Origin of the sequence: Carboxylicivirga linearis (assembly GCF_018271995.1) — a bacterium.
GTDB lineage: Bacteria > Bacteroidota > Bacteroidia > Bacteroidales > Marinilabiliaceae > Carboxylicivirga > Carboxylicivirga linearis.
On record NZ_JAGUCO010000004.1, the window covers coordinates 230686 to 288356 of the forward strand.

Below are 57671 nucleotides of genomic sequence, written 5' to 3' on the forward strand. Positions count from 1 at the left end.
TATTCTTGAAAACGATATGACTAAATCAAGTCGTTTTTTATCTGACTTTTCCAAACTAATGCGTCAGGTCTTACGCAGCAGTAATTACGAATACATTTCAATTAGCGAAGAAATAGAGATTATTCAATATTATCTTACCCTTCAACAATTACGTTTTTCACCTCCATTCGAATATGAGTTAATTATTGATGATGAATTAAAAAAGTCAAATGCAAAGGTTCCTCCAATGCTTATACAACCATTTATTGAAAACTCCATTGAGCACGGCATTAAACCTATTGGAAGTGGTGGCTATATTAAGATTCAATTTAAGAGAGGTGGTTATGGCATCATTATTGAAGTGGAGGACAACGGCATAGGAATTGATTACACGAAAAATATCAATAAAACAGGAAAAAGTCATGATTCGATGGCTTTGAAGATTACTCAGGAGCGCCTGGACATTATTAAAAAAGACACAAAGAAAAAAACTGTTTTAGAGATATATGATAAAAGAAGCAGAGGTATAGAATCTCAGGGAACTGTAGCTCATATAGAAATTCCTGTCATCACCAATAAATCATAAAAGAGGGGAAAGATTATGACACCAATCAAACTTTTAATTGTTGAGGATGATTTATACAACCAGAAAGCGGTTGAGAAAATTATAAACAACCACTTCCAGGAAATTGAAATAATTGGGAAGGTATCTAGTGTTCAAGATGGTTTAGATGCCGTTGAAACATTACATCCAGATTTATTAATTCTTGATATCCATCTAGTAGGAGGCACTGCTTTTGACATACTGCAACAAAGTAAGTTCAATGACTATAAGGTGGTATTTATGTCGGCCTACCACGAATATGCTTTGGAGGCTCTTAAATTTTCATCTGTCGATTTTGTATTTAAGCCTTTTGACATTAACGAATTAATTATTGCTATTGATAAGGCCATTGATGAAATTAGAGATGAATCATACGATCTGAAAATAAAAGCCCTTTTTGATAACATCAACTACCAAAATAAGAACAAGAAAGTTGTACTTCAAGGGAAAAATTCGATTAAGGTTTGTCAAATACAAGAAATAATATGGGCAAAAGCCATTGTAGGAGGTGCGAATTTTTATTTTGAAGATGGAAGTTATTTCTTCACAAATAAACCACTCAGACGTTACGAATCAATTCTAAGCTCACACGCATTCTTTCGTTGTCATCCACACTACCTTATCAATCTGGTAAAAATAAAGGAAGTGATGTTCAAAAAGAATCGAATACACATGTCGAACGATGATGAAGTAGCCTTTGAAACAAGACGTTACAATCAATTAATTAGCGCCTTAGACGCAAATGATTTAAATTAATAGTTGTTACCATTTGCAACTCCGGCAAAAAGAAATATTTTTAGAAACTTTTTTATTGTATATCCAGTATATTAACTGGATATTGATTTTTTGTTGGGGAAAGTAAATGTTAAGGGTTAAATGTTAAGAAGGATTTTTGTTTGGGGTTTATTAATTTTTTGTATTGGAACATCAGTTGCACAAGTCGATCAGGTTTGGAGATATACCTATCCTGAGTTTGGTGCAGGAATGAATAACAACCTATACTTCAGAATTGAAAACAACAACTTCGTAAAAAACAACGAGTATTTTGGTGATTTTACCGAGGGTTACACTTTAATGGGCTATGCCATTCAGCCATCGCTTATGTATTATGCTGGTTCAGATCTACGTATTAAAGCAGGCTTGCATGTAGTAAAATACAGTGGAATGGAACAATTCACCAATGTAATACCAACCTTTTCTATTCACACAAAATTAGGCGACAATTTTGATTTAATAATGGGTGGATTAAGAGGTGATGTACACCACCGTTTGCTTGAGCCTATTTTCGATCCCGAAAACCAATATTCTCGTCCCATTGAAAACGGATTTCAGTTTATTTACGATAACGAGCACCTATGGTTTGATACATGGGTTGACTGGGAACAATTTATTGTAATTGGCGATGACAAACCTGAAAAATTTACTGCCGGAGTAAGTACGGAATATAAATTCTTAACCGGAAACAGTGATTGGGAAATAAGTATTCCAGGCCAGTTAATTGCCACTCATTTGGGTGGTCAGATAAGCGATTTTGAAGAACCCATGCAATCATTGGCCAACATAGCCAGTGGAGTAAAATTCAATAAAACGATAGGTAGCGGATTTATTCAAAACGTTAGTTTGGCAACCTACGGAGCCTGGTATCAGGATTTAACAGAAAAATCGGGGTTACCATTCTCTAATGGTCAGGCTATTTATCCGGTTGCTGAAATAGGATATAAATATGGTCTTTTAATGGTAGGCTATTGGCATGCAAATAATTTTGTGGCTCCCAAAGGAAGTCACCTATTCCAATCGGTTTCAGACTATAAAGTAGTTGATGAATCCAGTTATTACTATCAACCTAAAAGGGAGTTATTAAATACTAAACTTACATTTTCGAAAGATTTCTTACAAAAAATTAAGTTTAGCGTTGTACTTGAAACATATTACGATATTCCGAATGCGCAGTTTGATTATGCCTATGGTCTTAATCTGGTATTCAATCCTAATTTCTTTTTAAAGAAAGTACGTTTCGATTAAGAGATTAAAATTTCAGATCCATACCTACATGAGGAATACCGTCTTCGAGATATGTATCTGTTACAATCTGATATCCCAAACTTGAATAAAATGCTTTCAGATACTTTTGGGCACTAATATGAATATCATCAACATCCCAACGTAACTTCATCCATTGTGAGGCTTCAGTCATTATACGTCTGGCCAGACCGTTAAACCTAACTTCTTTCTTAACCACCAAACGACCAATTGATGCTTGCTTAAATCGAGTTCCTTTATCTAACATTCGGGCATAACCCACTATTTCATTAGTATCATCTTTTTTAATCATAAGGTGATAAGCCTTCTGATCATTACCATCCAAATCGTTATAAACACAATCTTGCTCAACCACAAATATCTCAGCCCTCAGTTGAAGGATTCCATATAATTCATCAACACTTAACTCATTGAAAGATTTTACCAGCGTATTCATACCCGTCATTTAAAAACTCATCAAATCTAACTAAAAACTTAGATTGAACCCTGCATAAATAGTAAAAGGTAAACCCGGATAATAATAACGAGGCGCATTATTACCAAAGGATGGAGCATTAATTAACACCATAGAAGCGTAATGTGTATTGAACAGGTTATCTGCACCCAAATAAACTGAACCTTTAAATGGTTCAGAAACAACATCAATAAGTATCCTGCTTCCGGCCTTGGCATAGCTTTCGTACTCTTTTAAATTACTATCGTTTAAGTATTGGCTCCCAACTGCTTTATAATTTACATTAATATGAAAAGGTTTAATATAGAGATGTCCATCAATCGAAAACGAGTAATTTGGGATTCCAGGCAAATGATTTCCACTGTAATCATCTCCATCGTCAATAAAATTCTTGAATTTATTTACAGAAGTAAAGTATGCCACCGAAACATCTAATTGTCTTTTATCTTTAATTTCAAAAAAGCTTTTATTTGCAGTCAGTTCAAGGCCGTTATGTGTTGTTTCTCCTGCATTGACACCATAAAAAACAGCTTCACTTTCTCTTTTAGTAACCAATAGGTTACTCAATCTCATCCAATAAAAAGTAAGGTCTATCCTGGTTTTTGCATTATCTGAATGAAAGCGATAGCCAAAATCGGCATTCCACCCTTCTTCCGGCTTAATATCGCGATTGAAAGATGCATCGGGCATTTGAGCTTCTTCAACAGAAGGTGTTGAAAAACCATGCCCAAAAGATCCATACAGGTACATTTGTTTATAGAAATTATAATTCAAACCTATACGTGGCGATGCAATCCAATCATAGCGATGATCATACTTCACTCCTGTTCCATCATCCTCTGATGTATAAAAAGTTTGATTAACATTTGCTGCAGCTTGCAGTGTCCATTTTGGATGAAACTGATATTCAAATAACACAAAAACATTCACATACGAACGGGATATATTATTTGAGTTCAGCAAATCATCCTTATTATCGGAATCTACTCCATAGTATGCAAGTTGGTTCTGCTCCCACATCAACTCTCCTCCCAAATCAATTCTAAGATTATTTTTGGTGAAAGTGAATTTTTCTCGCATGCCCAGCCCTGTTCTTTGTTCATCCAAACGATTAAAAGGCCTTAACTCGTCCAGATTGGAATTATTGTAGAACATGTTAATAACATTACTGGTATTTTTTGAAAATGGTGAGCTAAAACCCAGGTTAATCAAATGTCTGCCCGTTTTCTCATATCCTTGAATATTTTTCCAAGAGCGAGCTGCTTTTTTAGGATTATCATTAAAATCGGTACTATCCAGCGAACTTGGAATTTGACCGTTTAAGTACCTGTAGTTATATAAAAAATGTAGATAATTTTTCCCAACTGGCTGCCTCCCTTTCAAAGTAACAGTATATCGGTTGTAATTACTATTCTCGCGATAACCATCGGTATGGAGCTGCCCGGCAGTGATAGAATATATGCCTGAAGTGGCATTTTTGAAACTAACATTTAATTGGTTAGAAATAGTATTATAACTACCCATCTCACTCTTAAAGTAGACCTCATTATTGTTTACAGCATTCCATGGATCAATAAAAATAACACCTCCCAAACCAGCACCAAACAATGCTGAAGATGGTCCTTTTAATACCTGAATACCTCCAATATCATTTAATGAAATATCTTCGATGGAAGTCACTCCATCACCATTTGTTAAAGGCATCTCACCCCAATAAGCTTTAATGCGATTACTCTCATAGGCAGTACGCGACCCTACTCCTCTAATGGTAATACGATTGGTACTCATGGTACCTTGCTGCATCACCACACCTGGTATTGTGTTTATTTGCTCTGATAATTGATAACTGTTTCCAGATCGAATCTGCATGGAATCAATTATTGAAACAGCACCTGACCAACTTTCTAACTTCTGGATATAAACCGGAGCATTAATTATTATTTCATCGAGTTTTTTCTGTTCTAAAGTCAATAACGAATCCTTTTGTTGGTCGTTCCATTGCTGACCTCTTATCGGACCAAAACCCCAAATAAATAATGCTATACAAAGAGCAAACCTTTTACTATCCATAAATTATTGTGGAATCAACTTTAGAATTTTACCTGGTTTTTCAATCGCCACATAAATATATCCATCCGGACTCATCTCCACATTTCTAACACGTCCAATACCTTCAAGCAGGCGCTCTTGATTTACCACTTTATCCCCTTTTAACTCTACTCTATGCAAATAATGAAAACTTAAGGATCCGGTTAGTATATTGTTTTTCCATTTAGGATATTTATCGCCTTTTACAAAAGTCATTCCGCATGGTGCAATAGACGGAATCCAATAAGTAACAGGTTGCTCCATGCCGACTTTGGCTGTATCGTTGGTAAAAGTGGTTCCATTATAGTTAATTCCGAATGATATTACAGGCCAGCCATAGTTTTTACCTTTCTCAATCAGATTTAACTCATCTCCTCCCTTTGGTCCATGTTCATCGGTCCAGATACGACCGGTTTGAGGATGCATACAAACACCTTGCGGATTTCGATGTCCATAAGAATAGATGGTTGATTTAGCTTTTGTATCATTCACAAATGGATTATCGTCTGGAACTGTTCCATCATCATTGATACGATGAATCTTACCGTTATCATTATCGAGGTATTGAGGATGTCGGTCGCGATTCCCCCTGTCACCTACCGAGAAATAGAGGTATCCATCCTTATCAAACTCCAGCTTACAACCGTAATGATGTCTTGTTTCGGTTTGTGGCATAGCTCTGAATATTCTCTCCTGATCAACCAACTGATTACCTTTTAACCGCGCTCTCATAATAGCAGTACTGGCCAACTTTGGATTATCCTCATTGGGTGAAGAATAAGAGAAATACAACCATCCGTTTGATGAGTAATTGGGGTGTAATTCAATGTCTAACAAACCTCCTTGCCCTCTGGCAACAATATCAGGTAATCCACTTATCTCCTCCTTTTCGCCATTTACCGTATACCTAATCATACGACCATCACGCTCATTAATAAGCAAATCTCCATTGGGTAAAAATTCCAGTCCCCATGGAACATCCAGACCATCAACAACGGTTTCAACAGTAAAATCCATAACCTGACTATGATGAACTCCTGCTTCACTTACCACATAATTATCATCATCTGCACTCTTTGCCGACAGCTCTGTTATATAATCTGCTAATCCATATATCTGTTCATCCTTTAAACCTGCATTAAAAGAGGGCATACCATAGGATTGACGACCATTTTTAATGCTGTTAAATATTTCATCTCTGCTATTACCGAAAAACCATTTTCTGTCAATAAACGATGATTTTTGGGCATTATGACAACTCAAACAGTAACTCTTAAACAGTTCTTCAGAATCTTGGATGGAAATTGCTTTGGGTTCTGAGGGCTTAAGCCAGATAAAGCCAACAGCTAATACAGCTATAAGTACAAAAGTAGTTAATGCTATCTTTTTCATAATAATCAGGTGTATAGTGAACGTTCTAGTGTTTATAACAATACACTAGTAAGAATGTTAAGCAACATTCAAATAATCTTTCAATAACATTCTCAATTTAAATCACCTAACAATCTAATCAGATAAAACCTACTGACTTTTATGTCGCTTACGAAACTTACCTATAACAGCAATGCTATAAAAAACCAAGGCTAACCAAATGGAGGCGAAAGCAATTTGTTTTTCAATAGGGAATCCTTCGTTATAAAGAAAGATTCCCAATAATAACATGATGGTTGGTGCTATATACTGCATAAACCCAACAGAAGTTAGCGGTATTCTTTTGGTGCCTTGTGCAAACCAATATAACGGAAGAGTAGTAACTACTCCGGCCACAATAAATAGAATATTGGTTAGCAGTGTACCGTTAAACAAATGACCCGATCCATCAATTATGCCACCAATTATATACACTAATGCAAAAGGTGTTAATACCATTGTTTCAATGGCTAAGGCAGGCATTGGTTCAACACCACTTTTCTTTTTTAATAAGCCATAAAGACCAAAAGAAAAAGCCAAATAGATTGATATCCAAGGAAAACGGCCATAGTCGATTGTTAGATAAGCTACTGCACTAACCGCCAATAATAGTGCTATAATTTGAAGCTTACTGAGCCTTTCTTTTAAGAAAATCATTCCTAATACCACATTTACCAGCGGAGTAATATAATATCCCAAACTAGCTTCAACAATATGGCCTGCATTAACCCCATAAATGTATACGCCCCAGTTACTACCAACCAGCAATCCGGTTACAACAAGTGTAAGAAACGATTTTTTATTTCTGAATATTTGCTTTAGATGCAGTTTCTTCTTTACCGATAAAAATATCAGCACAAATAAAAACGACCAAAATATTCGATGTGCTAATATCTCAAGAGCCGGTACATGACTTAGTAATTTCCAATATACAGCTAATAAACCCCAGCTTACAAAAGCTTGCGCTGTATAAATATATCCTTTAGCCTGACCTTGATTATTGCTCATCTATATTTGAGTTAAAGCCCGCTAAGGTAGAAAGAAAATACTATTACTTTTGGTAGATCATAAAATCTTCCAAATCAATATAACCTCGAATGAAGGCAAACAGAACCGCTACGATTACGATGGCTAGAGATAATGCCACAATTCTTTTAATCGCATCAACTCTTTTCTCTTTAATCAACCGAGCCCGAAGTTGGTCCCTTTGTTCTTTGGTTAATTGCTTATGATGTGAGGGATGATGACGATAAGAATGAACTATCTTTTTATTCATGCCCGAAAATAAACCATCCCGCTTCTTTAGTAAGTCCCTGTTATTCTTCATTCGTTGGATCATATCCAACACATGACCTGCATATGACATATAAATTAGGTTAAAGATTAGTCGAACACAACGGGTAAACTTTCGTCTTTTGCCAGACGATACAACTCCTCAATCTGAGATTTAACAATACGATCCTCAGATAATGCCGGTAAATGATCTAAAGAGAACCAACCCGAATCTTCAATATCAAAAGCACCACGTAACTCACCTCCTGTTATACGACACAAAAAAACAATTTTATACACGTACAAAGGTGATGGTGGATGCTGATGAAAACGTTTATCATAAACTGCAAGTAAACGAACTACTTCTGTTTGAATACCGGTTTCTTCTTCTACTTCTTTTACAGCATTTTCAGCCGGCGATATACCAATATCACACCAACCTCCAGGAATGGTCCATTTACCATCAACCACTTCCTTAGCCATTAATATCTCATTCTTATCATTTAATACAAAACCACGCACATCAACTTTGGGTGTTGGATATTCTGTAGGCGGCAAATAAAACGAATCAAGCGACTTAATGGGTTTATTGGCTATGGAAGCCATCAGTTCTTTGCTTAAATCAACCAGTTCCTGGTTACGTTCAATTTCATATCCATTTCCTGCATATACTAAGCCGGTTTCGGCCAGTGCCTTAATACGCTTTATTGTATTTAAATAGTCCATAAATTAAATGTAGCCATTCCTGAAACACCTTCAAAACAAAATAAGATAAATTATATCATCAGGATGATCAATCAAAGAAGTAATTGAGTATATGTAAAAGTATTACCAGAAATGCATAAGCAAAGAGTACAATCATTACAATGCGCATTATCCTCATTTTCTTACTGTTCTTTAGTAAAAAATAAGCACCCGATGACGCAATCATTAATAATATGGAATTTAATACTGTCATGCCTTTAGTCTATGCTTAAGATACAACATTTCAGGCACAAGATGTAGATTTCAATAAAGAAAATAATAATTTAAATTTAACACTCTTTAAATATTTAGCCAACAGCTAATTCACTTATTTAGTTACCTTTGTCACGTATTTAAAAATGGATAGTTTGATTTTTGGCTGCTAGTTAGTATTACCTTCCGTTAGTTTAGGTGCCAACCTCCACTTTTCAATTATTCCCTTCTTTAAATCGTTATTGTTTAATTAAGTGCTCCTAAAGCACAACGTTTTATTTTATGATGAATATTTTTATTTCGAACCTGACTTACGCTATTACTGATGGTGACTTACAGGATTTATTCGAGGAGTATGGACAAGTTAGTTCAGCCAAAATTATTTTAGATCGCGAAACGCGTAAATCTCGTGGGTTTGGTTTTGTTGAAATGCCAGATGCTGATGCAGCCCGCAAAGCTATTGAAGAATTGGATCGTGCTGAGTACGATGGTCGTGTTATTAATGTGAAAGAAGCAGAAGCTCGTCCACAACGTAACAACAACCGTGGTGGAAACGGTGGTGGTAACCGTCGTCGTTACTAGTCGTTCTTAAAAAGAAATTACAAAGGCTGTTTGCAATGCAAACAGCCTTTTGTGTTTTTATAGAGAACACCCCTAATATTCTTACATAAAAAGAAACTTTTTAGTTATATTTAAATGTTACCCCTTAAACCAAAGCCTGCAAAAGGGTGTTAACTATTTATATTAGACCTTAATGTAATTTTTATATGAAAGAATACTTAACCCAAGCTTTTAATGGTGAAGATTTATTACTACCTATTATATTATCAACAGCCTTAATTATCCTGGCGTGGATTCTAGGTAATATTCTTACCAAAATTCTACGGAAGGCAATTCATCGTCAGCATAAAGGAGGAATTGAAAAAGTAGTTACCTTAATTAAAACACCGCTTAAAATTTTAATTGTAGTTATAGCGCTAACCTTTATCAACTCGTATTTCAAAGATAAACTGGACTTAAACACCGGAAAAGCTATTTTTCTTTTTATCGTATTTACAATAACCTGGTTGGCCATAGCTATTATCCGCAGTATTAAACACTTTGTGCTATCGAGCTATAACATACTTGATTCTGATAACCTTAAAGCCCGAAAGATACACACCCAAATGCGTGTTTTTGAACGCTTATTAATATTTCTGGTCAGTTTCATCGGTTTATCAATAGCCTTACTTAGTTTTGACAAGGTTCGCGAAATTGGACTAAGCCTTTTAGCTTCTGCCGGTATAGCAGGTATTATCATTGGTTTTGCTGCTCAAAAAAGCCTTTCTCTCTTATTAGCCGGATTTCAGATTGCCATTACTCAACCCATTCGTTTGGATGATGTGGTAATAGTTGAAGGTGAATGGGGATGGATTGAAGAAATTACACTTACCTATGTAGTGGTTCGCATATGGGATAAACGGCGTTTGGTTGTACCCATCAATTTCTTTATTGAAAAACCCTTTCAGAACTGGACCAGACAATCTGCTGATATTTTAGGCACTGTGTTTATTTATGTTGATTACGGATTCCCAGTAGAGAAGATGCGTGAAGAAATGAGTAGACTATTACCTGAAATACCAGAATGGGACGGTGCGGTTAATGTTTTGCAAGTTACTGATGCTACTGAAAAAACAATGGAATTACGCGCGCTGGTTAGTGCTAAAGATTCACCTAAAGCCTGGGATTTAAGAGTACGACTGCGGGAAGAATTAATCCGTTTTATGCAAAAAGAATATCCTCAATATTTACCTAAAGCAAGAATAGAACTGGAAAAAGACAATAATTAATTGAGAAAACATACTGATTTTAAGGCAAGTTTAGTTTTATTACAAAAAACAAAGCACACCCTTTTCTGCGTCCTTCTATTCTTATACCTTTGTTTGTATGACTGATAACTCAGGTAAAATATTACGAAGTATCCGTCCCGGAAAGATCACATTCCCAATTATAATAGGATTAGCTGTTACTGGTTATTTTCTGTATAAAGAGTTTGACCCTTCCGTTATGGATGCATTCTCTTTTACATTGCAGTCGCTCGTATGGTTTTTTATTTCCTTTCTGCTAATTGCATCACGCGATCTGGGATACATCTATCGCATCAGGCTTTTAAGCGGACAACAAATGACCTGGGGCAAAGCCTTTAATATTATTATGCTTTGGGAGTTCACCTCTGCTATCACTCCTTCTGCCATTGGAGGCACCAGTGTTGCTATTTTTTTCATTAATAAAGAAGGGATTAGAATAGGAAGAAGTACCGCTATTGTTATGGTTACTTCATTTTTGGATGAGCTTTACTTTATCATCACATTTCCATTAATATTATTATTTATTGGAAGAACTGACATTTTTGCTTTTGGCGATTCAATTGAAAATGGCTTGCCTTTTTATAAAAATCAGTTCTTTATGTTTGCTTTGGCCGGGTATATCATAAAGTTAGCATACACAATTATACTTAGCTATGGATTATTTGTTAATCCCAGAGGATTAAAATGGTTATTGCTATGGGTGTTTAAACTTCCAATTATTCGTCGGTGGAGGCCACAGGCCAATGAGTCAGGATCTGATTTAATTGCTGCCTCCCGTGAATATAAAGACTGGCCATTTAAAAATTGGTTAAAAGCATTTTTGGCAACAGCATTTAGCTGGACTTCGCGTTACTGGATTGTGAATTCTCTCATTCTTGCCTTCTTCGGTTTTCATTTCCTGGGCTGGGATGATCACATTCTTATTTTTGGAAAACAACTGGTTATGTGGATTATGATGCTGGTAAGCCCTACACCAGGAGGCAGTGGGTTTGCTGAATGGGTTTTTAAAGAGTTTCTTTCAACCATGATTCCTGTTGGAACGGGTGTTGCCATGGCCTTTATGTGGCGAATGGTAAGTTACTACCCTTATCTTTTAATAGGAGCTTTTATTGTGCCACGCTGGATTAAAAAGCACTTCATAAAAGGTTAAATGTATTTGATTAACGCAAAGTATTGAGTGATAAACAATCTGTTTTTCAATCGTATAAATCCATAACTTGGACCTTTATATTAATTTGATAATATGGCCCTAGTCAAATTCTGGATTCTCATTAGCCTGAGCACAATTTTTATTGTTTCAGGATGCAAGCAAAAAAATAAAACAAATACAGTAAGCCAGTCAACATCGCAAAAAGAAATTCTTGTTTATTGCGAAAATTCAATGCTGGGTATTGTTTTGAATTTGAAAGAACAATTTGAAAAAGAATATGATTGTAATGTTCGAATTCAGAATGATTGTGCCCAGAATTTAATGGACTTAATCAGTTATACAGGCAAAGGTGATCTTTATATCCCATCATCAACAGCTTCTTTTAAAGAGTTCCAACATAAAACAGGACAAATATTGATGGATTCGGTTTTTATTGGTTACAATACATTGGTATTTATGGTAAAAAAAGGAAATCCTAAAAAATTCGATGGCCGTTTCTCTTCTTTACTTCAAGATAAATATTCAATGATAATTGCAGATCCTGAAACGAGTTCTGTTGGTTATGAAACCAAAAAGTTACTTATGCAGAACAACGTTTACAAAAGAGTATTACCTAAAATAGTTTCCTTAACATCTGACTCAAAAGGATTGTCAAAAGGATTAAAAAATAATCAGGCGGATGTGGTTATTGATTGGCATAGTAACTTTTTTGCAAATGGAAACCGCAATTATGTTGAAGTTATCAGGCCCGATCTGCAAAATAATCGTCACATACCCATATTTGCAGCAAGTCTCTCATGCAGCTCAAAACCAACACTTACCAAAGCTTTTTTAGATTTTACAAGTTCACAATTAAACGAAAGCCGATTAAGTAAATACGGATTTACTAGAAGGAAGACGATTATTTTTTAAATTTATACGTTTGAAAACACAGTCTGTTAATTTGAATCTTGTGAATAAAAAAGATAATACACCCAAATTATTTTATTTAAAAGAGCCTATCGTAAATAAGCTCTATCTTTTATTGGCCATCTATTTAATCACTATAGCGGCCATTATTAGCATAGAAAATTATTTCGACCAATCATTTGCCACTAAGTACCGGGATGCGATACAAAATCAGGAACAACTGGCAAAACTTGAACATCTTCTGCATAAAAACCTACTCGAACTTAATATTGCATTTAAAAGTTACCCTTCTGTTAATATTAAACAACAACTAACTAATATTGAGAATGAAATTGGAGGATTAACAGAACGAAGCATTGAAATTATAAATGTTATTGATCAGGGTGGAAGCATTGAAGATAAAAGAGCTGTAAACCTCCACACTCAGGATGTAATTACTAACATTATTACATACAACGAGGATAAATACACAGGTAGCATACGTGAAGTAAGGGAACTGGCACCGTTAATTAATAAAATGCATAGCCTCTCGGAACGTGTAGCCCGCAAAATAGAAGCTACTTTAAAAGAGCCTAACGGTGCTGATAATGTGGTAAAAGCAACCGACTTATATATTAAACAGGCTGAAGCTTCACTGGAACGATTGCACGAAATTGAGAATAAAATTTCATACGATATAAATAAGCGACTGGTAACATTAAACAACAAAAGTATTAATGTACTTAAGCGATACAATAATCTTAAATACCTATCTCTCTTTGTCTTTACTTTATTTGTTGTTTTTCTGACGTATTTCTTACTATCACAAATCAGAAACTTAATAGTAAATCAACGTACAGCTGAACAAAACAACAAAAAGCTTATTCAGGCAGTTGAGCAAAGCCCTATTTCTATAATGATTACCGATACTCAGGGCAATGTTGAATATGTAAATAAAGGCTTTAAGTCATTGGCCGGCTTCTCTAAATCGGAATTAAACAGAGGCAACACAAACTTCTTCCAGTTACAAGATGAGAGCAACGAATTTGCCGAAGTACTATGGCAAACTATTCAGGAAGGTCAAGTGTGGACAGGAGAAATATCAAGCACCAAAGAAGATGGCTCTGTATTTTGGGAAAAAGTACTGATATCTCCTGTATTAAGTGAGGATAAAACCATTTCGAATTACATTGCCATTAAGGAAGATACTACCGAAAAGAAATTGTTGACGGAATCATTAAAAGAATCAAACAAAACCCTGTCAACCATTACCGAGAATCTTCCTGTTGGAATATTAATTGTTGATGCTGATAAAAAAGTGGTTCAGTTAAACCTTACTGCTGCCAAAATTATGGGATTCAAAACCATTTCAACGGCAATGGATCATTTCAACAGTCATTCATACAACGAACTCTTTTTTACCAACAAAAAAGATAAATACAAAGATGAGCAATCGGGCGTAAATGTTGAATCGCTTGACGAACGATTGGAAGTGAATGAAAATAATATTTCTCGAGAAATATTAAAAAATATTATTCCGGTCACACTTGATAACCGTGAAGTATTTCTGGAAGCCTTTATGGACATTAGTGCCCAGAAAGAAATACAAAAGAAAGAAGCAGAATCCAATAAGGCTAAATCCGAATTTCTGGCCAATATGAGTCACGAAATTCGTACCCCAATGAATGGTATTATTGGTGCGACTGAGCTATTGTCGAAAACCCGCCTTTCGAAAGAACAGAAAAACGTGGTTTCCATCATTGGACGATCGTGTGATAACCTACTGAACATCATCAACGACATACTCGACTTCTCAAAGATTGAAGCCGGTAAAATGAAGATTGAATCATATGCTTTTAATCTTCGTTCAACGGTTGAATATCTGATGGATCAGATGTCATTTAAAGGCAGAGAAAAAGGTATCGAACTATTGAGCGATGTAGAAAGCACTATTCCTTCCATTGTAATTGGTGACGAAAGTCGACTGATACAGGTTTTGGTGAACCTAATGGGTAATGCCGTTAAATTCACATCGGAGGGCGAAGTTGTTTTAAAGGTTGAAATTGAACAGCAACAAGGAACTAACCTTACACTTCATTTCTCAGTTGAAGACTCTGGTATTGGCATTCCTAAAAATAAACTGGAGAAGATTTTTGAATCGTTTACACAAGCTGATGGATCAACTACCCGTAAATTTGGTGGTACAGGTCTAGGAACCAGCATATCTAAAATGTTGGTTGAATTGATGGGCGGTAAAATTTGGGTTGAAAGTCCTAATCCAAACTTTATGTGGTCGAAAGACAATCCGGGTTCTGTATTCCATTTTACACTTCCACTGGTTATAGACAAAAATCAGAAAGCATATGAAATAAACAAGGAACTGTTTAGCACCATCAATGCACTAATAGTTGATAATCACAAAACCAATCTGCTGCTTCTGAAAAAGACCTTAAACAACTGGTCGATTAATTCCGAAACAGTCAATGATGAAAAATCGGCTCTTACCCTATTAACAAACCGACAGGATTTTAATCTTATCATTATTGACAGTCACGTCTTTAGTAAAGCCGACGATAATTTTGTTACCAGCATAAAAGAACTGCAGAAGAATATCAGAATTATTCTTTTCACTTCTGATAATAAATGGAAACCGATAGATCAGCTGAAAGGTGTAGACTTTATAATGCAAAAGCCTATTAAGCATACCGAACTATTACATACCATTGAAAAGTTATTTGGTGATAAAAATGCTCAAAACAAACTACAGGGAGAAACCCCAAGTTTGCAAGAACGCATCAAAGACAAACGGGTATTATTGGTTGAAGACAATATTATCAATCAAAAAATTGCCGAAAAGATGCTGGATCGCATAGGCTTGCAAATTGACATTGCTAAAAATGGTGAAGAGGCGGTTAATTTGATTACCGATGAAGAAGAAAGTGATTTTCACTTGATTTTTATGGATGTTCAAATGCCGGTAATGAATGGCTTGGATGCAACCCGTAAGCTACGCGAATTGAATGTTGAGACCCCAATTATTGCAATGACAGCAAACGCGCTTAAAGGTGATAGAGAAGTTTGTATTGAGGCCGGCATGAATGATTATATTGGCAAACCGGTTAAGATGGATGATTTGGAAGCTATCCTTGAAAAGTGGTTATAACGACTGATAAATTCCATTTAATACAACACCATCCAGGTTCATATTACGGGCTGAAGTAATAGCTCCTTCAACCGTATGAACAATGGGTTCTCCTTTTACATTAAAAGATGTATTAATAAGAGCTTTTACACCATGCTCCTTTTCTAAATATTGGAGCAATTCAAAAATAAACGGATTTTCGTTTCTTTCCCGAACAACTTGTATTCTGGCCGTTCCATCAACGTGCACAGCACCTTGTAACTCTTTTTGCTTCTGAGGCAGAATATTAAAATCCAACAACATAAAATCAGCTAAAGAATGAATGGATTCTTTTCCTGTAAAGTACTTTGCATTTTCCAGTAGCATAATAGGTGCTACAGGACGATACCACTCACGTTTCTTGTGAGTCATACTTACTTTTTGGGCCAGTTGTTTACTATTGGCTAAAGCTAAAATACTTCGGTTACCCAGAGCTCTTGGCCCAATTTCACCGGCATTATTACAAACTCCAATAACTTTTCCTTGCATCAGTTCATTGGCACACCTTGCCACTTCTTCAGAATGCACTGTTAATGAGTATTCATTGATTCCCCAATTATTCAAATAAGGAGAATGAGTATTAGCTTTTCCATGCTTCAGCCACTCAACATAGGCAGCCGCTCCTAATGAAAGGCCGCTATCTTCGGGGCATGGTGGAATATATACATCTTTAAAAATGTTCGATTCAAGCAAGTGCGTATTGGCTACAATATTTAAAGCCGAACCCCCTGAATAATATAAGTAATCGCATTGCGTTTTCTGCTGTAAACCATCAAGCTTATTAATCAATTCTCGCTGAAAAATGCCTTGCATGGTGGCTACAATATCATGCAAAAAAGGATCTTTGGTATTCAAGTGTTTTTTATCCCAGTTAAAATCTGCTTTTGCAGCTTCAAAAAATAGCTTTTTATTGCCCCATAAATCCTTAAAATAGTCGTTATTAACTAACCATTTTTCAAGCTCAGGTTTGTATTGTCCAAAAGCAGCTAACCCCATCATCTTTCCAGGAACGCTGTTCTGCTCGATATACTTCGAACCTATTATGCCAAAAACAAGTGCATTGGCATTAAATAAACCTGATAAATATTTAAAATCCCAATGATATTCTAACGACTGAATCTTACCCTTTTTATAAGTCCATGCCGATAGATTACTTAAACTTCCACCTCCATCAAAATGAACCAATAAACTATTTTCTTTAAAGGAACCATAAAAAGGCAAACAAGAACCTACATGAGCCATTTCGTGATTTAAGGCATAAGCCTCTTTCTCCCTATCCAACCACCAACATCGTCCTTTTTCAGGCGCTGCCTGCAACATGTCATTTAGAGGGGCTTCAAAACGAAAACGGCCACAAGCTGACAAAAAGGTGCGGCCTACGACATTATCAACAAACACAAGATCATAAACCTGTTTGGATAATAAGCCTTCCTTCTTCAACAGATCGTATAGCTGCTCGTATAATTTATTATCGTGTTTATTTCGGGTTAGTCGCTCAAGAGTTAAATGCTTAACCACCTGTCCGTTTTCCATCAAGGTAAGAGCATGATCGTGCACATAGAAAGGCGTATCGGTATTGATACGATCTTGTATTCCATATATGGCCAGCGTTGGCTTTGAAGCATCCATGTAATTAAATCAAGAATTGAGCAGCCAAAGTCAACACAAAAAGAAGAACAAAAAGTACTTCCTGAATGATTGTTTTACGAATAGCATTTAAGAAGCGACTAAGCACAATAGCTGCCCCTATGGCTAAAATTGGCACTACCTCAAGGGAGTAATAAGGTGTTAATGCGGCTATGATACCCAATACTATGAGCCAGATAAAAATGCGAAAATATTTACGCGTAATGATCTTTACCATTGGCATAATACGTACTACGGCCAGAATAGCCAAGAATACCATAAAAATAACTATTCCGTTATATACCTGCGAGTAAATGGTGTGGGAGAAGAAGGCCACTGGAGAAACAAAATTTTCGATGGCCAAGTCGGCAAACCAGGTAAACTTATCAATTAGAAAATAATAGCCAAAAGCGAATATATAGGGTAATATAGCTCCAAGAACAGATGCTAAAATAGCTCGAAAAGAAAACAATCTAAGGATAAACATGATCATCCATATCAGGATGAGGAAATAGATTCCTTTGGCATAAAAAAGACTACCTACGGATAACCAGAAGGTTGACTCGAAACACCAGGCCATTGGCTTGCGGTGTGGACCACCCGAAAATAACCTTTCGATGGAGAGCAACAATAAAGGGGTAAAAAACCACACCGGATGTAATTGCTGCGCCATTAAATAGCCACTGACCAAAAAAAGATATAAATACCCAGGCATGGCTGTTTGATTATTGGATAAACCAAAGCGGTTAACAATTCGGTTCACCCCCAACATCATCACCAGGGTAATTAACATGCTTATAAGGGTCGATAAAAAATGATTCCCTTTCAGTGCTCCCAATAATAAGCTCCACAATGGCATTGGCGTTTCGTCAAATGGAAAAGCACTGGTCTGCGGTCCCACAAATGAGTTAAGCCAAAAGCCCAACAAAAAAAGTGGTAACAAAACAAACGCAGTGATGCTGTTTCTATTGAGAGACTGAAAAATCATATTACAAATCGAATCCTATATCTGAACGGAAATATTTTCCTTCGAATTTTACTATTTGAGCATTTTTGAATGACTGAGCCAAAGCATCATCCTTATCTTTACCGTAAGCTGTTAAAGCAATTACACGACCTCCGGCTGTAACAACTTTTCCATCTTTTTCGGTAGTTCCGGCATGAAATACCAGACCTTCAGTGATTTTTTCCAGATCAGTTATTTCTTTTCCTTTTTCGTATGAACCCGGATAACCGCCCGAAACGCACATTACTGTAGTAGCAGATCTCTCATCCACTTCAATTTGTTTTGTACGAAGGTTACCTGCAGCAACAGCTTGAAATAAATCAACTAAATCAGACTTTAAACGAGGAATCACCACTTCTGTTTCAGGATCCCCCATTCGCACGTTGTACTCAATCACATATGGTTCCCCGTCGATACTGATCAATCCAATAAAAATAAATCCTTTGTAAGGTATATCGTCTTTAAGTAAGCCTTCAACTGTTGGTACAACAATACGATCGTGTACTTTTTTCATAAATACATCATCGGCAAAAGGAACTGGAGAAACTGCTCCCATACCACCAGTATTTAAACCTGTATCGCCTTCACCAATACGTTTGTAGTCTTTGGCTTCAGGCAATACTACATAACCATGACCATCAGTTAAAACAAAAACCGAAAGTTCAATTCCACTCAAGAACTCTTCGATTACAACTGTGCTACTGGCATCACCAAATTTACCGCCCAACATTTCTTTTAACTCGGCTTCTGCTTCTGCCAAATCATCTAAAATTAAAACACCTTTACCTGCAGCTAAACCATCAGCTTTCAATACATAAGGTGCTTTCATTGTTTTCAAGAAAGCAATTCCTTCTTCCAGATTTTCGGATGTAACTGACAAATATCCAGCTGTTGGTACATTATGACGTTGCATAAAAGCCTTGGCAAACTCTTTACTTCCTTCTAACTGTGCACCTTTTTGACCAGGACCAATTACAGGAACTTTTGCTATTTCAGGATCGTTTAAAACAAAATCTTTTATTCCTCTTACTAAAGGTTCTTCAGGTCCCACCACAATCATGTCGATGGCTTTATCCAAAACTAATTTCTTTACTGCTTCAAAATCGTTAGGATTAATATCAACATTAGTTCCCACAGCTGATGTACCTGCATTACCAGGTGCAATAAATAATTGCGTCAGCTTGTCGCTTTGTGCCATTTTCCATGCCAGTGCATGCTCTCGTCCTCCTGATCCTAAAAGAAGAATATTCATTTGTTTACTTTATTAAAATAGTTCGTTAGTTTTTAGCCAGTAGGCAGTAGTTAATTTACAAAACCGAAAAACCTACAATCACTTCAAATGATCAATTCGCCAAAACTCTATCAAACCATTGTTTAATTATTTTGCTTTTATTAACTCAATCCATTTTAATCGCCTCAAACCGATAACCCTCATTCAATAAAAAATCGAGGCTTTTGGGTAAGGCATATGTCAGGCGATCCCACGCCTTTATTGAATCATGAAAAACAATAACGGAACCATTTCTCACGTTATTGGTAACATTTCTCAACACCTGTTCTTTACTTATTCTGTTATCGTAATCCATCGACAACACATCCCACATCACTACTTTTGAAAATCGATTCTTCAGTTCAGACATGTACCAGGGATACAACTGCCCGTGAGGTGGTCTGAACAAATTACCCGGGATATAAGGCCTTGCCTTTTCAATATTGTTGAAATACTCACTACGCGAACATTTCCACGCAGGTAAATGATTGTAGGCATGATTACCTACACTATGTCCTTGCTTCAATAACTCCTGAACCAGATGTTGATTATTGTCGGCATTCTCTCCCACACAGAAAAAGGTTGCCTTCACATCATACTGATCCAGAAGATTCATTACCCAAGGGGTTTCTTTTTCAACTGGTCCGTCATCAAAGGTAAGATAAACCACCTTTTCCCTGTCTGGCATGCGCCAGGTTGTTCCCGGAAAAAGGCTTCTTAAAACCTGCGGCGGACGAACCTTCCAGCTCATATTCTAGTTTTCGTAAAAGCCCATACGGCTCATACGTTGTTGGTAGTCGCCTTCTAACTTCTTCAATAAATCTTTACGATCATATTTCTGAACCATACGAACTACTTCCATGTAAATTGCCATAGCAGTATCAGGCTCGCGACCAACTGTTTTTTGTTTTGCCGGTGGTAATGATGAGTAATAGTCGAAATCCATCATCTTATCTTCCGCCAATTCTTGCAGAATCTCTTCCCCTTTTTCAAACTCACCCAATCGGAAATAACCCTCAGCCAGGAAGATACTGAAATAATTATGTGGAACACGACTTCCGCTTAACACCTCCATACTCTTATCAAGAATATCACGAGCTTTGTCATTCTTACCTTCATCAAGTAAAGCCAGGCTAAGACGAGCCAGATTATTACGGATATTATTAGCCATACGCATATGGTTCTCGTCCAGATAAACATTCGGATTCTCAAATCCACCCCATCTGAATTTCTCCATCACGTTTTTGTACATCTTTTCGGTATCTACCCTACCGTACTGACCATTATTATTTACTGTTTTGATAGGCACTACTTGATAAGCAAATCCTTCAAGTTGGAAATAATCCTGAAGACTTACATAATTATCTGCTCCAACAGTCACCGCAAAGTAAATCGGACGGTTCCAGTCGTTGGTTGCAAATAAATCAAGAATCATCAACTCGTTTTTCAGAATCACATCTTTTTTGATGTTGATATCCACTTCCGGAGCTAATAGATGGGCTGCATCTTCTGACACAATACCGTTTTGCAATACCTTTAAACTATCGTAGTTTAAGGTAAACTCCTTAGAAGGTAAATAGTCTATCTTATTACCCGGATACTCAGGTATTGTTTTGGTTTTAACGTTATCGCTGGCCACAAAATCAATAGCATCTTTCAAATCAATCGCGCCTTTAATACGGTCGAACATATATACCACATCGCGTGATCCTGTTACATACTGATCATGATTCATTGAGAAAGGCATCGGATCGGAATCGTAAGCTTTACGCTTCATCTGATCGATGTACCAATCGGTTTGTAAATAACTAAGGTTACAAACTCTTACATCAGGACGAATACCTTCTACTTCCTGGGCATACCACAATGGGAAAGTATCGTTATCACCATTGGTAAAAATAATGGCATTATCTTCACATGTATTCAAGTAGTTATAGGCCAGATCACGGGCAACATAACGCTCTGAACGATCATGATCATCCCAGTTTTCGCTGGCCATAATACCCGGAACAAAGATTAAACTTACTATGGTTGCAATACCTGCTGCCACTGATCCTGGTACAAATCGTTTTAATCCGTTTACTATTGCCAATACACCTAATCCAATCCAGATCGAAAATGCATAGAATGAACCGGCATAAGCATAATCACGCTCACGAGGCTGATAAGGTGTTTGATTCAAATAAATAACAATTGCCAAACCAGTAAGGAAAAACAATAAGCCTACAATCCAAAATCCTTCTCTTCCTTTTTTACCTGCATTAAACTGAAAGAAGATACCCGCCAACCCAAGAATCAACGGAAGCATATAGTACTTATTTCTTCCTCTGTTTTGAGTATATAAATCAGACAATTTTGATTCATCTCCAAACCTCATCTTGTCTAAAACAGGAATTCCAGTAATCCAGTTCCCTTTATTTATTTCACCATGACCTTGAATATCATTCTGACGCCCTGAGAAGTTCCACATAAAATAGCGGAAATACATATAGTCTACCTGATAACTAACAAAAAACTTAATGTTCTCCCAAAGAGTTGGTACTTGAATTTGCTTTGGTGTGCCTCGATCATCCTCTACAGTTACACGCTTCCCTTTAAAATTAGTCCACGCTTTGTACTGTTCTATATGATGAGCTTCACGACTGTACATCCGAGGGAATAAAGTAGTTGTTTTATCGTCAAACTTATATTTTGTACGATGCATCACCGTTTTGTATTCACCATCTTTTTTGATTCGCACCGGAGCTCCTTCTTTATCATCCATTGATTTTCTGTCCAATGGAGAATTAAAGTTCTGCCCAAAAAATAAAGGACGATCTCCATATTGCTCACGATTCAGATACGACATCAACGAGAATACATCTTCAGGAGAGTTCTGATCCATTGGTGGATTGGCATATGATCGAATTACGATCATCGCAAAGGATGAGTACCCTATTAATATAACGGTTACTCCCAATAGAATGGTATTGGCAATAGCCATCCGTTTTTTATAAGTGATCCAAATACCGGCAACTAATCCTGCAACAAGAAGCACAGCATAAAACAATGCTCCGGAATTAAACGGTAATCCAAATCCGTTTACAAACATTAGCTCAAACCAACTTGCTACAGTTACAACCCCCGGAATAATACCATAAAGAATCCCTCCCAGTAAAACGGCTGAAATGGCAAGTGCTTTTAATGTATTATTTCTGTTAACCTCATACATTTTAAAGTAGTACACAAATACAATTGCAGGTATTGCCAACAGGTTCAAAAGGTGAACTCCGATAGAAAGCCCCATTAAGTAAGCAATTAAAACCAACCAGCGGTTTGAATAAGGCTTGCCTGCTACATTTTCCCACTTTAGAATGGCCCAGAAAACAACGGCAGTAAACAGTGACGACATAGCGTAAACCTCGCCTTCAACAGCTGAGAACCAAAATGTATCGGAAAAAGTGTATGCTAAAGCACCTACCAAACCGGCTCCCATAACTGCCATGGTTCTCCATATTGGAGGCTCTTCTTCTGTAATAAATATTTTTTTAGCCAAATGAGTAATGGTCCAGAACAAAAACAAGATAGTAAATGCACTGGCCAAAGCCGACATAATGTTAATCATTGCAGCTACCGCCCCTTGATCTGGAGCAAACAGGGTAAAGAAACGCCCCATAATCATAAAAAATGGTGCCCCCGGAGGGTGTCCAACCAATAATTTATAAGATGTTGAAATAAATTCTCCACAGTCCCAGAAACTGGCTGTAGGTTCGATAGTCATGATGTAAACCGTGGCCGAGATAAAAAAGGTTAACCAGCCAAGCAATAAGTTTAATCGGGTATATAGCCTCATAATTACTTAATTTCAAACAGATAGAATACTTTTTTCTAAAGATTCTTTTTCAGCGTTTGTCAGATATTCGCCAAAAATACAATTTTTATTAGAACAGGTCATATTTTATTATGTATTAAGAAATGTAGAATGGGAACATTAACTAATCCTTAACCATTATAATGTGCAGTGGCCCGATTTAATGAATACCTTGTTTTGACATCAAACAAAAGAGCGTAATAGGATATCACAGAGATATAAAGGCACCGATCGTTGCTTGTATCGGTGCCTTTATATCTCTATATTTTAAAATTTTGATGTCTCTGTGCTAATTAGAAGTTGTTGCTCAAAAGTTGTGTCAATCCCAATTCCTTATAGGTTTTGTTGAATTGATCCAGTAACTTCTGATTATCTATCAATTGCAAAGCAGTATTCAGCATTCTTCCGTTATCCAATTCTTCGGAAAATAATTGAGTTGATGCATTTTTCAGTTTTGCCGGTTGAGCATTAAACCAATACAGGTTATTGATATGGCGTTGCAGCAAGAAGTCTATCTTTTCAGTAGCTACTTCAGTTAAACCGGTTTCAAAAGCCAATTGCAAGAAAGGTATATTCCCAGATGATTCGGGTGCCACCTCAATAGGTAGCTCTTTCAATCCTTTTTTGATTACTTCTGCAGCATCCTCTTTTCTGTTTTCATCCAGTAAGGATAGTATCAACAAATTACAAATCTGGCGATAACGCATTACACTAAAAGTACGTCTGCAATAATGATCGTAATAAGCCGTAGAGCCATCACCCAGCTGAATATTATTCATAAACGATTCAAACAACACATCGGTATCAATATTTTGTGCATCTTGGGGGTATTTGGCTGTTGGCACTAATTGATAAACCATACCTTCGTAACGGAGGTAATCCTTTAAGCCAAGGAAGATCTCCGGATCAGCTCCGGCAGTAAAATAAATAGGTCGCTTCCAGTTGTTAGTAGCCAGCATATCAAGTAAAGCAATATCATTCTTATAAAGTACACGTTTGGGACATTTCCACTTAACGGTGTCAGTTTCGTTGTAAGCCAAAGAAAAATTACCGATAGGCGAGTAATCAATTTTTTGTCCATTCTGAAGAGGTAATTTACTCTGCTCGTTGGTGCTTCCTATAAAACGCACTACACTCATTAATGGAGCATACTCCTCACCCCTGTCCATTACCAATGCATTATCTAAGTCACCACTTTTATATCGATCAATATTAATGGTAAAAGGCATTTTTCCGGCATCATTCACTGATTGAGCCAATTGACGAACGCACCAATCAGCCCCCATCAAACCATAATTAATAACCCGCACATCGGTTCTGAATCCTTCCACCTCCTGCACATACCACACCGGGTATGTATCGTTATCTCCATAGGTAAACAATATGGCATTGGGTTCGCAGGAAGCCAGGTAACTACGAGCCATATTTAAAGCAAAATATCGGTTATCACGGTTATGATCATCATAGTTCTGCGACAATATTAACACAGGCACTGCTATTGTCACTAACACCATAGCCAAATAACCTGTTACCGAACTTTTCGACAGTTGCTTTAACCAATGAGCAATGGCAAAAGCACCAAACGAAATAAATATGGCAAAAGCAAAAAACGAACCTGCAAAAGCATAATCGCGCTCACGTGGCTCAAAGGGTGTTTGATTTAAATAAAGGATGATAACAGGTCCGGTCATCAGAAATAATAATCCGGTTACAGCCAGATACTTTTTCCCATTTTTCCCTGCTCCAATCAGAAAAACAATTCCAATCAATCCAACCAGCAAAGGCAACAAATAATATCTATTACGCGATGGGTTATTGTGAGCCAAACTATGATGTACCCCACTCGACACATCTTTATCCAAAAATGGAATACCCGTAATCCAGTTACCTTTTAACACATCTCCATGCCCCTGTTCATCATTTTGTCTACCAGAGAAATTCCACATAAAATAGCGGAAATACATATGGTTAATCTGATAATTAAAGAAGAACTTTAGGTTAGTGGCAAACGAAGGTTTTTCTTTACTCTGGGGATTGATTCCTGCCCACATCTGATAACCATAAATATGGGTTGGACTACTGCTGTGCATTCGCGGGAAAAACCCGGAACCTTTTTCATCGTACTCGTATTGATCAGCTTTTTTATAACTCTCATATTTATCGCCATCAAAACGATAGGATGTTTTATACTGTAACTCTCCCACCTCAGCATTGTAATACTGTCCGTATAATAGAGGGCTTTGAGCATATTGCTCGCGATTTAAAAAACTATCCAATGAAAAAACATTCGACGGATCATTAAGGTTAATAGGCGTATTGGCATCTGCCCTGATAATCATCATAGCATACGATGAGTAGCCAATCATAAATACAAGACTTATTACAGCCAACAGATGTTGCCAGTTATTTTTCGTGCGTGTTTTAAAAACAGCAAAAAACAACAAACTGAATAACAATAAGGTAAAAAGTAACAGACCTGAGTTTTTAGGCAAACCAAAGCTGTTTACCGTCAGTAGTTCAAATTTTTCTGCCAACCACAAACCATTCTGAATGACTCCAAATAATAACACACCCAAAATCACACCACCATAAACCACTGCTTTTATAAGTAATTTCCACGAAAAAGGAGCTCGTCTTAATAAAACCAATAAAATAAGAACCGGTATAATTAATAAATTCAACAAATGAACTCCTACGGATAATCCGGTGAGATAGGCAATCAGGATAATCCAATTTACTCCTGAACCCGTTTTTTCATGAGCTTCTTCCCACTTCAGGAATAACCAAAAACACAAAGCAGTGAACAGCATCGACAATGCATAAACTTCTGCTTCTACTGCTGAAAACCAAAAAGTATCGGAAACTGCAAATGCCAAAGATCCAATAGCTGCCGGTACCACAATAAAAAGGTATGATGAAAGATTTTCGGTGTACTTACTGAAGATTCTGCGAAGCATATGTTCGGCCGAAAAATACATTAACATGATGGTGGCCGATGATGAAAATACCGACACCAGATTGGCCGTATAAGCTATTTGTGAAGGATCGCCGGCAAAGAGGTTAAAAAATCTTCCCAGCAACAGGTAAAAGGGTGCTCCCGGTGGGTGACCAACTTCCATTTTAGCCATACACGAGATAAACTCACCACAATCCCACAAACTTGCTGTAGGAGCCATAGTAAGCCAATATAGAATAGTAGTCAAGATGAAGATTGCCCAACCAACAATCAGATTGATTCGTTTCAAAGGATTCATAGGGTATAATTAAATTCCCCTAAAGATAGGTTTTCAAATTTATTTACCAGCCAGTTTTAAAAAGATTGATAATACATTAGCAATGCAAATAGTTGTTTGGATATTCTTCTAGCTTGATTAATACGATTGTTCTTTTCTCTGAAATTAACCAACGGTTTTTCATACTGATTATGCATAATTATTCAAAAAGAGAGAAATTGATAAAATATCGCACATTTATGACAAAATGATCACACTAATTTTATTGATATTTCAGAGTTAAGCACTAACATTGTAGCTCCATTTTAAAAGAAGAAGTCCGCCCTAGGTCCATTTTGGAAATAAAACAAAATACTAATAATATATCAACATGAATAAACTTTCTAAAATAGGGGTTCTTACATCCGGAGGTGATGCTCCGGGAATGAATGCTGCTGTGCGTGCTGTTGTGCGTAAATGTGTGTATGAAAACATTAAGGTTACAGGTATTATAAAAGGTTACCAGGGACTTGTAAATGGTGATTTCCTTCCTTTAAATGCCGGCTCGGTAAGTGGTATTTTAAAAGATGGTGGCACCATGCTAAAATCGGCCCGTTGCCCTGAGTTTCGCACACCCGAAGGAAGAGCCACTGCTTATGAAAACTTCAAGAAACAAAAGCTGGATGGATTAGTGGTGATTGGTGGTGATGGTACATTTACTGGTGCTAATATTTTCGGACGAGAATACAATATTCCCATCATTGGCGTTCCCGGAACCATCGACAACGATTTATTTGGTACTGATTTAACGATTGGCTACGACACCGCTTTAAATACGGTTGTTGATGCAGTTGATAAAATAAGAGATACGGCTACTGCGCACAGTCGATTATTCTTTATTGAAGTAATGGGCCGCGATGCTGGCTTTATTGCTTTAAATGCCGGCGTTGCTTCTGGTGCTGAGGTTGTTCTTTTACCAGAAAAGAAAACAAGCTACGATGATTTGAAACGTTTCCTTGAAAAACAATATTCTTACTCTAAAGACAGTAGTATTGTATTGGTTGCCGAAGGTAAAAAAATGGGAAACACCTTTGAAATTGCCCAACGTGTTAATGAAGAACACCCTGAGTACGATGCACGAGTTACCATCTTAGGTCACTTACAACGCGGAGGTTCACCAACTGTTGCCGACAGGGTATTAGCCAGTGAATTGGGTGTTGCTGCTGTTGAAGCATTAATCGACGATCAAAAAAGCATTATGGTTGGAATGGTTGATGGTGAAATTGTTCACGTTCCGTTTAACCAGGCACTTAAAAATAAAAAAGGTATTAACGAACGCTTGTTCAACCTTATCAATGTTCTTTCTGGAGGAAAAAAATAATATATAATTATTTATTAAGGTGATGCCCGGTCTTTTTCGATCGGGCATTTTTTATATCTAATTCTATGTTAAAGGATAAATCTTCTCCTTGTCTCTTATCTCTTTCACCAAGGTAAAATCTTTCATTTTTTTCACGTTCTTTTCTTTCTGAAAACAAGGCTACAACAAGGATTTCATTATATTTTTTCAAAAATATTATTGTAATGAAAAAAAAACTCTCTATATTTGCATCGCTTTAGAAAAAAAGCACAGCGATTGTCCCATGGTGTAATGGTAACACACCTGGTTTTGGTCCAGGCATTTAAGGTTCGAGTCCTTATGGGACAACTAAAAACCCTTTCTATTTTGAGAGGGTTTTTAATTAAAAAACTCGATTGTCCCATGGTGTAATGGTAACACACCTGGTTTTGGTCCAGGCATTTAAGGTTCGAGTCCTTATGGGACAACGCAGAAAGCGGTCAATTTGACCGCTTTTTCTGTATTTATAGGTTTCTTATTCAAAACTCATCATATTTATTTTTTGAAGACCGTATGAACCTGAGTGTCTTTTACTGTAACAATCTTGACCAGATAGGTGCCTGATGGTATTGATCTTACGTCGATGAAAGACTGGCAATTTTCATTCAACATTACTTGAATTCCCTGCATATTATAAACTTCCACTTTTATAATACTGTTCGTTCCTTCTATGCTGATATAATCGATCACAGGATTCGGGTACAATTTAATTCTTTCATCAACCCTTGACTTAACTCCTGTTGTGGTATCATATTCCAGACTCATAAAATAAAGGTTAGCCACATCACCTTTTGTAAACTCATAATCGCCTGCTGCAATATCTAAGTTCAATATACCATTGGTTGGATAATACGCGGTACCATTTACTTTAAATTTTCCTTCAAAACCCTCATTAAAAACCAAGGTAAGTTGACCGTTCTGAGTTGATGTAAATGAGATGGAAGTAGCGGATTCTATTTTCAAGCATTGAGTTAATGTTAAACCATTGTACACAACTGTTCCTTTTGAATCAGACAGATTACCGGAAATATTGTAAAAAGAACTATTCAGGCCGGATAAAGTGAAGTTATGTATCATGTCTCCTTCATCAACCGGGCCGCCATCATCTCCTCCATCACCCGATCCATCATCCTCAGCGTCGCCCTGTATAGAAACCAATGTTGTTTGATATGCAGATAAAGCATTTTTTAAAGCCTGATTGACCTCATACGATGCATCATCAACCGAATTATCAAAGGCCCAGATGAAATCACCTCCTTCCATTCTTCCTGCATATTCCATCACTGTAGCTTTAGCATCCTCCGGAGTCTCGCTTGTATATTCATACATCACAGCTTCATTGGTGTCAAAATTGTTATAACTATTAGCTCCCTGCACTGTAATAACATCTTCCGGAACCAACTCTTCTTTCGACGAAGCAACATATGCATCAAATTGAAGGGTAGAGTTGGTTATTGCTTCATCTCCCCATGCAACAAAGCGATTCTGTCCTTCCATATAATTATTAAATGCCTTAATGATTCCTCCATCTTCCCCTGAGAATGTCCCATCCGAATCGTAATAAATATCGGTTCCCTGCTGAGATATCAACATTGGATATTTACAATTTCGGAAATAGTTGTCTTCAACAAATACCGATGAACCGCTTGTTGCCCCAACGCCGTATTTCGCATTTCCATCGTAATAATTATTGTAGACATGCGCAGAGAAAAATCGTACCCTCGGATGGCGGGAATCGGAATGATCAAACCAGTTATGATGATAGGTTATGTAAAGCCCTTCGGTTGTATCTTCACCTAATCCCAATAAACACGATTTGCCGGTATCCCAAAAATGATTATATGAGAAAGTAACATAAGTCGATCTTTTGCAATCCAAAGCTCCATCACCTTTTGCCTGATCAGAATCGCCTCCGGCGTCGCCATAAAACAAATCGCAATGATGCACCCATATAAAATCATTGTCTTGCTGCAATCCCAAATTATCGCCTTCATCGCTATTGCAATTCATAAAAGCCAGATTTCGGATTTCAATGTTGGATGCATTTTTTAATCTGATGCCCCAACCATCTGCCACAGCATCATTACCAATACCTTCAATAGTAATGTAACTTGATGGATTATTTTTATTCTCAACCACTATATCTCCCTTATTCATGTAGGAAAAATCAGTAATCTGCCCCACCATACGAATTATCAACGGTCGATTATCGTTGCCTTTTTTAAATCCATCTAAAATTTCCTGCAAACCCACACATGGATTCTCATTCGCCCCTGTCACATCCATCGAAATGGTGTTCTTCGAGTTTTCAGTGATATAGATAATAACAGCATTATCTTTGGCAGTCCCATCTTCCTTATAAGCTCCGGGAACACGATTATCAGAAAAAGAAAAGCCTGTTCGATCATGAGCAATAACACTGATCGAATTTGTTTCTGTAGATTCTGTTTCCACTCCATCAATAACCGGCACCACCTTTAATGTGTATTCGCCAGCCTGCAAACCCGGGATATCTGCCCGGTAATAATCACCATAATTACGGATTAACTGATCATCTATTTTAAAATTGGTAATACCTTCACCACTGCAATAAACATTATAAGCTTCAGCTCCCTCAACAGGTTGCCACTTTACCGTTGCCGTTTCGAACCATCCGACCGACTCGATAATAGTTACAGATTGAGCAAAAAGCTTAATACTTGAAAGGCTTAGCACTGCCAAGAGGATAAGAATGGATTTCATATTTTGAATTTAAAGGGTCTATTGGTTTATCTGTGTTAAAAGTAAGTTTTGTTGAGGCACGGCAGGGTAGATAAATAGGTTTGAATGGTATGAATAATAGCTATAAACGAAAGCGGCCGGAATAGTTCCGACCGCAATCCACATTCACCTACACCTTTTACAACTTAATTTTCAGGTAAATTTTATTATTTCCAAAAATCTCAACGATATAAATCCCTTTAACAAACTGGCCTTTAACTAACGTATATACATTACCTTCCACCATAGTTTTTAAAACCGGCTGACCGGTTAAACTATACAATGTTAACCAACGAGTATCATTGGGCAGATTCTCAATTCGGACTATCCCTGATTCGTATATCACCTTTATCTCATCTTTCAGATTTTCATCCAGAGCAGTTGGCTCTGCAATTTCAACCGATCCAGCAACCACCCGTAACCTCGGATTTCCTTCGTTCATTAGTATTTCAGAAAAACTTAACGGTATCACCTGGCCTACGTTTAATCCATTTTGTATAAATACCTCCAGACCCAACATAGTAACGTCTCCATTTACACCACTTACACCGGCTCCGGCAAACTGAAAATGATCCGCTTCTGAAAGTTGAGAATAACTCCACGATTGCGTTGCACTACCAACATTATTCAAGCTTATTTGCTGAATATTAGAGCTATTAAAGCCAATAACACCCGAAATACTGATAACCGGTAACATATTATCATACGAATTTAAGTATACAGGCATTTGAACCGATTCTCCATCAGCAGGAATAGAAACATTACCCAACTCAATGGTGCCATCATAAATTTCAATAATGCCCGACTGCCCTGTTGAACCGCGAGGATCTGTTACCAATACTCTAACCTGACCTCCTGCATTGACAGCAAGCAATCCATTTGCATCAATACTTGCTATCGCCGGATTTGAAACACTCCATTGGTAAGGTTCGATACCTCCACTAACATTAAAATCCAATGTTTCGCCAGCCAGAAGCTGCCCTGTAGAAGGTGTAACCGATAAATTAGGTAAGCTTACAATACTAAAATACCCCCTATAAGCTCTCGCCTTTAATGTTTCATTAAACATGGCATGTGTCACTTCAATCCAAGTAGCTCCTGAAGTACGATCATCAACTTTAAAACGTATATAAAAAAGAGGCCCACTACCTGATAAGGCTTCCGGTGATGCAAAACTAACCGATACAGATTCCAGCTGATTGAGGTTGGCTGATTTAGCTCCCACAGCTTCGAGTAAACTACCGGCAAAGATTACTTCTTCTGCCATCAGTATATCATCATTGAAACTGATTTTTATTTCACCACTCATCACATCAAAATCATCAAGCTGCGAAATATTAACCGGAATGGTTACCCTGTTATTTTGATAGTAACTGGTATCGCGCACAGTTACGGTAAAAGGCACGACTTCCACCCAGTATCCAGCAGTATCAATAACTCCTGCATCGTCTGTGGCAATCACTTTCACTTTACCTGGCGAAACACCAGTAATTACACCTGTTGAACTGATGGTAGCTACTGTTAAATCGGTTGTACTCCATGTATAAGGAGCTGTACCTCTCGACACATAATATTGCAAAGTCTCACCTATGGCAATTAATCCGCCGTTGGGACTAAAATTAAAATAAGGTGCCGGACTGATTGTAATTCGCCCATTGGTTAGGTGAACCGGCACTTCGCCTTCGTTAAAAATGGTTTGTTCATCATTAGCTAAATTGAGATAAGCCGTACCATTGGATTTTAAGCGAAACCATAATCGAGTCAATACACCGGTTCCACTTAAAGGGGTTACGCCGGCATGACTAACAGTTACTTTTCCTGCAGTGTTTATATTGCTTACCGGATCGCCCCACGACGCCGCAATAGTACTTTCGAAAGTAGGCTCCAAAGCTTCGAGTAAATTAACATTATACTCAACCGCTATCTGATACGAAAGGATATTCAGCGATGTCAACGAAGTGTCGACATAAACCGGCACACTCACCACATCGCCAACTACTCCTTCTACATTAGCCACTCGCAGACCAATATCTGCCCTGCCCGGAATTAGTATTACCGACCAGACAAATATGGTTGCTATATAATTTTTAAGCATCTTCATGATGGCTAATTATTTAATAATAACCTTCTGAGTAAACACCTCATCTTCCACCATTAACCTGATAATAACCACTCCATGATAACTATCCAATTCATCACCACTGAAGTGATAACGACCATTATTGAGTGTTCCACTGAACAGGTTAGTAATTAATGTACCATTAGGACTGTAAGCTGAAATTACAACTTCACTATTTTCATCAGCTACATCGTAATCAAATTCGATGTATCCATTGCTTGGGTTTGGATAAATAGTATGCAACGATGATTCATCGATAACCACCTGTTGCACTACGGTTGCTACCGGATTATCCACCTTAGCACCTTTGCTATTCGCACTTGCATATTGCTCATTCGATAGTAACTCTACAAATTCAATGGATGTTTCAGCCTCTGCACCTGAAATAATTTCGAAATGTAAATCAGCCCAAACGCCATCATTTGAAATAGCTTCAGCAGATGCAAATGCCAGATCTGCTTCCCCTTTTTCATTATCGATATGATAAGCCATTAGTGCTCCTGATTGATCACCACTTACTTCTTTGAGTTGCAGTACTTCTGCATTAAAATGAAGTTTAATATCGGCACTTAACAGATTTGATGTATTACTTACAGAAAGCTGTGTACTAAACTCGGTACTAATCGGACTAACATCATTCAAACTGAAGTATGCATCATTCGCAGTTTTAGCCACTGTATTTTTCAATACTTCAGCCGGGAAAGAAGTAATTACTCCTGCAACATATTGCAATACCAATGAAGCATCGTAAGCTGTAATTCCGGCTTCACCAGAAACATCGGCTACTGATTGTTGCAAATCGTTCAAGGTAATCATTGTAGCTGCATGCTGTAAAATCAGTGAAGCATCATAAGCCTGAATATGCCCGTTTAAACTAACATCTCCCATTAAAGGATTGGTAAATCCATCGGTGGTAAAATCGTCGTAGTTGACCATATCAGTAACGGCATCGCCTGTACCACCCGGATTGGATGCATGCGTTGGCCCGGTATTACTTCCCCAATAATTATAACGGGCATCAATATCAAAGGCCATATCTACATTTTGCACACCAAAATTGGTATTTCCATAAATATCACAAAAGTTAATTACCGGATTAGAAGCACCCGTTGCCCTAACTCCATTGGCATTATAAATTAAGCTTGAATTTCTAATGGATGGACTAGCCTTCTCGACTGTTACGGCTGCTTCGGTATTGTAATATCCCGCATAGCGTATTAAACAATTTTCTAATCGACACGAATCATCAAATGCCTCATCTGTGAAACGAAGTCCTTTCCAATTGTAATAGTTATTGGCAATATTATCCGGTCCGTTGGAATTACTATCCCCTCCAAAGAAATCATCTTTGATATCGGTAAAAACAATAACGCTGTCAGCGGTGGATCCTCCTTCTGCAATCAAACCTCTTTTAACTGTCATGCGGGCTCCCTGATGAAATTTACAGATCACTCCCGGATCGATAGAAAGGTGCACACTGGTTCCAATTGAGTAATTACCTGAGAAGTAATAAGGAATATTACGAACTCCTGCAAAATTATTCTTTTTAAGTGTTACATCCTGTACTAGTTCTTCGTTGGCCAATACACCAATAGCCTTATAAGTTGTACCTGAAATGGTATTATTAACTGTATCGCGTGGGAACGAAACCAAAGAAATTACCATTGGTGCGTACGTTAGATCATTAAATGTGCTATTTGTCAATGCAGGTGTGGATACTCCCCGAAGCTCTACTCCCCATGTGCAATTCTCGAATAACGAAGCGTTGATATCAGGTGCTGCCTGCTCCATATTTACACCACTCCTTGCATATCTGAATATGGTATTATCTACCGAACAGGAATCATCATTGGAAATATCAGCGTAAGTAATAATCGGATAATTCTGGACAGATGGACCATTCTCAGCTCCATTATCATTGGTATCCATAGGCCGACCATAAGCATCATCGCGCAGATTGGTAAATACCACCGGATTCCCTGATTCACCATTCACCTGCAATGCTCCATTAACTGTAAAGGCCGAATGATTATAGGTTTTAAATATGGTTCCGGCAGGTACCACAATGTTGGTTCCGGAATTGACTGTTAAAGTATTGTAGATGTAATAGGTGATGTTATCATATCCGGCAAAATCTCTTTGAGGAATGGTATCATCCAACGAATAAGTTTCTTGCGCAACACCCAAAGCCACAATACCCAAATTAGATACGCCATTATTTTCAAAGGTTGGCTCAGCAAACATACTTAGAATTACAGGAGCCTCTCCTAAATTATTAAACTGCGAATTAGTTACCACTGCGTTGGAGCTTCCGAAAATACCAATACCTCCATAGTTACAGTGCTCGAGCTGACAACTATCCACCTCAACATAGGCATCAAAAATATCAACCAGACTCCTGTTTTTTCCTTGACTATAATAAGTATAACCTCCATAATTGAGTATACAATTATTCAACAGGTTATCTTCTTCCAATGCTGAGGCATTAAATATAATTCTACTCCAGTTATTTCGTTGCGGAACAGAGACATTACCATCATCGTTGGTATCGCCTCCTTTTGAATCATCTTTAATAGAGGTAAAAACTATTTTCTCCTCTTCAGCACCATTGGCATTTAATGCTCCATTAACAGTTATGCCACTATTGTAGTTTCTGAATTTAATAACAACACCTGGTGATATATTGAGTATGGCATTATTGCCAATTGTTAAACGATCAATGATATAGGCAATATTATAAATGCCACCTACATCGCGTTTTACCAGATTGGCTGAATTGGCCAGATTACCTTCTAAAATAAAGATACCATTACTACCATTACCATTTGATGCAATATCGGGTGATGTAAACGACATTAGTGGATTAGACATTAGCGACATGGCCAATGGATCGAGTCGACAGTTTTGAATAAACACTTCTTCAGAACAATCCGGATCTGAAGTTCCGTCAAAACGAAGGCCATAGTAATATGAATCACTAACAGTAGAATTAGAAATCTGTCCTCCGGCATCCACCCAGGTTACAACCCCATAATTACTATTACCACCAAACAATAATCGGGTGAAATCGATGGCATTGAAATCATCATTGGCAGTACCTGTATAACGAATGGTTGTCCAGTTACCCGCAGACGGTGCTTCTGCATCTCCATCGTTTTTGGTATCCTGAGGAACTCCATAATTATCATCCCTAATGGAAGTAAAAATAATGGAATCAGTTTCGAGGCCGGCAGCTTTAAATCCTCCGTTAACCGTTATACTTTTGCTTTGATTAAACTTAAGAACTACTCCCGGTTTAACCTCAACATCGGAACCCGAATTAATGGTCAGATTATCAAGCAGTACATACGAAATATTATCATATCCAGCTATAGTATCCTTATCGAGTGTAGCATTAAATCCAACACTTTCGCCAATAATACCAATGGCTGTCCAACCCGGATTAGTAAAGCTGTTGCCAGTAAACTGAGGCATGGCATTGATAGATTTGGCCACAGGTGTATAAGTGGTGTTTACCAACTCATTATTCTCAACTACCGGATGAGATGCCTGAAATGCATAGATACCGTAGTGGCAATCTTTAAGAATACTATTGCTTATTTGTGGACTGGCATTTTCAAGTGTTATCTGCCCTCCACTAATGTATTGTGTATTATAATATCTGCCCGGCATAGCTCCATACTGAAGACGAGTATAGTTTAAAACACAATTTTCATCATCTACTGTATTTTCAAAAACAATACCTCCCCAATTGGCAATGGCCGGCACTGTTTGGGTTCCGTCTTTATTCGTATCCTGAGGATTACCAAAATTATCATCCCTTACAGAAGTGAAGGTAATGATATTGTTTTCATCTCCTCCGTCTGCCACCAAAGCACCTTTTACAATTATAAGATGCGATTGACTATATCCTTTGATTACAACACCCGGATTAATAGTTAGAGTAATGCCTTCAGGAATGGTAACCGAACCTAATAACAGGTAAGTTACATTTGGTATACCTGTTACATCACGCTGAGGCAGGTTAGCACTGGCAGTCATAGTACTGCTAATAATACCAATGGCATCGTAGGTATTATCAGAAAATGAAAAGCTATTATCGGTAAAAGTTGGTGTAGCGTCTAATGTTAGTGCAAAAGGCACTAATGATGATGAACCAATGGTATTAAACCGGAAACTAGGGCTTGAATTAAACTCAATGTAAGCACCAATGTAGTTGTTCTCGAAATTACAGTTTTCAATACTTGGCGAAGCATTCTGAATCCAAACCGGAGCCCTGTTGCTACGTCCACCAAACGAAAAATCGGCATAGCTGATGCTACACTCTGCATCTACACTGCTATCTTCAAAACGGATAGATCCCCAGTTACCTGCGGCTGGAGGTGTGGCGGCACCATCGTTATTAGTATCGCCTCCCAGGTTATCGTTCTGATAAGAGGTAAAATAGATCATATCTGTGTCTGAACCATCAGCTATTAAGGCACCTCTTACATATATACTACTGTTATTGAATTTAATTGTATTACCGGCACGAATGGTTAATGCAGCTGCTGCCTGAACATAAAAGGCCCTGGTAAATACATAGGGTACAGCCACTGTATCCAATGTCATATCACCATTCAGGTAACTAAAATCCACATAAACACCATTAAAGGTGTTATCCGATATATCAACATTATTATGCGCAAAAGTCAGATTGGCTGCACTTCCATATAAAATTGGCCAGCGACAATCCGATATTTGAGCGCTTTCAATATGAGTATCCCCTCCATTAACAACTCTTAGTCCCACATTATTTGACTGGTGAACAACACAATTGTCGGCAAGACTTAAGGTACCTCCATTATTATATAAACAGCTATAATTGGCATTAAAAGAGGAACTATAACCACCATACTCTATAGTAGTTGCATTAAAAGTTGCAACACCACCTGGCGATATATTTATGGCTTCCCAATTTCCGGCTGCTCCAACAGTAGTAGTTCCATCGTTATTGGTATCTCCTCCCAAAACATCATTCTGATATGATGTTACATAAACTCTATCGGTGACAGATCCATAGGTTAATAACGATCCGCTTACATTAACACTATTAGTACTGTTAACCTTTACCGTATTGCCTGCTCGTATTGCTAAGGTAGCACCGGCCTGTATCGTAAATTCATTTAACAGAACATACGGAACCGAAATAGTATCAAGTTCCATATCACTATTGAGAGAGGTGAAATCTAAAAAGATTCCATTTAAGGTATTACCTAAAATATCAATTCCGTCTGTATTAAAAGTTAAATCCGAAGCACTGCTATAAACAACCGGCCATCGACAAGCCGTAATTTGAAGACTTTCAGCCTGAACTGTTCCTCCATCTAAAAGTCGCAAACCAGTATTATTAGCATCTTTAATAATACAATTATCAGCCAAAGTAATTGCTCCTCCACTACTACTAAGACATGCATAGCTAATATTATAAGACGAACTATAACCACCATACTCAAAAGTGGTTGCATTAAACTCTGCAGTACCGCCGGAGCGAACATTAATTTCGTTCCAATCTCCTTTTTGGCGTGATAGAGGATCTACCTCAGAGGAAGTAAAAAGCACCCGGTTTACAGTGGTACCATTTACAATTAAATCGCCATCAACAATAATACTTGTATTATCATTGATTCGTACTTCAACTCCTTCATCAATCGTTAAAACACCTGATGTAGAGATTTGCAGGTTAGAAGTAACCACATAAGGTGAGCCATCAACCGTCCAGGTTGAATCAGTTGTTATAAAGCCTGATACATTGGTTTGTGAACTTACAAGCCAACTAAAACAAGCCAATATAAAAACCAGAGTAAATGATTTTTTCATGCTGATGTATTTTAATGACACAAGTTGTTTCGCTTACGCATGCCTAGGGGGAAGACTATTTAATTTAAGACATCCGAAAGCTCTTGTCAATGCTAACTGATGTCTTTTTTAATGGTGGTTTCAATGGAATTGACAGATGAAAAATGAAAGTAGACTAACTCCTGCTTATTAGTTATAATCGCAGGTATTTGAATTGTCGACGAGTTTGATGCAAATGTCTGAATAGAGCATAAAAAAAGCGATCGCAAAAACGATCGCCTTACAACTAACTATGAAAATTTCACTTCACAAAATCCGCCTCATTTAAATAGTTATAGCTAAGCCTTACACTTTCAAGTGGTTCAAAATTGTAGTTTTCAACTTCAACCACAATCTTTTGCATACCTGCTAAATCTGTTTTGGCGAACACTGAAGCAAAGTCCATTGTTCCACTTGCGCCCAACTCTTTTTTATCTTTTATATGCCAAAACAGAAAGCGTCCCGGATATTTTTCGAAATAATCAACAGCACTCTTACCTCCTACTTTTATCCAATATAAATCCAGCTCAAAAAATACTTTATCAGAATCGGTATTTTGCAGCATAAAATCATAACGAATTTGCCCATCAACCTCCTCAAATTCCTTGTCATGATTGTGATATCCGAAGTGCAATCCTTTTGCTTTGCACTTCGCACCCACCGCATTAAAATAATCGCAATACAGTTTTAGATCTTCCAGTGATCCATAACCTTTTTCATCCATCGATGCCTGTATTATGTATTCAACTCCAGCAGCCTTATGAGCATCAATACACTCATCCCACCAGGCCATGGTTTCGTCCCAATTAGATGAATCTGGTAAATCATGTCCTGCATGAGAAGCCGTGAATTGTAAACCATTTTTATCCAGTAAAGCCTTGAATTCAGCCGGACTCATACCGTAAAATTTACCATTATCATAGCCGGCAGCTTCAATAAAGGTATACCCAATCTCACCCACTTTTTGAATGGTGGCTGCTGCATCTTTATTCATATCGTCCCTGACAGACCATAATTGTAAACCAACATCTTTCTTGGGTTTTGAAACCTGACTACAAGCACTCATTATGATTGAACTGATAAAAAGTATAATACTTACCTTGAGGATTGAGGATCTCATAACTCCTTGATTTTAATATTGCGAAACCAAACATCATCTCCATGATCCTGAAGTCCAATATATCCTTCCGTAGCAACATCAGCCCAATTAGGATTCAATTCAGGGAACTTACTACCAGCAACCAAATCATTCCATTGTGGTGTCCATAAATGGTACTCAACAACTGTTTCGCCATTTTGAATATGCCAAACCGATCCTTTATAAACCTTTATTTCAACCGTATTCCATTCTCCGGCAGGCTTCGCATTTTGAGGTACAGCCGGATACAAATCGTAAAGTGAGCCGGCCATTCTATTTCCATCTTTACCCGCTTTAGCATCCGGGTGACGCTCGTTATCGAGCACCTGCATCTCAGGAGCCGTCTTATAAATGTAATCAAGGGTATCACTTTCTTGTGCTAAATAAAAGATACCTGAGTTACCACCCTCCGAAATTTTCCATTCCAGTTTCAGGTGGAAGTTGCCGAATTTTTTATCGCCATATAAGATATCACCTCTATCTTTTCCACCGGCCTCACCACGCCCTGAACCCGGGCAATGAAGTGTTCCGTCTTCTGTAATCTCCCAACCCGCAGGAAAAGTACTTTTATTATAATTTCGCCAGCCGTCAGAGGTTTTTCCATCAAACAGTAATTGCCATCCATCGGCTTTTTCTTCTTTTGTCAATGTATTATTTTCTTTTGTTTGTTGGCTACATGCCGAACTAAGTATCAGAGCCAATGCTCCAAGGAATAAGATTTGTTTCATAATTATATTGATTTAAGTAAGTATTGTGAATTAAAAAGTTGATCACACTTCGTGTGTTCTTTTAAAAATTATATACTATGGATAACACCTGTGGCTTCCACATTTTGTCTATAGTCTAATATCTAAAGGTCTACAGATCTATTAAGGCATTTCAGGTAATGACCAACCATCACGGTAGGTATGTTTGATTAATTCCTGAGCAAACTCATTGGCATTAACCGGATCTGTCCAATCTTTATTAAATGTTGGATGCCCATCGTGGATTTTAAAACCGTCGCGAATAACAGTACGAATGGTTTCATCATCTCCAATATTGGTGAAACGCATATTTTCACCATCCCAATGAAGTTCTTTATTTAATGACTGTAACCTAACAGCCAATACTCCCATCACTACCATCTCATTAAAAGGACCAGCCTCGCTAAATGGAGATAAGGTCTCAACCCGCTTTTTAGGTGATTCTTTACAAGCTCGCACCCAATCCATTTCGTGAGAACTTGTTATACGAGGCTGTGTTTTAGGTACATCTGGTTTTCTTCCCGAAAGCAACCACGGATCTTTACCATAACAACCGCAAATTAAAGTATCTTTTGTACCGTGGAATAAAACTCCGCCACCGGCATCATTCATATCTCTTCCCTCTGGCCAACCTTCCGGTTTTAAAGGCTGCAAACCACCATCGTACCAATGCACTTCCACCTCCGGCATTTTTACTTTAGCCAGACTTTTTCGTTCAGGGAAAGTTAATCTTACTCGTTGGGCTGTTGGAGCCGCATCAGTCAATAACAAAGTAGAACTTCCTTGTGCTTTTGTTGGATAACCAAGGTTGAGTCCCTTAAATACAGGATGTAGAATATGACAGGCCATATCGCCTAGTGCACCTGTTCCAAAATCCCACCAGCCACGGAAATTCCACGGCGTATAAATATTATTGTAGGGTCGCATTTTAGCCGGACCGATAAACAAATCCCAATTAAATGTATCAGGTATTGGCATTACTTCTTCTGGTCGGTTTAATCCTTGTGGCCAGATCGGACGATCGGTAAAGGCTTCCACTTTTGTTACTTCACCTATCTCACCATTATGAATCCACTCGGTTGTTAAAGCAACTCCTTCGCCTGAAGCCCCCTGATTTCCCATTTGAGTAGCCACCTGGTATTTTGCAGCCAGTTTGGTTAATAGGCGCGATTCATAAACCGTATGAGTCAGAGGCTTTTCAACATACACATGCTTACCCATAGTAATGGCATGAGCCGCAATGATGGCATGCGCATGATCAGCTGTTGCTACTACAACAGCATCAATTTCATCAGCCATTTCGTCAAACATAACACGCCAGTCCCAATATCGTTTAGCCTTAGGGAAATGCTCGAAACAGCCCTTTGCATATTTCCAGTCCACATCACATAAGGCTACAATATTTTCACTTTCCATGGCTTTTAAAACACCAAAGCCACGACCGCCAACGCCCACTCCGGCAATATTTAATTGATCATTCGGTGATAGTTTTCTTCGTTTAGCAAAAACTGCAGATGGCATCATAGCTAATCCGGCTGCTGCTAATCCGGCATTGGCTATAAAGCTCCTTCGACTTAAATGAGATTTTTTTGATTGTTCCATAAAATTAGATGTTAGATGATTTATTTGATTTAAGGAATTGTGATCTAAACTACTTGTTCTTTATCTGCATCCCAGAATACTTTTCGGTTCTCACGATAAGCTATGGTAGCCATATGAGCCGTAACGGCTTCTTCAAAAGCCTGGTCGATATTACAACTTGGTTGCTTATTCATTCGAATGCATTCCAACCATTCTTTAATATGCAAGTGTGCAGTATTTACCCGTTTGCCTTTTATATGAGTATACAATAATCCTCGACTCGCAAAATACTTTTCGGTAGCTGAAGTATATGCATCTACTGCATTACGACCGGGTTCATAGGTAATCATGGGCTGATCGGGATTAATTAGACCAGCATCCAGTTGTTTTCTATATTGAGTTGATTGCCTGTCGGGAAAAATCTCCAATCGGTTCTCCATTCGCATGGTAGCATCGTGCCCCATAATAACCTTGCCTCGGTAATTATCATTGGCCAAAGAAGCACTGTACATAAAGGTCAGATCACGATCGGGATATTCATAAACTGCCTGAAAGACGTCTGGCACTTCCCTGCCATCTTTAAAGAAATAGATGCCTCCCGAAGCCACCGCCGAATGGGGAATACCCAGATTCAATACCTGATTGATAGCATCGTATTCATGAGTAAGTAAGTCGCCTCCCAGACCAGTTCCGTAATCCCACCAGCAACGCCAGCGAAAAAAACGCTCCAGACTAAAAGGATGCGGATTAGTTGGTTCAATGAACTGCTTCCAGTCAATGGTTTGAGGGTTACCGTCGGGATGAATCGGATAAACCCATGCCCCGTTGGGATCGTTACGATTGGTACAAACTTCAATCAAAGAAATCTTACCCAGAATATTTTTATCTATTAGCTGTTTAGCTTTTCGAAAAGATGCTGTTTGCCGCCCCTGATGACCTAATTGCAGAACTACATTCGATTGTTTTATGACGTTGCGTAGTGCATAAGCCTCATCTACGGTGCGCGTCAATCCTTTCTCAACATAAATATGTTTCCCTGCTTTTGCGGCATCTATCGCCATTTGCGCATGCCAATGATCGGGTGTGGCAATAATCACAGCATCTACATCGGTAGCATTTATTAAATCGCGGTAATTCTTATATCTTTTTGCTTTAATGGTTAATTGATCCTTTGAAGTCTTTTTTGTAGCATTAGACGAGGCTTCCAAAGCATACCGGGCATGTACATCAAAAATATCGCATACTGCTGTTATTTCAATACGTAAATTATCCTGTTCTAAATAATCCTGATAGCGGGTATCATCCTTATTTTGCTCCGCACTCATTGCCCAATCTTTTAACACATCGGGATGGGCAAAACCTGCTGCTTCCAACAATTGTCTTCCCCTTATGCCGGAACCAATAATACCCACTCTAATCAGCTTGTCGCTGCCCGAAGAAAACGGATCCGGATCATCATACAGATTTAACCCCAGTTCATCAGCTATATGGTAGGTTTGCTCCTGACGGTATTGTAATTTCTTTGTGAGCCCATATGCAAAAGCACCTAATACCGGTACTGTAGCCAATGTTTTTATTATATCTCTCCGGTTGTATTTTTTTTGATTATTGCTATTCATCTATTGAGTTCTTTTGCTTGAATAATAGTCTGTCAATACCAATAAATTGGCTTGTTGGGAAGAAGGATAAGACCAGTAAAACAACTGCGAATATCAGGTTTTTATCTACCCACAGCACATGGTCGCCTGTTAACTGAAAATTCTGGGATGCAACAGTTGGTGGATAGGACAGGTAGTATAACATCACCAAAATAGCGCCCGATACAGATGCTAACTTCGATAATAATCCCAGTATTAATCCCAGGCCAATAGCTATCAATCCCCAGGTGTTTAAGAAGTCGATTACATTTAACAATGAAGCATTATCTGCCAGAGATGACCAGATATTACTACCCGGAGAATTTTTTAAATAAGCGAAGGCACTCCAGTTAGGATCGAGAAATTTTACAACACCTTCGTACAAAAAGTACCAACCCATCAACACCCGTAAACAAGACAGGCCGTAGAGTTGTGTTAGGTTTAAATTGGATTTTGTTAGCATGAAAACTTGAGCTTTAGTTAGATCACTTTTAAAATTAATACTTTATAAGTTAATAAAAAACAGCACTTTAAATTATTTATCACTATGGTTAAATAGTATCATGTTTTGTCAGATATATATACTTTTAATACACTTCCAATTCTCCAATAGCAGTTGCGTATTCCATTCCTAAATGCGCATTTGCCATATCTTTTTTTATACCTCCCGCCTTGCCAATTATTCTGATTCCCCGTGTTGTTAATGTATCGAAGCCAATAGTATAATCCTGATAGGCTGGCTTCAGCCATTGTGAATTACCCAAATTCATTGAAGGAAACACTTCAACATCTCTCAATGCAACCCACTCGTTTTCATGAAGATATTCAACCTTAAAATCAGTAAACCACCCATAAAATTCACCCGGTTTACCATTGTTATAAATTAGAGTGCTAATTTTTTGAGGTTGGTCCCATATATATCCATAGTAATCAATACCAGGTTGATGATCGTTTTTAACACTTGTATAAGTGCTTCGGATATCTCCATCTCTGATTACTTCAGTATTTTTATCCCGCGCAGCATTATTAAACAAAACAGATGAAGCACTGCCTGCTTTATTCTCATCAAAAACATACAGTTGAACAGCAATCTGTTTTTCATCACTCCCCTTGGTAGCCTTAATCTCGAAGGAATAAGTTCCTTTGGTGGCAGGTACTCCTTGCAATTGCCCATCCTTATATACAACCCCGGATGGTAATTCACCTATTATCTCAACCTTTGCTTTCTTTGAACCCACATAAACCGGATATTGCCATTGCTTACCTACTCGTAATGATTGTTTTGGAATAGGATTTAATTCAAAGGGACTTTCGAATACTACATCAATGGGTATTTTGTAGTACGTCTCCCCATCTTTATTAAATATCTCTCCACCTTGTTTTAAAATGATTTTTTCAGCTTGCTTAACGCTTCTCTCTGCCAGCTCTGTGATTCTGGCATCCGAAAGCCCATCCCGCGTTATCATTCGGTACGAATCATTAAAAGGCAACTCCCAATCTGCATCCTCCAATGGATACATGAGTTGTTTGGGTAAGCTTTCAAAACCATTAACAATGCCCAGTAAACCACAAATTGTTGCCGCCTGATTATCTGCATCCATACCAAAGGCACAGGCATAATCAAGTGTTTGCTGAAAATCGCCTTGGCCATATAATAATGACATTACTCCCAATGCTCCGTTTAAGATTGCATCAACAGCAGCCCACGAATGACGGTTATAATCTTCTATCACATAATATTTATCAACCACATTAGCTCTTGCTTTTTGCCAGTTGCTGGGGTAAAGGCTATACTGCTCTTTTACAAAATCAACAGCCTCTGAAAATCGACTACTGTCAGGTAAAACACTATTCCCTATCTCAATCAACCGATTAATATCCTTTTCAAAAAAAGCCGCACTATACATCGCCGCATAATGCAAGGTTGGTTCCAATCCAAAATCATCGCTGGTTATTCGTGCTGCATATTCCGACTTGGCCACTGCATAATCAACCATACCAGGAGCGGTAACCGCCCATATTTCATTCACTAATTGCGGATCAATCTGAAACCACTCGCAGTTAAAATGCCTATTTCCCGTAACCGGAGGATAATGACCGGCATGCATTAGAGTAACAGCCATGCGGTTAGCAAACCAAACGCGCTCTTTCACGTGATTCTTCCAGGCATTGGCTAACTGATTATAATTGGGTTCAACACCATGTTTCTCCATCTGCAACAGGTACATATATTCAATATCGGTATCGTCGTCAGAAAAGGCTCCATCATGCTTACGCAATGTGTCTAAAGTAAAATCGTATCCATAAGGAAAGTCATCTGGCCCCGGCTCATCAATAAATTTAAATTCATATCCTAAGCCATAGGTATTCCCAATAATCTGCCCCAACCACGAAGCATAAACAGCATCATGATATTCCTTTGCTGCAATTACTTTGTATGAGTGGGTGTTATTACTGCAGCCTCCAATAACTAATAAAAAGAAGATGTAATAGATGCATTTCATAGTTTGTCAGAACTTTCCATAATATTATGCGATATCTTTCAGTCCACCCAAAAATCTACCTCACTTAAAACTCATAGTACAATTAAATCATACTTTTTACTCATGATTAACAGCGTTTTTCTTCATTAATGAATCATTACTTACATTTATGCCTTCTAATAGCTATTATTGTAATCTGAATCCAAATGCATTCAATCGGCATGAAAAAATCTGTTTTGCTACTTTCTTATATTCTTGTGTCTGTTTTGGCATCAGGCCAAATTACGCCTGAGCTTGATTCGTTATACACCGAGCTTAACAACACAATGAAAGAACGGAGTAAATACGAAGCCGTTAAGGAAAATAAAATTAAAGGCCTGAAGAGTTTATTAGATGAAGAAGATCTTAGCGCCGAACGTGAATTTTATATCAACAACCGCCTTTTAAACGAATACCTACCCTACAATTTCGATTCTACCATCCATTACATCGATCGAAACCTAAAGCTGGCACATTTAAATAACAATGCTGAGTTTAAAAACGAAACTAACCTTCATCTGGCCTACCTGCTCGCCTTTTCGGGTAGATACCTGGAAGCTTTGGATGTGGTTAAAAATGTGTCTTCTCCGCATATTACCAAGGAGCAAGAACAAGAATACTACAGTATTTTTACAAAAATTTACTCCGAGCTATTTCTTTTTACTCCAGCCAAAGAAAATATTGAATTTTACAGAGCACAATATCACGCTTATGCCGATACGCTGATGAATTTACTGGATAAATCCAGTGAAGAATATCTGGCCATAAAAGAAAAAGAATATCGTGATAGCAGAAATATGATTGATTGCAAACGCATCAACAATCAGCGACTGGCAATGGCCGAACCCGGTACCCGAACCTACTCCACAGTCACATTTGAAAGAGCTATTCTTTACAAAATGGAGAATGACCTTGAGTCAGCAAAAAAATACCTGATTCTTTCAGCTATCTCAGATATTAAGGCAGCAGTAAAGGACAATGCTTCTCTCACTGACTTAGCCATGTTGCTTTTTAACGAAGATAATATCGATGATGCCTATCGATACATTATGTTTTCGTTTGAAGATGCTGCTTTTTACAATTCCCGTTTGAGATATGTGCAAATATCAAATATTCTTCCTCTTATATCAGAAGCATATCAACTTAAAACAGATCGACAAAAAGCAGAGCTCAGAAGATACTTAATCATCATTAGTTTATTAAGCCTAATACTGTTCGTTGCTATCATTGCCATTTTCAATCAGATAAAATCGTTACGCAATGCTAAAAACGAGTTGATAAATGTTAACGATCGCCTGCTGGAACTGAATGATGAATTAAAAACCGCCAACACAGAATTAAACAGCTTGAATCGCGATTTGGTAGAATCGGATCTGGTAAAAGAGCATTATATAGGTAGCTTTCTGGCTATTTGTTCCGATTACATCGATAAGCTCGACAGCTTCAGAAAAATGGTAAATAAAAATATTGTAGGCCATAAAGTAGAAGAGCTCTATACAACAACCAAATCGAGAAAACTGATTGATAAAGAAGTGGAAGATTTTTATAACAGCTTTGACAATATCTTTCTACACCTCTTCCCCGATTTTGTTGATCAAATCAACGCTTTATTATTGGAAGAAGAGAGAATTGTATTAAAAAAAGAGGAAGCCCTGCCCACTGAGATTCGAATATTTGCTCTGATAAGGTTAGGAATTAAAGACAGTTCTAAAATCGCTCATTTGCTTCGTTACTCAGTCAACACTATATATAACTATCGGGTGAAGATCAAGAATAAAGCCGCTGTACCCCGTGATGAATTTGAAGATTATGTGATGAAGATTGGATCAAAGATAGTTTACAACAGATCGTTAGATTAATAGACAGTAGACTGTCAGACTATTTACAAGATACTTTTTTAGTATTATACACACATGATGATTGAATTTATTGAAGATAGTAGAAAGTTTAACGAACTATTATATTTAGTTACTTCTCACTAATTGTCATTTTTCTATCTTGCCAATAAAAAAGGAAACAACTATGAACAAGAAAGTATATTATTTATCTACCTGCGATACCTGCAAACGAATTATGAAAGAAGTGGGTGTTGATGACAGTTTTGAGCAACAAGACATTAAAACCACCCCTGTAACAGAAGAGCAGGTCGAAAACTTTTACAAGCATACCAATAACTATGAAGCTTTAATCAATAAAAGAGCCCGAAAGTTAAAAGATGCGTTAACCGAAAACCCAATTAAAGAAGATGGCGATTATAAAAAGCTGTTATTGATGGATTATACTTTTTTGAAACGTCCTGTATTTGAAATCGGTGATCAGCTATTTGTAGGAAATGCTAAAAAAACGGTGGAAGCCATAATAGAAACATTAAATAAATAGACGCATCCCTTTATTCTTTTAACCCAATCCCAAGATATGTCAATCCTGCGCAATAAGTTAGTTCTATTCATCTGTGTTTCTGTTTTAGCACTTAGCTTCACTACACAAAGCAGTGCTCAACAATGCGAAACGCTGATCTGGTCTGATGAATTTGAAGGACCAACTTTAAATGCCGATAACTGGACATATGAAATTGGCAATGGGCAAGACGGTTGGGGAACCGGTCAATTGGATTATGCAACCAACCGTATTGAAAACGTTAGAATAGAAGATGGTAAATTAATATTGGAGCTCCGCAAAGAAAATTATGCCGGATATCAATATACCAGTGGCCGATTGGTTAGCTATCAAAAACAAGCATTTCAATATGGACGTATTGAGGCACGCATTAAAGGTGTAGATACACAAGGTTTGGGTTTTGCATTTTGGATGCTGGGAGAAGATTACGAAACGGTTTGGTGGCCTAAGTGTGGTGAGATAGACATCATGGAAAATACCGGTGGAGATCCTTCTTTTAACATCGGAACCGCTCATTTTCAGGAGTCCTGGGGACATCATTACGACCAGGGAAGCTATACGCTGCCATCAGGTAAATTTGCCGACAACTTCCACACTTTTGCCCTGGAATGGACTCCCGAACATCTGAAATGGTACATCGATGATGTGAATTATCATACCTTCGACATATCGGAACCAATCAACGGTTATCGTCCTTTTAACCGTCCCTTCTTTATTATTTTAAGCGTTGGTGTAGGCGGAAGTTATTCGGGCAATCCGGATGAATCAACCATCCTACCCATGCAAGCAACCATTGATTATGTAAGGGTTTATCAGGGAGCCTTTAGCGCAGCTGTTGAGGGAGAATCCAAAGTATTGGAAGGAGACACAAACATCACTTACAGCATTGACACTCCTGGAGCCACAAGTTATCAATGGACCGTACCTGAAGAAGCAACTATCACTTCAGGACAAGGAACTCATACGATAAACGTTGATTGGGGAACTCTTGGTGGAGATGTTCAGGTTGTTACCACCGGATCGTGTGGTGATTATACCTACAGCTTGCCGGTTGAAGTGGAGACACAACATTCGAGTAATAACCTGGCATTGAATAAACCTGTTTTTGCTTCTTCACAGGAGAACGCCAGCTATGCTGCTGCCTATTGTGTGGATGGAGATGAATCAACCCGATGGGCCAGTAGCTGGAACGAACCCGAATCGATTTATGTTGATCTGCAGGACACCTACGATATTAATCAGGTAATATTGAAATGGCAATATGCACGAGCCTCAGCTTATGAAATACAGGTTTCGGATGATGCTTCTAACTGGAATACCATCTATACCGAAACATCTGGCGATGGCGAAACAGACGATATTTCTTTAAATGGTAACGGTCGTTATGTAAGGGTGCTTTGTAATCAACGAAACACAGAATGGGGCTTCAGTCTTTTTGAGTTGGAAGTGTATGGCAATCTACCAACAGCTATCAAAACGATTAAAGAGGAAACGATCCTTCTGTATCCTAATCCGGCAAAAAACAGTGTGACTATTGAGGATCTTAACCATGTTCTTAACGAGATCAATGTATTTAACTCCACAGGTCAGGCAGTTCAAAAGGTAGAAATTCATTCACCTGTACAGATCATTCCTCTTAATGACTTACCGGCAGGAATGTATTTTGTAGAATGTAGCGGTCCCAAAAAATCAATCATCAAATCTCTGTTAATTACCGATTAATAAAAGGATACACCTCTCTTCTTAAAATTTACCACAGCAGATTTTCAAAAAAATTCAGCTTTTTTTATGGAATGTGTGAATGCAATGCATCTCATTAATAAACTTCACAGATATGAGAACATTACACATTTTATTATTCAGTCTAATTGTAAGTCAAATCTTCGGTCAGAAGATAAATGAGAAAATAGTTAACTCACAGGTTAATGAAGTCACCGTATTTTTAAAAAACGCCCAGGTAACCCGAAAAAAGAGCGTTGAGATATCTTCGGGAACAACACTGGTTAAATTCACCAACCTTTCGCCATTTATTGATGCAAAAAGCATTCAGGTGAAGGCCAACGGTGGGCTCACTGTTTTATCCGTCAATCATCAACAAAACTATTTAGATCAATCACAAAAACCCGATGAGCTTGTCAAATTAGAGAATCAACTAGAGTCAATCATTGAGAAGATTAATATTGAAAATACCTATCTCAACATTATCAAGGAAGAACTGGCTTTTTTAAATGAGAACAAAGATGTTGGGGCCCGAAATCATGAAGTAAGTATCGACTATCTGCAAAAGGCTTCTGAATTTTACGGAGCAAAACTAACCGCCTTAAAACTGAAAGAAATTGAACGCAAAAAAACAGTATCGGCACTACAAAAACAACAAAATAATATAAGCAGACAAATCAACACATTGACCAATAAAAAAGAGTTTCCTACTGGTGAAATTCTGGTCAAGGTAAAATCCTCTACGGCTCGCTCCTATCAGCTTGAACTCTCATATGTAGTTGCCAATGCAGGTTGGTTTCCCTCGTACGACATCAGGGCAAAAAACATTAACGAACCTGTTCAATTGGTTTACAAAGCCAATGTAAAGCAGGACACCAAAGTGGACTGGAACAATGCCAAACTCAAATTTTCATCGGCCGATCCTAATACCTCGGGGGTGGCACCATCACTTATCCCCTATTTTCTGGATTATTACAGCACACCTCCAACCTATAAAAATCTAATGCTTAATCAGGTGAGTGGGACAATAATGGATACAAACGGAGAGCCACTTCCCGGAGTCACCGTTAATGTAGAAGGCACAACCATTGGTACTGTTTCAGATATGAGTGGCAAATACACCCTAACAGTTCCGGATAATAACAGCCGACTTGCCTTTTCATTTATCGGATTCAGCAATCAGATAAGAAGTATTAACGGTCCGGTGATGAATATACATTTACAGGAAGAAACAACCAGCCTTGATGAAGTAATGGTGGTTGGTTATGGTTCCAGTGCAAGTAAAGCACTAACCGGTGCTGTGGCTGGTGTAAAAAAGGAAAACATAAAGATAAGAGGTCGCAGTTCATTGGCTGTTCCAACAACACGCATTGAAAACCAAACAACAGTAGATTTTGAAATTAAAACTCCCTACACAATTAAATCAGACAATAAGAACTATGTTGTGGAGATGGAATACCTGGATCTACCAGCTTTCTATCAGTATTACTGTGTTCCTAAAATTGATAAAGATGCCTTTTTAATAGCCAAAATTGTGGATTGGGAAAAATACAATCTGTTGGAAGGCGAAGCTAACCTGTTTTTTGAAGACACTTATGTAGGCAAAACCATTTTAGATGTTAGATATGCCAGCGATACCCTGGATATTTCATTGGGTCGCGATAAGCAAGTATCGGTGAATAGAGAGAAAGTGAAGGACTTTACCAGCAAAAAATTTATGGGCAGCAAAAAAGAAGAAACCCGAGCCTATAAAACCATCGTTCGCAATAATAAAAATCAGCCTGTGAACATGATTATTCTGGATCAGGTACCTGTTTCAACTCTTGAAGAGATAGAAGTAATTGTATCCAACTCGTCAGGGGCTAAGCAAAATATTATAACCGGTGAGATGAAATGGCAATTCACATTGGATCCTTTAAAATCAAAAGAACTGCAATTAAAATACTCGGTAAAATATCCTAAAAACAGAAACCTGGTTATTGAGTAATCATTTCAATTACCAATTTAGATCAGGTAAGCTCTCGCCCGGCTTACCTGATCTTTTTTATTTCTCCAAAACATACTAAGCATTGGGTTGTTTAAGAAAGGTTAAATCAAAATGAGTAGTATTATATTGCAATGATTAACCTAAAATTCACCTCTTTTCTGTTATTGTTATCTATTTATATATTTAATGATAGTACAGCACAAACCCAAGTTGATACCTTATCTACTAACCAGTCACTTCCTTTTAAAATTCAGTCTTTAATCATTCCGGTATCGTTGATAAGCTATGGGGTAATCGGAAATGATAACGGTGCATTGAAGTTTGTTAATGACCACATAAAAGAAGAGGTTGGCGAACACATAGATGATAAATTTACCATTGATGACATCTCGCAGCACTTACCTTATTTGAGTGTATATGCATTAAATGCATTGGGCATTAAGGGAAAACATAATTTCAGAGACCGAACCGTAATTTTGGCAACATCTTATCTGTTTATGGCATCAATGGTGAATACGCTCAAGTACACCACTAAAATTGAAAGGCCTGATGGTAGTTCTAGAAACTCCTTCCCTTCCGGACATACTGCTACCGCTTTTATGGGAGCCGAGTTTTTATGGCAGGAATATAAAGAAGTATCGCCTTGGTACGGATTAACAGGATATGCCATCGCTGCCGGAACAGGTGCTTTTAGAATGGCCAACAACCGCCATTGGCTAACCGATGTAGCTGCCGGAGCAGGCATTGGTATGCTAAGCACAAAAGCAGCCTATTGGATACATCCCTGGCTAAGTCGTAAATTGTTTGGAACGAAAAACAGGAATCGTAAAACTTCTGCTATTCTTCCTTATTATAATGGTCATCAGGTTGGTTTTGCCGTATCTTTGAAGCTATAAATCAATTATTATTAGAAGGCAGATAAGTATTAGAATTGTTGAAATAGGTTTGTCAAATTCATAATTTAGTTTAATTAAATGAGCAAACCTATGAAAAAGAAACTCGAAACTTACTCAAAACACATCTCCTATTACTCAACCTCAACAAGTAATTATGTTCTACAATTTAGTATAGCAGGCATTGTAATAGTTTGGTACTTTGTTTGTCAGTATTCTATTAAAAAAGAGGATTACATAATTCTAATGAAATTAGCATTCCTGATTTTTATATTAACAATTCTCTCAGCATTAATACAATATGCTTATTTAACATTTATATTAGAACGTTTTTACCATAGGGAAGCTGATCGGTTGAAGAAAGAGACTGGAATAGATGAGAAAGATAAGCTTGAACAGATTTACGTTTTAGATGATCACAGATTTGAAAAAATATCATGGAGATACTTTTATACCAAAATCATCCTACTGATCGTCGGTTATTCATTAATCCTAATATACCTAACAAAACTATTTCTATTCTAATCATATTTTCTTGCTCACTACGTAGTCTCCTTATGACATACATATCACAGATCAATCAAAAGATTTTCATTACTTTAATGCCCAATTAAACCCATTTCAAGCATGAAAACCAGATTACTACTTTTTCTTTTAGTATTTCTATCGCTATCGGCCTGTGTTGAATCAACGCAAACCCAACAACCCGACCTGTACTATGAAGTATCTCTGGATAAAGCTAATGATCAAATTTTTGGCATGACTTTTACAGTCATTGGTATTCAGCAAGACTCTGTTATTTTAAAATTACCACAATGGACACCCGGATATTACCAGTTAATGGATTTTACTTCGGACCTGAGTAATTTAAAAATAACTGATCAAACGGGTCTGGTAATGGATGCAACTTTTATGGCACCTAACGCCTGGATGGTGACCAACACACTAAACAAAGATCTTATCATTACATATGATATTAAGGCAGATCGAAAATTTGTTGCTCAAAGCTTTATCGACAGTACTCATGCCTATCTGGTACCAACTAATAATTTTCTGTATATCGATGGTTACCTCAATCAACCTTTAACCGTTGAAATTTCCGGCATGGAAGAGAGTGGTTATTCTGATATTATCACAGGATTAGAACAACTTCAACCATACACTTTTACTGCTCCTGATTTTGATATATTATATGATAGCCCCATACTGGCAGGTCCACTGGAGCGATTACCTGAGTTTGAAGTGGGTGGAATCAGTCATCAGTTTGCCGGTTATCTACTGGGTGATTTTAACCGCGAAGAGTTTAATAAACAACTTAAAAAGGTAGTAGAAGCAGCCACCACTTTAATGGGTGATATACCCTATAATAACTACACCTTCCTTGCCATTGGTCCGGGTTTTGGAGGCATTGAGCATTTGAATAATACCACCATCAGCTTTGATGGCAATAAATTAAAATCCACCGGAGAGATAAAAGATGTGATGAGTTTTATTGCACATGAATACTTTCATCATTACAACGTTAAACGCATTCGCCCCTATGAGCTGGGGCCTTTTAATTACGATGGTATTAACCGCACCACACAACTATGGATCAGCGAAGGCCTAACCGTGTATTACGAGTATATGCTTACCCGTATGGCCGATATCACAAGCGAAGAAGATCTGATCAGATCATTTGAGCATCATATCAATCATGTAGAAAATAATATGGGGCGTTTTAAACAATCGCTAGTGCAATCGAGCTATAACACCTGGGAAGATGGCCCGTTTGGAGTAGAAGGTAAAACCATTTCGTATTACCAGAAAGGTCCCTTGGTAGGCTTACTGCTCGACCTGAGTATACGACAAGCAACCCAAAACCAACAATCGCTTGATGATGTAATGCGTTTTCTGTATCAGCATTATTACCTGCAGAAGCAACGTGGCTTTACCGATGCCGAATTTCAGCAGGCTTGTGAAAGTATTGCCGGAACTTTGTTAACCGATGTGTTTGACTACGTCCACACTAAACAAGAGCTCGACTATAATCACTATTTGCATTATGCCGGTCTCGACCTCGTTAAAATAATGGACCGCAACACCGGCCAAATTCAATTCCGCATTGAAAAACTCACCGTCACCAATGCCTTACAACAAGATATTTTAAAATCGTGGTTAAGGGAGTAAAGTTGGGACTTGGTGAGCTGTGCTCCCATTATTCAGTTATATGATAGTGATAATAATCTTTTAATCAATCGAATTTATAGACTTGAATTCCCTGAATGAGAAAAAAAAGAGTCAACTCTTATTGGTTGACTCTTATGGAATTATATTTAAACAATTTTTTACAAAAAAACTATTCAAGCATTATCTCTGAATCTTGCTCATCAGATGTATATTCTTCGCTCCTCGATTCTGGGGAAGATCCTATTGCAAAACCTATCTTATTATCATTATTTAAATAAGATAAGTCATCATAGAAATTCATAAAAAACTCTATTTCTTTTCGAATATAAAAGTCTTCAGAAAAGTTTGTACTAAAAGTTTGTTTTTCTTTATCCATAATCTTTAGATTAATTCAAAGTACTTTTGTGAAAGCAATTCGTGTTTTACTCTCAACGAGTAATCATGTCTAAAAAGTTTCAAAATGGACGTGATTTTTTCTTTGTTTATCTGACCATCAAATATTTTTTCTGTACCTGAATCTATTAACAATACTGCTATTGGTTCGTTGTTATATATAATCGGACAGCCAATAATACTTTTCAAATGATCCTTTTGTTTGTTGTAAAAGTAATTGAAATTTTCATTTATGCAATCACCTATGATAACAATATCAGAAGAAAAATACACTTGGACAGCAAAGCTTTCAGGTGCCATTGCATCTAAATTAAAGTGTCCATTCTTGTTAATTTTTTTCCAATTAATACAGTCTCGATTCCCTAAATTATCATTTGCACAAAATAATTCCAATTTCTCACCTTTTTCATCTGGAATATAGAAAGCTATACGACAGTTGTCATTGGCTGCTATATTAAGAGACTTACTTATATGCTTAAGAATTTCTGTACATGCCTCCTCAATTTGTTGTCTTGAAGAGAAAATTGTACTACAGTTTGTACATTGAGGGATTTTACCATCGGGTTTAGATCCATCAATAGTTTTCTCTAGTCTTTGACATTTTTTAGCAACTAGTTTATTCATAATTGCAGCTTCTTCGGCTAATAATCTATAGGTCTCCTTTTCTCTAGCGTATATTTTTTCATGTTTCGCTTTTTCTTCATGCAATTCCTGCTCCAAATCTTGAAGATTACTACTAATTTTATAGGCAGTCCGCTTATCCAAGATAACTAATGCTACGTAAAAGGTCAACACCAGCGAAAGAATTATACATAAGATTATATTAAATGTTTGCTTGGGAGGAGATACTTTCGAATAAAAATTATCAAGCTCCAAAAGGAATGCTGTTTGTTGATCTTCACTGTTCTGATGGTAGCTTTCATAATTATTCTTGAGCACTTTGAAGTCACCATCAATGCCATTTTTACTTTTTATTTCACTAAAATCGATTAAGTCAGTAAGAACTGCAATTAATATTCCTAAAGAAATGTAGGTAATGGTGAAAGCTACACCAATTTTGGGTCGATTATACTTTACCCTTATCAAATACTCTGCAAGTCTCTTATTGAAAAATGCATATGCTCCAAACATAACAGGAAGCACAAATACTATTGCAACTGTTAATAACATTATTTGTTGGATTTGGTTAAATATTTATCTAACAAATATATACATTGATATTAAATTAATCAATAAATAATCAAATTTTAATTATAGACACTTAAATACATCACTCACTCGTAAGTAACAGTTAGTTTGTAACTAACACAATAAACACGAAAGCCACATACCATCTATTGTTTTCGATTTTTAGTACTTCTGTTGTCACTTCCTTTGCATACCAAGGGATGGCTGCATTTATTATCTCTCAATAACCTTCATCCAATCGCTGATATCCATTATTACCTTGGTATTGTTTGCTGTCCATGCTATACCATCAAATTCATACCAAAGGACACA

The 57671-nt window shown here is 37.5% G+C and carries 39 protein-coding genes and 2 tRNA genes (1 of these 41 running past the window's edge); 17 read left to right on the top strand and 24 right to left on the bottom strand.

Annotation, left to right across the window (positions count from 1 at the left end; all coding sequences use genetic code 11):
• The 3 genes from KEM10_RS08480 to KEM10_RS08490 form a co-directional block, all read left to right on the top strand.
• Positions 1-565, top strand: the final stretch of a protein-coding gene (locus KEM10_RS08480; protein ID WP_212215558.1) for a tetratricopeptide repeat-containing sensor histidine kinase. Its footprint begins 1403 nt before the window's first position; 565 of the gene's 1968 nt are visible here — the last part of the coding sequence; its start codon lies beyond the left edge, outside the window; the stop codon is at positions 563-565.
• 15 nt (positions 566-580) lie between these two features.
• On the top strand, positions 581-1339 hold the full coding sequence (locus tag KEM10_RS08485) for a LytR/AlgR family response regulator transcription factor (RefSeq protein WP_212215559.1): 759 nt from the start codon (positions 581-583) through the stop codon (positions 1337-1339).
• Positions 1340-1459: 120 nt separating this feature from the next.
• Entirely contained in the window at positions 1460-2605 is a 1146-nt protein-coding gene (locus KEM10_RS08490; protein ID WP_212215560.1) for a hypothetical protein, read from the top strand.
• Positions 2606-2609: 4 nt separating this feature from the next.
• Here the strand turns inward: KEM10_RS08490 and KEM10_RS08495 are convergent, their stop codons facing one another.
• The 6 genes from KEM10_RS08495 to KEM10_RS08520 form a co-directional block, all read right to left on the bottom strand.
• Positions 2610-3059 (bottom strand): GNAT family N-acetyltransferase, encoded by a 450-nt coding sequence (locus KEM10_RS08495; RefSeq protein WP_212215561.1) that lies wholly within the window; start codon positions 3057-3059, stop codon positions 2610-2612.
• 30 nt (positions 3060-3089) lie between these two features.
• Positions 3090-5147, bottom strand: a complete 2058-nt coding sequence (locus KEM10_RS08500) for a TonB-dependent receptor (RefSeq protein WP_212215562.1) — start codon at positions 5145-5147, stop codon at positions 3090-3092.
• A gap of 3 nt (positions 5148-5150) precedes the next feature.
• On the bottom strand, positions 5151-6557 hold the full coding sequence (locus KEM10_RS08505) for a PQQ-dependent sugar dehydrogenase (protein ID WP_212215563.1): 1407 nt from the start codon (positions 6555-6557) through the stop codon (positions 5151-5153).
• 129 nt (positions 6558-6686) lie between these two features.
• Complete coding sequence (gene rarD / locus KEM10_RS08510; RefSeq protein WP_212215564.1) at positions 6687-7583, bottom strand: EamA family transporter RarD; 897 nt, start codon at positions 7581-7583, stop codon at positions 6687-6689.
• Positions 7584-7626: 43 nt separating this feature from the next.
• Positions 7627-7941 carry a hypothetical protein gene (locus KEM10_RS08515; RefSeq protein ID WP_212215565.1) on the bottom strand — a complete coding sequence of 105 codons (315 nt, stop codon included), beginning with the start codon at positions 7939-7941 and terminating at the stop codon, positions 7627-7629.
• A 17-nt stretch (positions 7942-7958) separates the two neighbouring features.
• A complete protein-coding gene (locus tag KEM10_RS08520; RefSeq protein ID WP_212215566.1) occupies positions 7959-8573 on the bottom strand; it encodes an NUDIX hydrolase N-terminal domain-containing protein in 615 nt (204 codons plus the stop codon).
• A gap of 513 nt (positions 8574-9086) precedes the next feature.
• Here KEM10_RS08520 and KEM10_RS08525 point away from each other — a divergent pair.
• From KEM10_RS08525 to KEM10_RS08545, 5 genes are all read left to right on the top strand, one after another.
• Positions 9087-9386, top strand: a complete 300-nt coding sequence (locus KEM10_RS08525; RefSeq protein ID WP_244825646.1) for an RNA recognition motif domain-containing protein — start codon at positions 9087-9089, stop codon at positions 9384-9386.
• 185 nt (positions 9387-9571) lie between these two features.
• Complete coding sequence (locus tag KEM10_RS08530; RefSeq protein ID WP_212215567.1) at positions 9572-10633, top strand: mechanosensitive ion channel family protein; 1062 nt, start codon at positions 9572-9574, stop codon at positions 10631-10633.
• A 97-nt stretch (positions 10634-10730) separates the two neighbouring features.
• The gene (locus tag KEM10_RS08535) at positions 10731-11801 is read left to right on the top strand and encodes a lysylphosphatidylglycerol synthase transmembrane domain-containing protein (protein WP_212215568.1); all 1071 of its coding nucleotides are present in this window, start codon (positions 10731-10733) and stop codon (positions 11799-11801) included.
• Positions 11802-11894: 93 nt separating this feature from the next.
• The gene (locus KEM10_RS08540; protein ID WP_212215569.1) at positions 11895-12713 is read left to right on the top strand and encodes a substrate-binding domain-containing protein; all 819 of its coding nucleotides are present in this window, start codon (positions 11895-11897) and stop codon (positions 12711-12713) included.
• A 40-nt stretch (positions 12714-12753) separates the two neighbouring features.
• Positions 12754-15852, top strand: coding sequence for a PAS domain-containing hybrid sensor histidine kinase/response regulator (locus tag KEM10_RS08545; protein ID WP_212215570.1), 3099 nt, complete (start codon positions 12754-12756; stop codon positions 15850-15852).
• Here the strand turns inward: KEM10_RS08545 and KEM10_RS08550 are convergent.
• The 6 genes from KEM10_RS08550 to KEM10_RS08575 form a co-directional block, all read right to left on the bottom strand.
• A complete protein-coding gene (locus KEM10_RS08550; protein WP_212215571.1) occupies positions 15847-17499 on the bottom strand; it encodes a carbamoyltransferase C-terminal domain-containing protein in 1653 nt (550 codons plus the stop codon). The genes KEM10_RS08545 and KEM10_RS08550 overlap by 6 nt on opposite strands.
• Positions 17500-17503: 4 nt before the next feature.
• A complete protein-coding gene (locus KEM10_RS08555; RefSeq protein ID WP_212215572.1) occupies positions 17504-18397 on the bottom strand; it encodes a hypothetical protein in 894 nt (297 codons plus the stop codon).
• A gap of 88 nt (positions 18398-18485) precedes the next feature.
• A complete protein-coding gene (purD, locus tag KEM10_RS08560; protein WP_212215573.1) occupies positions 18486-19754 on the bottom strand; it encodes a phosphoribosylamine--glycine ligase in 1269 nt (422 codons plus the stop codon).
• A gap of 145 nt (positions 19755-19899) precedes the next feature.
• Positions 19900-20523, bottom strand: a complete 624-nt coding sequence (locus tag KEM10_RS08565; RefSeq protein ID WP_212215574.1) for a polysaccharide deacetylase family protein — start codon at positions 20521-20523, stop codon at positions 19900-19902.
• Between the two features lie 3 nt (positions 20524-20526).
• Entirely contained in the window at positions 20527-23604 is a 3078-nt protein-coding gene (locus KEM10_RS08570) for a DUF2723 domain-containing protein (protein ID WP_212215575.1), read from the bottom strand.
• Positions 23605-23915: 311 nt separating this feature from the next.
• Entirely contained in the window at positions 23916-26876 is a 2961-nt protein-coding gene (locus tag KEM10_RS08575) for a glycosyltransferase family 117 protein (protein WP_212215576.1), read from the bottom strand.
• Positions 26877-27225: 349 nt separating this feature from the next.
• Here KEM10_RS08575 and pfkA point away from each other — a divergent pair, with 349 nt between their 5' ends.
• Entirely contained in the window at positions 27226-28215 is a 990-nt protein-coding gene (pfkA, locus tag KEM10_RS08580; RefSeq protein WP_212215577.1) for a 6-phosphofructokinase, read from the top strand.
• Positions 28216-28222: 7 nt separating this feature from the next.
• On the opposite strand, the gene KEM10_RS08585 is transcribed toward pfkA, so the two are convergent.
• Positions 28223-28405, bottom strand: coding sequence for a hypothetical protein (locus KEM10_RS08585; protein WP_212215578.1), 183 nt, complete (start codon positions 28403-28405; stop codon positions 28223-28225).
• Positions 28406-28471: 66 nt separating this feature from the next.
• Here KEM10_RS08585 and KEM10_RS08590 point away from each other — a divergent pair.
• Positions 28472-28542: transfer RNA gene (locus KEM10_RS08590), tRNA-Gln, on the top strand.
• A gap of 48 nt (positions 28543-28590) precedes the next feature.
• A tRNA-Gln gene (locus KEM10_RS08595) sits at positions 28591-28661 on the top strand.
• 67 nt (positions 28662-28728) lie between these two features.
• Here the strand turns inward: KEM10_RS08595 and KEM10_RS08600 are convergent.
• From KEM10_RS08600 to KEM10_RS08640, 9 genes are all read right to left on the bottom strand, one after another.
• Positions 28729-30975, bottom strand: coding sequence for a pectate lyase family protein (locus KEM10_RS08600; RefSeq protein ID WP_212215579.1), 2247 nt, complete (start codon positions 30973-30975; stop codon positions 28729-28731).
• 157 nt (positions 30976-31132) lie between these two features.
• Positions 31133-33094, bottom strand: a complete 1962-nt coding sequence (locus KEM10_RS08605; protein WP_212215580.1) for a cohesin domain-containing protein — start codon at positions 33092-33094, stop codon at positions 31133-31135.
• Between the two features lie 9 nt (positions 33095-33103).
• Entirely contained in the window at positions 33104-38971 is a 5868-nt protein-coding gene (locus KEM10_RS08610) for a right-handed parallel beta-helix repeat-containing protein (RefSeq protein ID WP_212215581.1), read from the bottom strand.
• A gap of 280 nt (positions 38972-39251) precedes the next feature.
• Positions 39252-40109 (bottom strand): sugar phosphate isomerase/epimerase family protein, encoded by an 858-nt coding sequence (locus KEM10_RS08615; protein WP_212215582.1) that lies wholly within the window; start codon positions 40107-40109, stop codon positions 39252-39254.
• Positions 40106-40855 (bottom strand): 3-keto-disaccharide hydrolase, encoded by a 750-nt coding sequence (locus KEM10_RS08620; protein WP_212215583.1) that lies wholly within the window; start codon positions 40853-40855, stop codon positions 40106-40108. Before KEM10_RS08620 ends, KEM10_RS08615 begins: the two co-directional genes overlap by 4 nt.
• A 141-nt stretch (positions 40856-40996) precedes the next feature.
• Positions 40997-42475, bottom strand: a complete 1479-nt coding sequence (locus KEM10_RS08625) for a Gfo/Idh/MocA family protein (RefSeq protein ID WP_212215584.1) — start codon at positions 42473-42475, stop codon at positions 40997-40999.
• A 44-nt stretch (positions 42476-42519) separates the two neighbouring features.
• Positions 42520-44073 carry a Gfo/Idh/MocA family protein gene (locus KEM10_RS08630; protein ID WP_212215585.1) on the bottom strand — a complete coding sequence of 518 codons (1554 nt, stop codon included), beginning with the start codon at positions 44071-44073 and terminating at the stop codon, positions 42520-42522.
• Positions 44066-44554, bottom strand: coding sequence for a DoxX family membrane protein (locus KEM10_RS08635; RefSeq protein ID WP_212215586.1), 489 nt, complete (start codon positions 44552-44554; stop codon positions 44066-44068). Before KEM10_RS08635 ends, KEM10_RS08630 begins: the two co-directional genes overlap by 8 nt.
• Positions 44555-44678: 124 nt before the next feature.
• Positions 44679-46595 carry an ADP-ribosylglycohydrolase family protein gene (locus KEM10_RS08640; protein WP_212215587.1) on the bottom strand — a complete coding sequence of 639 codons (1917 nt, stop codon included), beginning with the start codon at positions 46593-46595 and terminating at the stop codon, positions 44679-44681.
• Positions 46596-46795: 200 nt separating this feature from the next.
• Here KEM10_RS08640 and KEM10_RS08645 point away from each other — a divergent pair, with 200 nt between their 5' ends.
• The 6 genes from KEM10_RS08645 (at position 46796) to KEM10_RS08670 (ending at position 55778) form a co-directional block, all read left to right on the top strand.
• Positions 46796-48472, top strand: coding sequence for a DUF6377 domain-containing protein (locus tag KEM10_RS08645; RefSeq protein WP_212215588.1), 1677 nt, complete (start codon positions 46796-46798; stop codon positions 48470-48472).
• Between the two features lie 163 nt (positions 48473-48635).
• On the top strand, positions 48636-48992 hold the full coding sequence (locus KEM10_RS08650) for an arsenate reductase family protein (protein WP_212215589.1): 357 nt from the start codon (positions 48636-48638) through the stop codon (positions 48990-48992).
• Positions 48993-49028: 36 nt separating this feature from the next.
• Complete coding sequence (locus KEM10_RS08655; RefSeq protein ID WP_212215590.1) at positions 49029-50732, top strand: family 16 glycosylhydrolase; 1704 nt, start codon at positions 49029-49031, stop codon at positions 50730-50732.
• A 112-nt stretch (positions 50733-50844) separates the two neighbouring features.
• Positions 50845-52716, top strand: a complete 1872-nt coding sequence (locus tag KEM10_RS08660; RefSeq protein ID WP_212215591.1) for a DUF4139 domain-containing protein — start codon at positions 50845-50847, stop codon at positions 52714-52716.
• A 131-nt stretch (positions 52717-52847) separates the two neighbouring features.
• Positions 52848-53612 (top strand): phosphatase PAP2 family protein, encoded by a 765-nt coding sequence (locus tag KEM10_RS08665; protein WP_212215592.1) that lies wholly within the window; start codon positions 52848-52850, stop codon positions 53610-53612.
• A gap of 624 nt (positions 53613-54236) precedes the next feature.
• Positions 54237-55778 carry a M61 family metallopeptidase gene (locus KEM10_RS08670; protein ID WP_212215593.1) on the top strand — a complete coding sequence of 514 codons (1542 nt, stop codon included), beginning with the start codon at positions 54237-54239 and terminating at the stop codon, positions 55776-55778.
• A 169-nt stretch (positions 55779-55947) separates the two neighbouring features.
• Here KEM10_RS08670 and KEM10_RS08675 read toward each other — a convergent pair whose 3' ends face one another.
• Both KEM10_RS08675 and KEM10_RS08680 read right to left on the bottom strand, forming a co-directional pair.
• Entirely contained in the window at positions 55948-56154 is a 207-nt protein-coding gene (locus KEM10_RS08675; protein ID WP_212215594.1) for a hypothetical protein, read from the bottom strand.
• Positions 56155-56159: 5 nt separating this feature from the next.
• On the bottom strand, positions 56160-57341 hold the full coding sequence (locus tag KEM10_RS08680; protein ID WP_212215595.1) for a hypothetical protein: 1182 nt from the start codon (positions 57339-57341) through the stop codon (positions 56160-56162).
• Between the last annotated feature and the right edge of the window lie 330 nt (positions 57342-57671).

Excerpts from the sequence above, each read along its gene's own strand:
- KEM10_RS08615 (WP_212215582.1), bottom strand. The coding sequence starts at position 40,109 with ATGAGATCCTCAATCCTCAAGGTAAGTATTATACTTTTTATCAGTTCA.
- KEM10_RS08515 (WP_212215565.1), bottom strand. The coding sequence starts at position 7,941 with ATGTCATATGCAGGTCATGTGTTGGATATGATCCAACGAATGAAGAAT.
- KEM10_RS08620 (WP_212215583.1), bottom strand. The coding sequence starts at position 40,855 with ATGAAACAAATCTTATTCCTTGGAGCATTGGCTCTGATACTTAGTTCG.
- KEM10_RS08540 (WP_212215569.1), top strand. The coding sequence starts at position 11,895 with ATGGCCCTAGTCAAATTCTGGATTCTCATTAGCCTGAGCACAATTTTT.
- KEM10_RS08670 (WP_212215593.1), top strand. The coding sequence starts at position 54,237 with ATGAAAACCAGATTACTACTTTTTCTTTTAGTATTTCTATCGCTATCG.
- KEM10_RS08565 (WP_212215574.1), bottom strand. The coding sequence starts at position 20,523 with ATGAGCTGGAAGGTTCGTCCGCCGCAGGTTTTAAGAAGCCTTTTTCCG.
- KEM10_RS08530 (WP_212215567.1), top strand. The coding sequence starts at position 9,572 with ATGAAAGAATACTTAACCCAAGCTTTTAATGGTGAAGATTTATTACTA.
- purD (WP_212215573.1), bottom strand. The coding sequence starts at position 19,754 with ATGAATATTCTTCTTTTAGGATCAGGAGGACGAGAGCATGCACTGGCA.
- KEM10_RS08605 (WP_212215580.1), bottom strand. The coding sequence starts at position 33,094 with ATGAAGATGCTTAAAAATTATATAGCAACCATATTTGTCTGGTCGGTA.
- KEM10_RS08680 (WP_212215595.1), bottom strand. The coding sequence starts at position 57,341 with ATGTTATTAACAGTTGCAATAGTATTTGTGCTTCCTGTTATGTTTGGA.
- pfkA (WP_212215577.1), top strand. The coding sequence starts at position 27,226 with ATGAATAAACTTTCTAAAATAGGGGTTCTTACATCCGGAGGTGATGCT.
- KEM10_RS08660 (WP_212215591.1), top strand. The coding sequence starts at position 50,845 with ATGAGAACATTACACATTTTATTATTCAGTCTAATTGTAAGTCAAATC.
- KEM10_RS08665 (WP_212215592.1), top strand. The coding sequence starts at position 52,848 with ATGATTAACCTAAAATTCACCTCTTTTCTGTTATTGTTATCTATTTAT.
- KEM10_RS08500 (WP_212215562.1), bottom strand. The coding sequence starts at position 5,147 with ATGGATAGTAAAAGGTTTGCTCTTTGTATAGCATTATTTATTTGGGGT.
- KEM10_RS08640 (WP_212215587.1), bottom strand. The coding sequence starts at position 46,595 with ATGAAATGCATCTATTACATCTTCTTTTTATTAGTTATTGGAGGCTGC.
- KEM10_RS08645 (WP_212215588.1), top strand. The coding sequence starts at position 46,796 with ATGAAAAAATCTGTTTTGCTACTTTCTTATATTCTTGTGTCTGTTTTG.
- KEM10_RS08525 (WP_244825646.1), top strand. The coding sequence starts at position 9,087 with ATGATGAATATTTTTATTTCGAACCTGACTTACGCTATTACTGATGGT.
- KEM10_RS08535 (WP_212215568.1), top strand. The coding sequence starts at position 10,731 with ATGACTGATAACTCAGGTAAAATATTACGAAGTATCCGTCCCGGAAAG.
- KEM10_RS08520 (WP_212215566.1), bottom strand. The coding sequence starts at position 8,573 with ATGGACTATTTAAATACAATAAAGCGTATTAAGGCACTGGCCGAAACC.
- KEM10_RS08630 (WP_212215585.1), bottom strand. The coding sequence starts at position 44,073 with ATGAATAGCAATAATCAAAAAAAATACAACCGGAGAGATATAATAAAA.
- KEM10_RS08625 (WP_212215584.1), bottom strand. The coding sequence starts at position 42,475 with ATGGAACAATCAAAAAAATCTCATTTAAGTCGAAGGAGCTTTATAGCC.
- KEM10_RS08490 (WP_212215560.1), top strand. The coding sequence starts at position 1,460 with ATGTTAAGAAGGATTTTTGTTTGGGGTTTATTAATTTTTTGTATTGGA.
- KEM10_RS08570 (WP_212215575.1), bottom strand. The coding sequence starts at position 23,604 with ATGAGGCTATATACCCGATTAAACTTATTGCTTGGCTGGTTAACCTTT.
- KEM10_RS08550 (WP_212215571.1), bottom strand. The coding sequence starts at position 17,499 with ATGGATGCTTCAAAGCCAACGCTGGCCATATATGGAATACAAGATCGT.
- KEM10_RS08635 (WP_212215586.1), bottom strand. The coding sequence starts at position 44,554 with ATGCTAACAAAATCCAATTTAAACCTAACACAACTCTACGGCCTGTCT.
- KEM10_RS08575 (WP_212215576.1), bottom strand. The coding sequence starts at position 26,876 with ATGAATCCTTTGAAACGAATCAATCTGATTGTTGGTTGGGCAATCTTC.
- KEM10_RS08655 (WP_212215590.1), top strand. The coding sequence starts at position 49,029 with ATGTCAATCCTGCGCAATAAGTTAGTTCTATTCATCTGTGTTTCTGTT.
- KEM10_RS08485 (WP_212215559.1), top strand. The coding sequence starts at position 581 with ATGACACCAATCAAACTTTTAATTGTTGAGGATGATTTATACAACCAG.
- KEM10_RS08675 (WP_212215594.1), bottom strand. The coding sequence starts at position 56,154 with ATGGATAAAGAAAAACAAACTTTTAGTACAAACTTTTCTGAAGACTTT.
- rarD (WP_212215564.1), bottom strand. The coding sequence starts at position 7,583 with ATGAGCAATAATCAAGGTCAGGCTAAAGGATATATTTATACAGCGCAA.
- KEM10_RS08610 (WP_212215581.1), bottom strand. The coding sequence starts at position 38,971 with ATGAAAAAATCATTTACTCTGGTTTTTATATTGGCTTGTTTTAGTTGG.
- KEM10_RS08650 (WP_212215589.1), top strand. The coding sequence starts at position 48,636 with ATGAACAAGAAAGTATATTATTTATCTACCTGCGATACCTGCAAACGA.
- KEM10_RS08600 (WP_212215579.1), bottom strand. The coding sequence starts at position 30,975 with ATGAAATCCATTCTTATCCTCTTGGCAGTGCTAAGCCTTTCAAGTATT.
- KEM10_RS08495 (WP_212215561.1), bottom strand. The coding sequence starts at position 3,059 with ATGAATACGCTGGTAAAATCTTTCAATGAGTTAAGTGTTGATGAATTA.
- KEM10_RS08505 (WP_212215563.1), bottom strand. The coding sequence starts at position 6,557 with ATGAAAAAGATAGCATTAACTACTTTTGTACTTATAGCTGTATTAGCT.